The organism is Leclercia sp. M50 (assembly GCF_037150775.1).
Taxonomy (GTDB): domain Bacteria; phylum Pseudomonadota; class Gammaproteobacteria; order Enterobacterales; family Enterobacteriaceae; genus Enterobacter.
This window is the reverse complement of record NZ_JBBCPK010000013.1, coordinates 1-57,671: the sequence shown is the minus strand read 5'-3', so window position 1 is coordinate 57,671 and position 57,671 is coordinate 1. Positions and strand designations below refer to the sequence as shown.

Here is a 57,671-nt window from a genome sequence, read left to right as displayed (position 1 = left end):
ATGGCGTCAATTTTTTTCGCTTTCAGCGAAGGGATCAGCGCATCCAGTGGGTTTTCAACGAAGGTACACTCTGTTTTGATACGTTTGCACAGCTCTTTAGCCAAATCGATATCAAAACCTACCAGTTCACCCTGCGCATTCTTCGATTCGAAGGGGGCATAAGTCGGGTCAGTACCAATACGAACTTTTTGCGGAATTGCTGCAAATGCCGCGGTAGCGCTGGAAAAGGCCAGAGCCAGAGAAAGTGACAAAACCAGTTTTTTCATATCTATCCTCAACAGACTGTCTTCTTACGGGATTTTAACGCCGACGGGGCGCCTTTAATGTGCCACTAATCGCCGCGGCAAGGCAAAAGATTATGCCCGGCAAGCGCGAAAAAGTGCATTGCGAGTGCTTAACTATTCACTTTATAACCAACACAGCGCACGATTTGCACCATCCTGGTTCGCAAAGGCCATTGTCGCACCATAACGGGGAGCCATTATGGTGCGCACCCGTCAGTTCCGGTTAGTCGCCGTAAACATTGAAGTCGAAGTATTTCTTCGCCAGTTTGTCGTAGGTACCGTCTTTACGCAGTTCAGTGAAAGCTTTGTCAAAGGCCGCCTTCAGCTCGGCATCGTCTTTACGCAGGCCGATCCCGGTGCCGTCGCCGAAATATTTTTTGTCTTTGACTGACGGGCCAGCAAAGGCAAACTCTTTGCCCGCCGGTTGTTTCAGGAAGCCTTCGCTCGCGGCGACTTCATCCTGGAAAGCCGCATCCAGACGCCCTGCCGCCAGATCGGAATAGATCAGATCCTGGTTCTGGTACGCCACTACATCCACGCCCTTCTCACGCCAGTTGGCGTTCGCATAGCCTTCCTGCGTTGAGCCCTGCAGAACGCCTACATGCTTGCCTTTCAGCGAGTCAATGGTTGGCTGGATTGGGGAGCCTTTCGCCGCAATCAGACGTGAATCCGCCGCGTAAAGTTTCTCAGAGAAGGCGATCTCCTGCTGACGCTTTTCGGTAATCGAGAGCGAGGAGATGATCGCGTCAATCTTCTTGGCTTTCAGAGACGGGATCAGCGCGTCGAAGTCGCTGCCCACCCAGGTACATTTCACGGACATGCGTTTGCACATCTCATTTCCCAGGTCGATATCAAACCCAACGAAATCCCCCTTCGCATCTTTCGATGAGAACGGGGCATAGGTTGCGTCTGTACCGATACGTACGTTCTGTGGGAGCGCCGCAAAGCTGCTTGCCGCAGCGCTTAATCCCACCAGCAAAGACAGAGCCAGAACCGTCTTCTTCATACATTACCCTCAAGTGTCGTGATTTTCTTATGTAATAGATTGTGTTGTGTGTTGTTGCAGGCAATCTCTTGCAGGTCTTATGCCATATTGCAGATAACGCAAAATTACGGCGTTAAATATGTTAATGAAAGGTTGCAGGATTGCCTTAATGGTGAAAGATAGCAGGTCTGCCAAACGAACCGCAGTGCCTGGAAAGGAAAAAAGGAATTAAATGTTGAGGATATGATCGCTGTTGCAGAATTGCCCTGAAACAGGGCACGTTGCGGTGAAATGCACTCTGGCAGAACAGCCTTACCGTCAGGCGCCCTGCCAGCGGGTAAAGAGATCGTCCGGCAGGTCAATGTCGAACTGATCGAGCACCCGGTTTACGGTCTGATTAATCACATCATCCAGGCTTTGCGGACGGTGATAAAACGCCGGCACCGGCGGCATGATCACCGCCCCCAGTTCAGCGGCCTGGGTCATCAGGCGCAGATGGCCCAGATGCAGCGGGGTTTCGCGCACGCACAATACCAGCGGGCGACGCTCTTTTAATATCACATCGGCCGCACGGGTCACCAGCGTATCGGTATAACTGTTGACGATGCCAGAGAGAGTTTTGATGGAACAGGGCAGGATCACCATGCCCGCCGTTTTAAACGACCCGGAGGAGATGCTGGCGGCGATATCGCGCGCGTCATGCACCACATCGGCCAGCGCCTGAACGTCACGCAGGGAGTAATCGGTTTCGAGAGAGAGGGTCTGACGCGCAGCCTGGCTCATCACCAGATGCGTTTCAACCTCGGCGACGTCGCGCAATACCTGCAACAAACGGACACCGTAAATCGCGCCGCTGGCCCCTGAGATCCCTACAATTAATCGTTTCATGATGTTCGCCCTTGCTGTTACAGGGCTGACTGTGCAGGATTTTGGCGGGAGTTGCAAGCGAGGGCAGATGCCCTCGCCTGCGATAGTGCTTAACCTTCGTTATGCATCTCTAAACTTTCGAGATCGTTCGCCAGCTGGACGGCTTTCGCGTCGTCGTTGCGAAGTGAATCGAGGTAGTCCAGGTAGCCCTGATCCACATCTTTGGTGACGTAGATACCGTTAAACACCGAGCACTCGAACTGCTGAATATCCGGGTTCTCGGCGCGCACCGCGTCGATCAGATCGTTCAGATCCTGGAAAATCAGTCCGTCGGCGCCGATGATCTGGCGGATCTCATCCACTTCACGACCGTGGGCAATCAGCTCGTTGGCGGTAGGCATATCGATGCCATACACGTTCGGGAAGCGAATTTCCGGTGCCGCAGAGGCCAGATAGACCTTCTTCGCACCCGCTTCACGGGCCATCTCGATAATCTGCTCAGAGGTGGTGCCGCGCACGATGGAGTCATCCACCAGCAGCACGTTCTTATCGCGGAACTCGGCGCGGTTGGCATTCAGCTTGCGGCGCACCGATTTACGGCGCAGCTGCTGGCCCGGCATGATAAAGGTGCGGCCAACGTAGCGGTTCTTCACGAATCCCTGGCGGTAAGGTTTACCCAGAATACGCGCCATCTCCAGGGCGATATCGCAGGAGGTTTCCGGGATAGGGATCACCACGTCGATATCCAGGTCTTCCCACTCGCGGGCAATCTTCTCGCCGAGCTTGGTTCCCATATTCACACGGGCGCTGTAGACGGAGATCTTGTCGATGAAGGAGTCCGGACGGGCGAAGTAGACATATTCGAACAGGCACGGATTGCTGACCGGATTCTCTGCGCACTGACGGGTAAACAGCTGGCCTTTCTCGGTGATATAGACCGCTTCGCCAGGGGCGACGTCACGCAGGAACTCAAAGCCCAGGGTATCCAGGGCCACGCTTTCGGAGGCTACCATATACTCGGTGCGGCCATCGCCAATATCGCGCTTGCCCAGCACCAGGGGGCGGATGCCGTTAGGATCGCGGAAGGCGACCATACCGTGGCCGATAATCATCGCGACGCAGGCATAAGCGCCACGGATCAGGCGGTTAGTGGCGGCTACCGCGGCAAAAATGTTGTCAGCTTCCAGCGGATAGTGGCGGAAGTTATCCAGCTCGCTGGCAAAGACGTTGAGCAGGATTTCAGAGTCAGAAGTGGTGTTAATGTGACGACGCTTCTCTTCAAACAGCTTCTTACGCAGCTCGTGAGCATTGGTCAGGTTGCCGTTGTGGGCAAGCGTGATGCCATACGGCGAGTTAACGTAGAACGGCTGAGCTTCAGAGGCGCTGGAACTGCCAGCAGTCGGGTAACGAACGTGACCAATACCCATGTTGCCTTGAAGACGCTGCATATGGCGGGCTTCGAACACATCGTTTACCAGGCCGTTGGCCTTACGTAAACGGAAGCAGTTGTGTGCATCAATGGTGATGATACCCGCAGCATCCTGCCCACGGTGCTGAAGCACCGATAATGCGTCATAAATAGACTGGTTTACCGGCATGAAACCGGCGATACCGACAATACCGCACATTCGTCATTTCCTCGTTAAGCCACATCTCAGGGTTTATGCCCTGGGCAAAAAACTCGACGAGCTTTGCAGATAGTCAAAGAACCATCTGATGATGAAGCTGAACTGCGGGATAAGCTGCGATTTCTGCCAGTCTTCACTTTTTGAGAACCCGGTAAAGGTATCAAGGAAGAACAGTATCGCGGCAACAATCAGCGCGCCTCGCAACGCCCCGAAACAGATCCCCAGCACCCTGTCCGTTCCTGACAACCCGGTTTTCTCGACCAGCTGGCCAATCACGTAGTTAACAATGGCGCCGACAATCAGCGTCGCGATAAACAGCACCGCGATGGCAATCCCATTTCGAACCAGTTCATCTTCAAAGCCCGTGAACCAGACAGACAGGTAAGTGTAGTAATGACTGGCAACAAAGAAGGCACAGCCCCAGGTTACCAGCGATAACGCTTCACGAACAAAGCCACGGATCAGGCTAACCAGACAGGAAAAACCTATCACCGCAATGATGGCGTAATCAATCCAGACCATATGTGTCCCACGATCAAACGCCCTGTCATCCAGTTCGGGGCGAATTCTAACAGAAAAAGAAAACGTTTGCGTAGGGATTTCCTTCCCGCGCGTAAATAAAAAAAGCGCTGAAAAAATATTCAGCGCCCCAGGCGGGTTACCTTCTCAGGCAATCTGCTGCGCCTGTTTTTGCCTTATCCCGTAAATGAGAGAAACCCTCAGTTCACGCTGTAGTTCATCACCACGCCGCTCAAACCAGAGAGTTTATTCAGCTCTCCAAGCGATCCCTTCAGCTTGTCTCTCGACGCATCCGGCCCTACGAGAATACGGGTGATTTTACCCTGTACCGGTGTGGTAGGTGAAGTGTAAACGCGATACCCCGCACCACGGAGTTTAGCCACCACCTCGTTGACCTTATCGGCGTTTTTCAGGGCGCCGAGCTGCACAACGTAGGCTTTACCGGTCGGGGCCGGTTTCTCTTCTGCCGCCGGTTTGGCCGGTGGGGTTTCTGTCGCCGCCGCCAGCTGCTGGCTGGTGTTATCGCGCTGCGGTTTCGGCTGCGGCTTCTCAACCGGTTTCGGTTTTTGCACCGGTTTCGGCGCGTACTGCTCAACCGGCGCCGGAACGGGATCCAGCTCGTTGTTGTTTCCGGCTGCCAGACGCGCCGGATCTAACGATGGCGCCGCGGCATCGCCCGCGCGCACCTCTTCAGCCGCCCCTTCTGGTGGCTGTGCAGGCAGAGCCTGTGTTGCCGGGAGCATGTCCGGCTCATCCCGATCGCCCGGTTTCGGCACCAGCGGGATCGCCGCAAACTCATCCTGATAATGTTTTTTCTGTCCATCAAGCAGCCCGGGGAGAATAATCACCCCCAGCGCCACCAGCACAATGGTGCCTGCTAAACGGTTCTGAAACTTACTTGCCACCGGTTCTCCCCGCATCCATTACGTCCATGACATGTGCCACCGTGTGGAACGAACCACACACCAGCACGGTATCTTCTGGTCTGGCATCGGCCATCGCCGCCCGCCAGGCCTGCGCCACGCTATCAAAGCGCTGCCCAGCACCAATATGCGCCATCAGCTGTTCGGCAGTCGCCCCGCGCGGGCCTTCCAGAGGGGCACAATACCAGCTATCGACCACACTCTCCATGCAGGCCAGCGTGCCGCCAATATCTTTATCATGAAGCATACCGATAACCGCCAGCACGCGCCCGGTTTTTGGCAATGATTTGAGACGTCCTGCGAGATACGCCGCGGCATGGGGGTTATGCGCCACATCCAGAATCAGACGCGGTGATTCGCTGACTATCTGGAAACGCCCCGGCAGAATCGCATGCTGAATGCCGTCGCGCATCGCCTGCTCCTCTACCGCCAGACCACTGGCGCGCAGTGCGGCCAGCGCCGTCGCGGCATTCGGCTGCGGTACCTGGGGCAGCGGCAGGTTATCCAGCGCGCCCGCCGCGTCTTCAAAGCGCCAGCCGCTTTCCGTCACGCTGTAGCGCCAGTCGACGTCACGGCGCTGCAACAGCGCCCCTTTCTCCTGCGCCACATCAGCAATAGTGTGCGGCATATCGGGTTCGCCGACGATAGCCGGTTTGCCCGGGCGGAAAATACCGGCTTTTTCACGGCCAATGCTCTCGCGATCGGGCCCCAGCCAGTCAGTATGATCCAGCGCGATGCTGGTGATTACCGCCACATCCGGGTCGACAATATTAGTGGCATCCAGACGCCCGCCTAACCCGACCTCAAGGATCACCACGTCCAGCTGCGCCTGCTTAAAGAGCCACAGCGCCGACAGGGTGCCATATTCAAAATAGGTCAGCGAAATATCGCCGCGCGCGGCTTCGATCTCCGCAAACGAGGCGGTGTGCGCGGATTCAGCCAGCTCCGCATTCTGTACCCGCACGCGCTCGGTATAGCGCACCAGATGAGGTGAGCTGTAGACCCCTACTTTGTAGCCTGCCGCCATCAGCATCGCTTCCAGGGTGCGGCAGGTGGTGCCTTTGCCGTTGGTACCCGCCACGGTGAAGACAAAGGGAGCCGGTTTCAGAACATCAAGGCGCGCCGCGACCTGGCTGACGCGCTCAAGTCCCATGTCGATGGCTTTACTGTGCAGGTTTTCCAGATAAGAAAGCCACGCGGCCAGAGGCGACGTGGCTTGGGGAAGAGTAATATTATCCATGTTGCGCGCTTTTCAGTTACGGTTAGAAAGCAAAAGGGCAGCGCCACTGGCCCTGCCCTTTTCAGTTATCAGGCCTCGGGTTCCTGATCCGGTACCACCACGCCTTCGCGCGGCTCATCCGGGCTCGGCGACGGCAGATTCATCAGCTTCGCCAGAATGCTGGCCAGTTTCAGGCGCATTTCCGGACGGCGAACGATCATGTCGATAGCGCCTTTCTCGATAAGGAACTCACTGCGCTGGAAGCCCGGCGGCAGCTTTTCACGTACCGTTTGTTCAATAACGCGCGGGCCGGCAAAGCCGATCAGCGCTTTCGGTTCAGCGATGTTCAGATCGCCCAGCATCGCAAAACTTGCCGATACGCCGCCCATGGTTGGGTCGGTCAGCACGGAGATGTACGGCAGACCGCGCTCCTGCATTTTCGCCAGCGCTGCGGAGGTTTTTGCCATCTGCATCAGCGACATCAGCGCTTCCTGCATACGGGCACCACCGGAGGCGGAGAAGCAGATCAGCGGACAGTTGTCTTCCAGCGCCTGCTCAACGGCACGCACGAAGCGCGCGCCTACCACGGAGCCCATTGAGCCGCCCATAAAGGAGAACTCAAACGCCGCCGCGACAACCGGCATCTCGTGCAGGGTGCCTTTCATCACCACCAGGGCATCTTTCTCGCCGGTCTCTTTTTGCGCAGAGGCCAGACGGTCTTTGTATTTCTTGGAGTCACGGAACTTCAGCACATCTTTCGGCTCAAGCTCGCTACCCAGTTCAACCAGAGAACCTTCATCCAGCAGGCTATGCAGGCGGTTACGCGCCGACATACGCATGTGGTGATCGCACTTCGGACAAACTTCGAGATTACGCTCCAGTTCGGCGCGGTACAGGACCTGGCCACAGCTGTCACATTTAGTCCACACCCCTTCAGGAATACTCGCTTTGCGGGTTGGGGTGATATTGCTTTTAATTCGTTCAATCCAGCTCATTGATAACCTTTCTGCCTGAACCAGGTTTGCTGCAAGGGGCGCATAATGCCATTTTTGCCCCCGGCAGACCATGAATGTTGCACATTAAAACATAACAGCCCGAAACTTTGGATAAAAAAGTGGTCGAACCGCAATCGTGCCTTTATTTTACTTGTTTTGCCGCCGCGCGACGGTGACGAATCACTTCGATAACGCCCGGCAGAATGGAAACCACAATAATCCCTACGATCAGCAACTTAAGGTTTTCCTGGATCATAGGAATGGTCCCGAAGAAATAGCCCGCGTAGGTAAAGCTCAGCACCCACAGCAGCGCACCGGTGACGTTATAGAGCGCGAACTGACGGTACGACATATGACCCATACCCGCAACAAACGGGGCAAAGGTTCTGACGATGGGCACAAAGCGCGCGAGAATGATGGTCTTACCGCCGTGTTTCTCATAAAACGCATGGGTTTTATCGAGATAGCTGCGACGGAAAATCTTCGAGTCCGGGTTACTAAATAACCGCTCGCCGAACAGCCGCCCTATAGTGTAGTTCACCGCATCGCCAAGGATGGCGGCAATCAGCATTAACACCACCATCAGGTGAACGTTAAGATCGTTGGTCTCCAGCGACGCCAGCGCGCCCGCCACGAACAGCAGTGAATCGCCCGGTAAGAAGGGCGTCACCACCAGCCCGGTTTCGCAAAACAGGATCAGGAACAGAATGGCATACACCCAGACGCCATAATCAGCGACCAGCTCTGCCAGGTGAACATCGATATGCAGAATGAAATCGATCAGAAAGCGAATTAAATCCATATTGTCTAAACCTTTATTGCCACGGCTATCAGTCCGCTAAGAACAGCGGGCCCATTGGCGGTTTTGGAAGGTCAAACCGATCCGGGTAATCGACCGAGACCAGATAGAGCCCTTCCGCTTTCGCCGTTGCTGCCGCCAGCGTTCTGTCCTTCGCCGCCAGCAACTCTGCAATCCAGCTCTCCGGCTGGTGTCCGGCGCCTACTTCCATCAGGCTGCCTGTAATATTCCTGACCATATGATGAACAAAGGCATTCGCTTTGATATCCACCACCACATACGCGCCATGCCGACTGACGTTAATGTGCATCACGTTGCGCCACGGCGTGCGAGACTGGCACTGCACAGCACGGAACGAGGTGAAGTCGTTTTCGCCAATCAATGCCTGCGCCGCGCGGTGCATGCGATCGGCATCCAGCGGCTCGTAAAAATGCGTGACGCCCCGGCCTCACACCGCCGCACTAAGACGCTGGTTATAGATGATATAGCGGTAGCGGCGCGCGGTGGCGCTGAACCGCGCATGAAAATCATCCGGCACATTTTTGACCCAACGTACCGCGATGTCACCAGGCAAATTCGCATTTACCCCCAGCGTCCAGGCCGCGTCTTTACGCACTGCGGTGGTTTCAAAATGCACCACCTGACCCGTACCATGGACACCGGCGTCGGTACGCCCCGCGCACAGGACATTGATGGGCTCATTCGCCACCTGAGAGAGCGCTTTTTCCAGCTTTTCCTGGACGCTGCGCACCTCATTCTGACGCTGCCAGCCATAATATTTACTGCCATCGTACTCAATGCCGAGGGCAATCTTATGAACGGGCTTTTGCTCCACTTCAGACATCAGTAGAGATACTCCTGCACCAGTTTTTCAGCGATTTTCACCGCCATCAGCGCGCCGCCGAAACGCACGTTATCGGCGACCGACCAGAACTGGATCTGCTCCGGCATACCGTAATCGTTACGTACACAGCCAATGGAGAGACGCGCGTTGCCCGTTGCGTCGCCCACCTGGGTCGGGAACTCGCGCTCTTCAGACAGCTCAATATCTTCGCCGCGGCCAAAGGCATCGCGCGCCTCTTCCGCAGCCAGCGGACGCATGGCTTCAAAGCTCACCATCTGGGCATGGCCGTAGAACACCGGCGACTGCACACAGTTGGCGGAGATCATCAGTCCGTCGTCCTGCAGGATCTTACGCACTTCATCGATGATACGGCGCTCTTCGCACACGCTGCCTTCACGATCCGGCAGCAGCGGCAGCATGTTGAAGGCAAGCTGGCGGCCAAAGAAATCCTCTTCGTCCACCGGAATACCATTCAGCAGCTTCGCGCTCTGCCCTGCCAGGGCATCCACCGCTTTTTTACCGCGGGCAGAGACTGACATCAGGCTGGTTACGGCGATACGGGACAAGCCACCTTCGTCGATGAGCGGTTTCAGGGCGCTAAGCAGCTGGCTGGTCAGGCTGTCCGGGACGGCGATGATGTTACGGTTGCGATAGTCGGCCAGCACGAAGGGGTTCACCTCCGGCACCACCAGCGGCACGTCCGGTTCAAGGGCAAACAGGCCGCTTAAATCAATGACCAGACAGCCTGCGTTGGTGGCCTCTTCAATATATGCTGCGGAAGCGTCGACCCCGGCCGCGAAAAAGGCCAGCTGCGCCTGGGTCCAGTCGAACTCAGCCGCATCCTGAACCATGACGGATTTACCCGCAAAACGCAGGTGCTCGCCCGCGCTCTCATTACGCGCCAGGGCATAGATGTCGCCCACCGGGAACTGACGCTCAGCAAGGGTTTCGAGCAGGGCTTCGCCCACGGCGCCCGTTGCGCCCAGTATGGCAATGTTCCAGCCTTCAGACATGGTGGTTTACTCCAGAAATAAAAAAGCGTCCCTGGCGGGGTATCCGCCAGGGAGCATTAAGAAGACATTAACGAACCGGGTGATGAACGGCGTTGAAACCCAGCTTATGCAGCAGCGACGCCGCAGCAGGATCATCACACATCACATACAGAGAGGACCATTCGCGGCGCTCAACGTAATGCTTACGCAGCTTGTCAAACTCACCCGGTATACCCGCTACTTTTCGCAGCAGCGCGTCATCGCGGCGCACATCATACACTAAATGCACCAGCCTTTTCAGCGTTCCCTGATCCAGCGGGCCGTGCAGGGTGATGCGGCCAAAATCCGGGGTTGGCAGCAGGGTATCCAGCGCCACCTGCTGGGATTTGCCGATAAACGCGCTGTACGCCTCAAACACCTGGGTGGTGCCGCGGGCTTTACCTTCGAGGGTGTAACCCGCGATATGCGCGGTACCGATATCCACTTTGTCCAGCAGGGCCACGTTGAGATCCGGCTCCGGCTCCCACACGTCCAGCACCACGCTCAGATCCTGACCAGTTTCCAGGCGCTGCAGCAGGGCCGCGTTGTCCACCACCGGGCCACGGCAGGCATTAATCAGGATGGTGCCCGGCTTCAGGCGGCTAATCAGAGCGTCGTCTGCCAGATGGCGCGTTTTATACGGCCCGTCTTTAAATAGCGGCGTATGGAAGGTGAGCACGTCACACTCGGCCACCAGCTCATCCAGGCTGCGGAAATCCCCTTCATCGCCACGGTCAGCGCGGGGCGGATCGCACAGCATCGTGCGGATACCTAACGCCTCAAGGCGCTTTTGCAGGCGGCTGCCGACGTTACCGACACCGACAATGCCTACGGTCCGGCTGGTGAGCGTAAACCCGTCACGCTCGGCCAGCATCAGCAGAGAGGAGAAAACATACTCCACGACGGCAATAGCGTTACAGCCCGGTGCGGCGGAAAAGCCAATCCCGGCCTGCTTCAGCCACGCGTCATCCACATGATCGGTTCCTGCGGTTGCCGTGCCGACAAATTTGATCCCTTTGCCAGACAGCAGCGCCTCATTCACTTTGGTTACCGAGCGCACCATCAGGGCATCGGCATCAGTCAGCTCGGCGAGCGGAATGGGACGCCCAGGAACGGCCTTAACCTCACCCAGGCGGCTGAACAGCTCGCGGGCGTAAGGCATATTTTCATCAACGAGGATTTTCACGTCTGAGTACCTGTTTGAGAGGAAGAAAACCTGTCAAGTGTGCCATAATCTGGCCGCCAGGCATATACGTAAACCTGGTTAACGATGAGTAACGACTTTAAGGATTTTTTGCCGATGCAGCCCATTTCAGGTACGCCGCCACAACCTCCGGGTGATGGCCCGCGTCCATCCCACGTCGCGGGCGAACAGCCCCTCTCCACACAGCAACGCACTGTACTGGAACGTCTGATCACCCGGTTAATCGCTCTGACGTCGCAGCAGAATGCGGAGGTGTGGGCCGGAGTGAAACACGATCTGGGATTAAAGAGTGATGCGCCCATGCTGTCGCGCCACTTCCCTGCTGCGGAGCAAAACCTCAACCAGCGCCTGAACACCGCTCAGCAAAACCATACCACCCGGCAGATGGTCTCCCAGTTGACGGAGCTGCTGACTCAGGGCAATAACCGCCAGGCGGCCAGCGATTTTATTCGCCAGCAGTATGGCCAGACCGCCCTGAACCAGCTGACGCCCGATCAGCTCAAAACGGTGCTGACGCTGCTGCAAAATAATCAGCTCAATATTCCGCAGCCACAGCAGCGCCCGGCCACGGAGCGCCCGCTGCTGCCTGCCGAACACAATACGCTGAAGCAGATGGTGACCAAACTTGCCGCCGCCACGGGCGAGCCGACCAAGCTCATCTGGCAGTCGATGCTGGAACTGTCGGGGGTGAAAGCGGGAGAGTTAATCCCGGCCAGGCAGTTTACCCACCTTGCCACCTGGCTACAGGCACGCCAGACGCTGAGCACGCAAAGCGCGCCAACCCTGCACACCCTGCAGGCCGCGCTGAAACAGCCGCTGGAGGCCCAGGAGTGGGACAGCATTCAGGACTATGCCCGGCAGAACTGGCAGGCGACGCCGCAGACGGTGCTGACCACCGCCCAGGTACAGGATCTGCTCAACGAGATCTTCGTCCGCCGCACCGAGCGTGAAGCTGGCGTGACGGAAGTGCGCAATATCCAGCCGATCTACAGTCCGCTCTTTGCCCCGGTAGTGGAAACCTTCAGAACGCTGTCTGCCCGTCCCGGACTGATGTTAATCGCCTTAATCATTGCGCTGGCGATTTTCTGGCTGGTCGCCTGATGTTTTGCCCGGTGGCGCTCCGCTTACCGGGCCTACAAAAGCACGAACTGTAGGCCGGGTAAGGCGCAGCCGCCACCCGGCAACAAACAGCTAACCCCGGCGAAACGCCACCAGCGTCACCACAATCCCAACCACCGCTGAAACGGCCCCTGCCAGGAAGACCGACGGATAGCCAAACGAGGTGGCTAACAGCCCCGCCAGCGGCCCGGTTATCCCGTATGAGATATCCTGAAAGGCGGCGTAGCCCCCCAGCGCCGTGCCCCGCACCTGCGGGGCAACGCGTTTAACCACTTCAACACCCAGCGCCGGGAAGATCAGCGAACAGCCGCAGCCGGTCAGGGCTGCCCCCAGAAGTGCTACCGGCGCGCTCGGCGCCTGCCAGAGCAACACCAGACCCACGGTTTCAATCACCAGCGACGCCACCGCTACCTTTACGCCACCGAAGCGATCCGGCATCCAGCCGAACAGCACCCGCATCAGGACAAACGCGCCGCCAAAAGCGGTGAGCGTAAACCCGGCCATCGCCCAGCCGCGGCTCATAAAGTAGAGCGAAACGAAGGTGCCAATCACCGCGAAGCCAACGCCCTGCAGCGCAAGGCCCAGACCTGGCTGCCAGATCTGCCCCACCACGCTCCATAGGGAGGGACGTTCGCCTTTATGAGCCGGAACTTTACGCACCGTGCCGTTAAACGCCCATGCCAGCAGCGGCAGCGCCATGGTGGTGGCGGCCAGCGCCGCAAAGCCAAACTGACTGTTGATCAAAAGACCCAGCGGCGCGCCTGCAGCCAGCGCACCATAGATAGCCATCCCGTTCCACGACATCACTTTGCCGGAACGCGCGGGCCCGACCAGCCCCATCCCCCAGGTGAGTGTGCCGGTCAGGAGCTGGCTTTCACCAAAACCGAGAATTAATCGCCCTGCCACCAGCAGCGCGAATTTCCAGGCCGCCTCCACCGGCAGCAGCGCGGCCAGTAGCCATGCACCACCCGCCAGCCCGCAGGCGAACATGCCCTGCAACGCCGAGCGTTTTGCGCCGTGCTGATCCGCCAGCCGTCCGGCATAGCCGCGGGTTAGCACCGTGGCTAAAAACTGAATACCTACGGCGATGCCGACCATGGTGTTGCCATAGCCCAGCTCCTGGTGCACAAACAGCGGGATCACCGGCAACGGCAGGCCGACGGTCATATAGGTGAGGAATACCGCAAAGGCGATACGGAACAGCGAGACGTTGCCGGAAGCGGCGTGTTTATCTGTGGTAACGGCCGTCATGCATAACTCCATGTTCAGGCATAAAAAAAGGGAGCCATCAGGCTCCCTTCTACTATACATTCAAACGCTTATGCTTTCAGCTTACGCATCACCAGCGTGGCGTTGGTGCCGCCGAAACCGAAGCTGTTGGACATGACGGTAGTCAGTTCACGCTCGGTGGTTTCAGTCACGATGTTCAGACCTGCGGCCTGCTCGTCCATCTCTTCAATGTTGATGCTCGGCGCGATAAAGCCGTTTTCCAGCATCAGCAGGGAGTAGATCGCTTCCTGCACGCCAGCCGCACCCAGGGAGTGACCAGTCATGGCTTTGGTGGCGGAGATAGCCGGGCTGTTGTCGCCGAACACTTCACGGATAGCACCCAGCTCTTTCACGTCGCCTACCGGCGTAGAGGTACCGTGGGAGTTCAGGTAGTCGATTGGGGTATCAACGCCGTGCATCGCCATCTTCATGCAGCGCACTGCGCCTTCGCCTGATGGAGCCACCATGTCTGCGCCATCGGAGGTTGCGCCGTAGCCCACAATCTCAGCATAGATGTGCGCACCGCGGGCCAGCGCGTGTTCCAGCTCTTCAACCACGACCATACCGCCGCCGCCTGCAATAACAAAGCCGTCACGGCTTGCATCATAGGTACGGGAGGCTTTTTCCGGGCATTCGTTGTATTTGGTGGACAGGGCGCCCATCGCATCGAACTCACAGGCCATTTCCCAGCCCAGCTCTTCGCCGCCGCCAGCAAATACGATGTCCTGTTTACCCAGCTGGATCTGCTCAACCGCGTTACCGATACAGTGTGCAGAGGTCGCGCAAGCGGAGCTGATGGAGTAGTTTACGCCGTGGATTTTGAACGGGGTCGCCAGGCAAGCGGAAACCGCTGAACCCATCGCTTTGGTCACCACATATGGACCGACCGCTTTCAGGCCGCGCGGGCTGCGCATCGCGTCGGCACCAAACACCTGCGCTTTAGAGGAGCCGCCGGAGCCAGCAATCAGACCCACACGCGGGTTGTTCTGATAAACCTCTTCGCTCAGGCCAGCGTCAGCAATCGCTTCCTGCATAGAGAGATAGGCGTAGATGGAGGCATCGTTCATGAAACGGACCACTTTGCGATCGATCATGCCCGTGGTGTCCAGTTTTACATTACCCCATACGTGGCTACGCATACCGGAATCTTTAAACTCTTCAGAGAAGGTGATCCCGGAGCGTCCTTCACGCAGAGATGCCAGGACTTCCTGCTGGTTATTACCGATGCTGGAAACGATGCCCAAGCCAGTAATCACTGCACGTTTCATTCAATACCTCTGTAAGTCGCACTATTTAAGTTTCGAGTCGCACAATAGCGTACACTTGTACGCCGAACAAGTCCGATCAGCCAATTTCTGTGGAAATTTGCACCATCAGACGCACATCGTTAAGATCGCGGCACAGCCTGTCAGACGAGTAACTTACGTGAAACAAAACGCTATACAACCCGCCAACCTCGAATTCAACGCTGAGGGTACACCTGTTTCCCGAGATTTTGACGATGTCTACTTCTCTAATGATAACGGACTGGAGGAGACGCGTTATGTTTTCCTCGAGGGAAATCAGCTGAATTCCCGTTTTCCGCTGCATCCCCGCGATCTCTTTGTGGTGGCCGAAAGCGGCTTTGGCACCGGGCTGAATTTTCTTACCCTCTGGCAAGCGTTCGATCGCTTTCGTGCGGCACACCCTGACGCTACCCTGCAAAGGTTACATTTCATCAGTTTTGAGAAGTACCCGCTGGCCGCCGACGATCTCCGTCTGGCCCACCAGCACTGGCCGGAGTTAGCCCCCTGGGCAGAACAGCTTCAGGCCCAGTGGCCGCTGCCTATCGCAGGCTGCCATCGCCTGCTGCTGGACGGCGGGCGCGTCACGCTCGATATCTGGCTGGGGGATATTAACGAACTCACCGATAAGCTGGATGACTCCCTGAACCAGCAGGTTGACGCCTGGTTCCTCGACGGTTTTGCCCCGGCCAAAAACCCGGATATGTGGAGCCCTGGGCTGTTTGCCGCCATGGCGCGTCTGGCGCGGCCCGGTGGCACGCTCGCCACCTTTACCTGCGCCGGGTTTGTCCGTCGCGGCCTGCAGGAAGCGGGCTTCACCATGAAAAAAACCAAAGGCTTTGGGCGCAAGCGCGAAATGCTCGTCGGGGTGATGGAGCAGGATTGCCCCTCCCCTGCCCGCACCCCGTGGTTTGCCCGTCCGGCCAGCGACGGGCGCGAAACCGCCGTAGTGGGCGGCGGGATTGCCAGCGCGCTGCTGTCGCTGGCGCTGCTGCGCCGTGGCTGGCAGGTGACGCTCTACTGCGCCGACGATGCCCCGGCAGCGGGCGCCTCCGGCAATCGTCAGGGGGCGCTCTATCCCCTGCTCAGCGCCCAGGATGCTGCACTGAGCCAGTTTTTCCCGGCGGCGTTCACCTTTGCCCGCCGCCTGTACGACAGCCTGCCGGTGGCCTTTGATCATGCCTGGTGCGGCGTCACCCAGCTGGGCTGGGATGAAAAAAGCCAGAAAAAAATCGACCAGATGCTGGCTCTGGGCCTGCCTGAGCAGATCGCAGTGGCGGTGAACGCCCAACAGGTGGCGGAGAGCACCGCGGTGCCCACCGGCTGCGGCGGGATCCAGTATCCGCTCGGCGGCTGGCTGTGCCCGGCGCAGCTTACCGCGGCGGCGATCGCGCTGGCGCAGACGCTCGGCCTGCAGGTGCACTATGGCCGCAAGGTAACGTCGCTGGCCCAGACCGACGCCAGGTGGATGTTGCAGTTTGCCGACGGTGAGCAGGCGCAGCATGGCAGCGTGGTGCTGGCGAACGGACACGGCATCAGCCAGTTCAGCCAGACCGCACCACTGCCGGTCTACCCGGTGGGCGGTCAGGTGAGCCATATCCCGGCGGCACCGCAGCTGAGCCAGCTACGTCAGGTACTCTGCTACGACGGGTATCTGACCCCGCAAAATCCGGCCAACGGCCAGCATTGCATCGGCGCAAGCTATCATCGCGGCCAGACCGAGCCGCAGTACAGCGATGAGGACCAGCAGCATAATCGCCAGCGTCTGCTCGACTGTTTGCCGCAGGCGGCATGGGCGCGTGAGGTGGATGTCAGCGCAGGCGAGGCGCGCAACGGCATTCGCTGCGCCACCCGCGATCATCTGCCGATGACAGGTGCAGTACCGGACTATGAAGCCACGCTGACGGCTTATCAGGATCTCGCCAGCAACACATCCCAGGCGGTCAGCGCCCCGGCGTTCCGGAATCTGTTTATGCTGGGCGGGCTGGGCTCCCGCGGGCTCTGTACGGCGCCGCTGACGGCGGAGGTTCTTGCCGCCCAAATGAGTAACGAGCCGATCCCGCTGGACAGCCACACGCTGGCCGCGCTCAATCCGAACCGGTTATGGGTGAGAAAGTTGTTGAAGGGGAAAAGGGTGAAAGCGTAGGCCCGGTAAGCGTAGCGCCACCGGGCGATTACCGATTAGTTCAGGCTGGCTTTCTGAAACAAGGTTTCCCACATCCCCAGCACTAATGACTGGTCGCGCGGAGAGAGTTCGCCGGCCAGAATCGCTTTTTCCAGGCTGCGGGAAACTTCAGCATGCACCGCGTCCGCAGAGTGGTCGTCACCGGCTTCCAGTTCGGCGACGGCCAGCGTCAGGTGACCACGCAGATAACCGCTGGCAAACAGTTCATCGTCACTGGCGTGCTCCACCATGTCATCAATTAACGCCAGAATGCGTGATTCAAATTCTGCGATCATCTTCTTTCCTCAGTTAAGATCTTCCGGCCACGGGAAGTGTTCCGCCGTGATGTCCGGCGTGTGGTAATAATTCTGTAAAGCCTTGATCAAGCGCGCCGGACGTTCCGGGATGCCTTTTTCAAGGTACTCCATCACCTGCGCGTGCACGCGGCGCTGGAAGACAATACGGTCTGGCTCGAAGTCGCCTTCGAGATTGTCGCAGCTGACGTTGAACGGAAATCCTGCCGCCACGCAGAAGAGCCATTCCAGCGCCTGGGGTTTCACTTCCACATCTTCAAATTGCCCCTGGGTCGCGGCGTCACGCCCGTCCGGGCAGTACCAGTAGCCAAAGTCCACCAGCTCGCGGCGCGCTTTACCGGCAATGCACCAGTGGGATATTTCATGCAGACCGCTGGCGTAAAAGCCGTGGGCAAAGACGATCCGGTTGTACGGTAGCTCTGCATCAGCAGGAAGATAGATCGGTTCGTCGTCGCCTTTAATCAGACGGGTATTAAAATCATCAGCAAAACAGCCGTCGAAGATCTCAATCAGCTGTTCATATTTATGCGTACTGTTCATTAGTTCATCCCCAACCAGTGGAGGATCTCCTGTCCGTGGCTGTCATAAAGAAGTTTGGCACTCATGACGGCCGAGACAATGACAATCATCGGACGGATGAGCTGTTGCCCTTTGCTTAACACCAGGCGCGAACCTGCCCGCGCGCCCAGAAATTGTCCGGCCATCATCACAAAGCCGGTCGCCCAAATCACCTTCCCGCCGATGATAAAGAGCAGCAGGCCACCGACGTTAGAGGTGGCATTCAGCACTTTCGCATGGGCGGTGGATTTGGCGAGGTTAAAACCGGCCAGCGTGACAAACGCCAGGGCGTAAAACGACCCGGCCCCGGGCCCGAAGAAGCCGTCGTAAAAGCCGACGCAACCGCCCGCGATCAGCGCAAACGGCAGACCGTGCAGGCGGCGCTGCCTGTCCTCTTCACCCAGTTTCGGCATCAGTAAAAAATAGAGACCAATGCAGATGACGAGAATCGGCAAAATCTGGCGCAAAATATCAGACTGCACGTGCTGAACCAGCAGCGCCCCGCTGGTAGAGCCGATAAAGGTCATCAGGATGTTGAGCTTCTGATCGGCGAGGCTCACCACCTTGCGGCGGATAAAATAGAGCGAGGCGGATAACGATCCGCCACACGCCTGCAATTTGTTGGTCGCCAGCGCCTGGGCCGGGCTCATGCCCGCCGCCAGCAGCGCCGGAACCGTCAGTAACCCGCCGCCACCGGCCAGGGCATCAATAAACCCGGCCAGCATGGCGATAAAAAACAGCGCCACCAGCATCAGCGGCGACACCATAAACAACTCAGCAAATTGGTCCATCACAGGGCATGCTCATCCAGTAGCGCCTGGCAGGAAGGCGGCAACGGAGGCGGTGTCTTCTTCTCAGGCTTGGTGGGTCCAGGTTTCGCTGGCTCAAACCAGCTTTGTAATTCCGCGCCGCAGCCATCGCCTGGCGGCGGTAACGGTTGATCTGCACACTCGAGGCTGTTCGCCGGGCATCGCAGGCGCACGTGCATGTGCGCGCGGTGCTGGAACCACGGCCGCACTTTGCGCAGCCAGTCGCGGTCGGTTCCGGCATCTTCGCATAGCTGCTGCTTGATGGCCGGGTTAACGAAGATACGCGTGACGTCGTTATCTTCCGCCGCCAGCTTGATCATGCTGGAGACCTCTGGCGACCAGCGCGACGGCACCACCCGCTTGCCATCGCTGGAGACCAGATCGAGGGCCTGCGGCTTCAGCAGCTGTGCTGACGTCCAGCGCGTTTTCGGCAGCTGGAGGAAGATATCGACATCCAGCCCTGTCTGGTGGCTGGCGTGGCCGCCGTTAAAGCGTCCGCCTGCCGGCATCCCCATATCGCCGATCAGCATCGTGCCGAGCCCCAGGTTATGCACCTGGTTACCCAGACGCTGAATAAACAGCACCAGGTCCGGGTGGCCGAAGTAGCGGCGCTGGTCGGTACGCATCACCTGATACGTATCCGACTGCAGAGGAAGTTCCTGCGCACCAACGATACAGCCATTAGAGAACGCACCAATCGACTGGGCGCTGCCCGCGACCGGATGGGTGATTTTTTGCCATGGCGTTGCCGCCAGAGCGGCTCCACTGGCAAGCAGCGCCAGCAGAGCAATTGCGGTTTTTTTCATGGTTACCAGCGTGGAATGGTGGTCGTCACATCCGCATTCTGCGCGCGCTGGCGCAGGAAGTGATCCATCAGCACGATCGCCAGCATCGCTTCGGCGATCGGCACTGCGCGGATCCCGACGCAGGGATCGTGACGTCCTTTGGTGATCATCTCAACTTCTTCACCAGAGCGGTTAATGGTGTGGCCCGGCACGGTAATGCTGGAGGTTGGTTTCAGCGCAATGTTGGCGATAATCTGCTGCCCGCTGCTGATGCCGCCTAAAATGCCGCCCACGTGATTGCTCTGGAAGCCCTGGGCTGTGATCTCGTCCCGGTTCTGGCTGCCACGAAGCTGAACCACGTCAAAACCGTCGCCAATCTCCACCCCTTTTACCGCATTGATGCTCATCATCGCATGGGCGATATCAGCATCAAGGCGGTCAAAGACCGGCTCGCCCCAGCCCGGCGGTACGCCGTCAGCCACCACGGTGACTTTGGCGCCAATGGAGTCGCCCTCTTTCTTCAGGGCGCGCATCAGTTCATCGAGCGCTTCCAGCTTCGAGGCGTCGGCGCAGAAGAACGGGTTCTGCTCAACCTGCTCCCAGTCGGCGATCGCCAGCGGGATGTCGCCCATCTGGGTCAGGCAGCCGCGAATGGTGATACCAAACTTCTGTGCGAGGTATTTTTTGGCAATGGCCCCTGCCGCGACGCGCATGGCGGTTTCACGGGCGGAGGAGCGTCCGCCGCCGCGATAGTCGCGAAAACCATATTTCTGCTCGTAGGTGTAATCGGCGTGACCCGGACGGAACACATCCTTAATGGCGCCGTAGTCCTGGGAACGCTGATCGGTATTCTCAATCAACAGGCCGATGCTGGTGCCGGTGGTGCGTCCTTCAAAGACGCCTGACAGAATTTTGACCTGATCCGGCTCGCGGCGCTGGGTAGTGTAGCGTGACGTGCCTGGACGGCGTCGGTCGAGATCGTGCTGTAAATCGGCTTCAGTCAGTTCGATGCCTGGCGGTACGCCATCAACGATACAGCCCAGCGCCAGCCCGTGGGACTCACCAAACGTCGTCACACGGAATAATTGTCCAATACTGTTTCCTGCCATCACGGCTCCGTTTTCGTTGTTCTGTGTTTGAGCTTTCTGTGTTTGCGCAATGTGAAACGGGCCGAAGCCCGTTGGATTAATCTTTGTAGATGCTGAAGTGTTCGCGCGCGGCGAGAAGCTGCGCTTTGGTCAGCATGAAGACGCCGTCCCCACCGTTGTCGAACTCGAGCCAGGTGAACGGCACATCCGGATATTGCTCCATCAGATGTACCATGCTGTTACCGACTTCACAAATCAGAATGCCGTTGTCGGTGAGATAATCCGGCGCACAGGCCAGAATGCGGCGGGTCAGCTTCAGGCCGTCGGAGCCGGAAGCCAGGCCCAGCTCTGGCTCGTGACGGTATTCGTTTGGCAGGTCTGACATATCTTCCGCGTCAACGTACGGCGGATTGGTCACAATCAGGACGTACTGCACTTTTGGCAGGTCACGGAACAGATCGGAACGGATCGGCGTGACATGATGGATCAGACCGTGCTCTTCAATATTGTGTTCCGCTACCGCCAGCGCATCAGGAGAGATATCGACAGCATCCACTTCCGCTTCCGGGAAGGCGTACGCGCAGGCAATGGCGATGCAGCCGCTGCCGGTACACATATCCAGGATATGCTCAGGCTGATGGTCAATCAGGCCGGCGAACTGGTTGTTGATCAGCTCACCAATCGGCGAGCGCGGCACCAGCACGCGTTCATCGACAAAAAACTCATGGCCGCAGAACCAGGCTTTGTTGGTGAGGTAGGCCACCGGAATGCGCTCGTTAACGCGACGGATCACGCGCTCAACGATGCGGTGTTTTTCGCTGGAGGTCAGGCGGGCTGCGCGCATATCTTCCGGAATATCCAGCGGCAGATAGAGGGATGGCAGAACCAGCTGTACCGCCTCGTCCCATGGGTTATCGGTACCATGGCCGTACCAGATATTGGCCGCGCTGAAACGGCTGACCGCCCAACGCAACATGTCCTGAATGGTTTGCAGCTCATTCACCGCTTCATCGACAAAAATTTTATCCACTATGTTCTCCAGGGCATGCTCGCTAAATTTTCGGCGGCTAGTGTGCCATGAAGACGGCGATAAATCAGCATTGTCAGCCGCCGCTGGCATTGAAAAAATGCGTTTTGCCGCGCAGTGAGTCAGGTACACTGTCGGAAATAAGAGATGAGACGACCCCATGAAAAAGAAAATATCGCTCAGCGAGGAGGATCAAACGCTGTTTCGTCAGTTAATGACCGGCACGCGTCAAATCAAGCAGGACACCATTGTCCACCGCCCGCAGCGCAAAAAAGTGAGTGAAGTTCCGGTAAAACGGCTGATTCAGGAGCAGGCCGACGCCAGCCACTACTTTTCCGACGAGTTTCAGCCGCTGCTAAATACGGAAGGTGCGGTGAAATATGTGCGCGCGGACGTCAGCCATTTCGAGCTGAAAAAACTGCGTCGGGGAGATTATTCGCCGGAGCTGTTCCTCGATCTGCACGGGCTAACCCAGATGCAGGCTAAACAGGAGCTGGGCGCGCTGATTGCCGCCTGCCGTCGCGAACATGTTTTTTGCGCCTGCGTGATGCACGGCCACGGCAAACATATTCTCAAGCAGCAAACCCCACTGTGGCTGGCTCAGCATCCACACGTGATGGCATTTCATCAGGCACCGAAAGAGTATGGCGGTGATGCCGCCTTGCTGGTGTTAATTGAAGTGGAAGAGTGGCAACCGCCTGAGCTGCCCTGAGAGGCAGGCGGGTGGCTGATGCTACCCGCCTGGGTCCGTTTTACATCAGATAGCTTTCGCCATCTTCAGATTGCAGGGGCTCATCTGCCAGTTGAAGACGCCAGCACCCGTTTCAGAGAGGGTAACGTTGGCAATGGCAGAGGTGCTGAACATTGGCGGCGTTTCGCCCGGGCAGAGTTCAGCCACCAGATAGCCGACTAACGGCAGATGGGAAATTACCAGCGCAGAGGCGACACCTTCATTGCACAGCGCCTGAAGATAGGCACTGACAAGACCCACGTCGCCGCACGGGGTAAGCTCTGGCAGAACATCGACATTGGCTGGCAGGTTCATACACTCCCCTACCACATCCAGCGTCTGTTCAGCGCGTAAGAACGGGCTGACGAGGACACGTTCAATATCCACTTTTTGCCCTTTCAACCAGGTAGCCATTTGACGGGACTCGTCACAGCCGCAAGGCGTCAGAGGACGTACAGAGTCACTGGCAGCATCAAGTGCCGCGTCACCGTGACGCATGATAAAAACTTGCATATTGCACCGCTTTTGTTGACCAGGATCACCGGTGTTATTGCCCCGCGTGAACACATAACGAGGTAAAAACCCGATGGCCGGGCATTGTGCCTGATCCATCCGTTGAATGAAACGCTGTTTTTTACCTCAACGGCGTAAGTATAGTCAATGTCTGTTTACAAATTAGACAGGACCAGCCCCTTCAACGGCGGATTTACTCTTATTTGACCTTAATTTACAAGGTCAGTTTCCTTTGCTGGCCAAAATCGCAGCCCCTGATCCGCCATCTGCAATAATGTGTCACACGGTGTAAACCGCGGCCCATATTGCACAGCCAGTCGTTGTAAAATCGCAACAACTTCACCCGCACCTACGCTATCCATATAGCGGAACGGGCCACCCAGGAAAGGTGGGAAACCAATGCCAAAGACGGCGCCAATGTCGCCATCTCGACCATTTTTAATGACCTTCTCACCAAAGCAGCGCGCCGCTTCGTTGAGCATCATCATCACGCAGCGTTCCGCGCACTGTGTCGCAGAGAGTTTGCCCTCGCCGCCTGGCTTAATAAGCCCATAAATCGCCGGGTCTACCCGCTTCTTGCTTTTACGCCCTTTTGGGTCGTAAAGATAGAAACCGCGGCCATTTTTTCTGCCTTTGCGATCGTCATTCAAAATTGCAGAAACAATGTTTGCGGGCGCGCTAAACCGTTCTCCATAAGCGCTTTCCAGCACAGGTATAATTTTAGTGCCGGTATCGATTCCCACCTCATCCAAAAGTTGGATTGGGCCAACGGGGAAACCAAACTTCACCAGCGCATTATCGATATGCTCGACCTTTTCGCCTTCGGTCAGCAGGCGCATAGCCTCGTTGATATAGGGGGCCAGAATGCGGTTGACGTAGAACCCGGCTTTATCAGCCACCACCACCGGCGTTTTGCCCTGCATTTTTGCCAGCTTAACGACGGTGGCAATGGTCTGCGGGCTGGTTCCGGCATGGGGGATAACCTCCACCAGAGGCATTTTTTCTACCGGACTAAAGAAATGCAGCCCAATCACCTGTTCAGGGCGCGCGGCCTGGGCCGCAATATCGCCGATAGGCAATGAGGAGGTATTAGAGGCAAAAATGGTGTGCGGCGCACAGTTCGCTTCGACCTCGGCCACCATCTGCTGTTTCAGCGCCAGGTCTTCAAATACTGCCTCAATCACCACATCGCGATGACGGAATCCGCTGTAGTCAGTGGTGCCGGAGATCAGCGCCAGCTGGCGATCGCGCTCGCTGGCTTTGATATGGCGGCGTTTGACCTTTTTATCAAGCAGCTGCCAGCTGTACTGCAGGGCGTGGTTGATCCCTTTCGGGTTGATGTCTTTGATCCGCACAGGTAATTTGCCTTTGCTGGCGCTGACGAAGGCGATCCCGCCCCCCATCAGGCCACCGCCCAGCACGCCAATTGACGCCAGCGGCGCAGGCTCGGCTTCGCTGCCGGGATCTTTCTTCACGTCGGTGCTGGCAAAAAAGATGCTGCGCAGCGCCTGAGACTGCGGCGTCATCGCCAGCTCGCCAAAGGCTTTCGCTTCTGCGGCATAGCCGCTGCTGCTGCCCTGGGACAGACCGGTATGGATAACCTCAAGAATGCGTTTTGTCGCCGGGTAGTTGCCCTGGGTTTTTTGCTCGGTTTTGTTCGCCACCATTTTAAACAGCAGCGCACGGCCCAGCGGCCCTGCCAGCACGCGCTCGCGCACCGGTAAGCGACGGCTATCGGGTTTGCCTTTCAGCGCGCGCGCCACGGCAGCCTCCAGCAGAATGGAATGCGGAACCACCTCATCTACCAGCCCGACTTTCAGGGCCTGACGCGGACGCAGCTGTTTCCCGGCGAGGATCATCTCCAGCGCCGTGCTGACGCCCACCAGTCGCGGCAGGCGCTGGGTGCCGCCTGAGCCCGGCAGTAAGCCAAGCTGCACCTCCGGCAGGCCCAGCACCGTTTTGGCGTCGTCGGTACAAATTCGTCCGTGGCAGGCCAGCGCCAGCTCCAGGCCGCCGCCGAGACAGGCGCCGTGGATCGCCGCAATCACCGGAATGGTCAGGGCGTGAATTTCGGCCATGATCTGCTGCCCCTGACGGGCCAGATCTTCCGCTTCCTGGGCGCTTTCAGCGCGGGCAATCATGTTGATATCGGCCCCGGCGATAAAGTTATCCGGCTTGGCCGAGATAAATACCAGCCCGCGCAAGGCTTTGTTTTCTCGCACCTGTTTGAGGATAGCGCGAACCTGACCGCCAAACTCCGCTTTCAGGGTATTCATCTTTTCGCCTGGGGCGTCAATGGTGACGACCGCCACGTTGTCCGGACGCACGTCCAGGGTGAATGCCGTTGTCATCTCCATTACTCTGCCTCCAGAACCATTGCGGCACCCAGGCCACCCGCAGCACAGGCGGTGACCAGTCCAAACCCACCGCCGCGACGGCGCAACTCATGCAGCGTCTGGGTGATCATCCTCGCCCCAGTCGCGGCAAAGGGGTGGCCATACGCAATGGAGCCCCCCAGCACGTTAAATTTGCTTTCGTCCACTTCGCCGGTGGCGTGGGCGCGGCCCAGCACATCCCGGGCAAAACGATCGCTTGCCAGCAGTTGCAGGTTGGCCAGGGTTTGCGCGGCAAAGGCTTCATGCATGTCGATGAGCGTCAGATCGCCCATCGTCAGTCCGGCGCGCTCCAGCGCCAGCGGCGTGGACCAGGCCGGCCCCAGCAGCATATCCTGCCAGACATCAATGGCGGTAAAGGCATAGCTGCGCAGATAGCCGAGCGGCTTCAGGCCCAGCTCTCTGGCGCGGGATTCGGTCATCAGGATCACCGCTGCCGCGCCGTCGGTTAACGGCGTGCTGTTCGCCGCCGTGACGGTGCCATGTTTGCGGTCGAATGCCGGACGCAGTTTCGCATAATCCGCCAGCGTCGAGGTGCCGCGAATATTGTTATCCTGGCTTAGCGGTTCGCGGAATGGTGGGGTGTAGGCGGTCATCACCTCCTCCGCCAGCTTGCCTTCTGCCCAGGCTTCTGCGGCGCGCTGATGCGAGCGGTGCGCCAGGGCATCCTGCTGCTCACGGGTGATGCCATAGGTTTTCGCCATCTGCTCGGCGGTATCCCCCATTCGCAGCCCGGTGGAGTATTCCGCCACGGCGGGCGGAACAGGAAGGAGATCGCGCAGACGCAGGCGCGAGAACAGTGACAGCCGCTGCCCGGTGGTGCGGGCCTTGTTGACGTCCACCAGCACACGCGCGAGCTTTTTGCTGACGCCAATCGGCAGAACTGAGGAGGAGTCGGCACCCCCGGCTATCCCGGCGCGAATGGTACCGGTTATTAGGCTTTCTGCCACGTTCGCCACTGCCTGAAAGCTGGTGGCGCAGGCACGGCTGACGCTGTAAGCATCGGTGTGGACATTCATTCCGGTGCCCAGCACGATTTCACGGGCGATATTCGGCGCTTCCGGCATTTGCACGACCTGGCCAAAGACCAACTGTTCAATCACCTCGGGCGGGATTTCGCTGCGAGCCAGCAGCTCCCCTACAACCATTTTTCCCAGATCGACGGCAGGTACGCCATGATACGCCGTCGCCTGACGGGCAAATGGCGTGCGTAATCCACTGACAATGGCAATGCGATCCCCCTGACGGGTGATTAGCGGTAATGCCTGACTCATAACGCTCCCCTGTGAATAACAAATGCGCAAAGTGGTCTGACCTGATAACAGTCTTAACTAAATTTTTACATTAGCCAATCGAGGAGAGGAAAAATTGCGAGCGAACACACAGAGAGGAGACGAAACGCCTCCCGGAAGGGAGGCGCGGGAAGGGATTAACGCAGACCGAGTTGAAAAATCAGGGATTCTGCTTCGCAGCTGAACACGAAGTCGATGTCCAGACGAACGCCGCCTTCCACTTCGGTGAAGTTGGCGTTGATTGCACACGGTTCGGACTCCACGCCGCGGGCTTTTTCGGTCAGCGCGGCCAGCGTCTCTTCGGCGTCGGCACGGCGGGTAAACTCACGGCTGTAAGAGGCGGTGCAATCCGTGTTGTCCACAATGGTGCCCACATCCATACAGCAGCAAACCGGGGTTTCATCAGCACTGCATTTACTCATAGTAGATTTCCTCTTCATTCGCGCATGGCGCGAGATAAACACGATGCTGATATTTTACGCGCCGGGCGGGAGCGGCTCCAGTTGTTAATGGCTTTAAACCGGGTAAGTGAGCAATATCACAAGTAAAAATGATCTAAAACAAAAATCACCCATTAGGAGGACGCGAACTGGTCACAATTTTGCCAACCAGATCCCGTTTCGAAAAACATATCGGTAAATATTCATAAACACCCTTGCAACATTCTATCTGGTCAGACCTATACTCTCGCCACTGGTCTGATTTCTAAGTGTTACCACAGACCCTACACTTCGCGCTCCTGTTACGGTATGTAACAAAAATTGAATAAAAATAACTCAATGAGGTTATGGTCATGAGCCAGAAAACCCTGTTCAAAAAAACTGCGCTGGCAGTCGCAGTGGCAATCGTCTCCACCTCCGCCTGGTCAGCGGGCTTTCAGTTGAATGAGTTCTCTTCCTCAGGCCTGGGCCGCGCCTATTCCGGGGAAGGTGCTATCGCTGATGACGCAGGGAACGCGAGCCGTAACCCTGCCCTGATCATGATGTTTGATCGTCCCACCTTCTCCGCAGGCGCCATCTTTGTTGACCCTGATGTAGATATCTCCGGACGCTCGCCAACGGGCGCAAGCCTGAATGCGGATAACATCGCGCCAACAGCATGGGTGCCAAACCTGCACTTTGTCGCACCAATCAACGATCAATTCGGCTGGGGCGCATCCGTCACCTCTAACTACGGACTGGCGACCGAGTTCAATAACAACTACGCAGCAGGGGCATACGGCGGTACCACCGACCTGGAGACCCTCAACCTGAACCTGAGCGGTGCTTATCGCCTGGATAATCACTGGAGTTTCGGTGTCGGCTTTGATGCGGTCTATGCGAAAGCGAAAATTGAGCGCTACGCGGGTGACCTGGGTCGCATCGTTGCAGGCTCCGGCGCATTACCTCCGGCTCTGGCACGACAGGTCGCGGGGATCCCGGGAGATACCCAGATTGCCTACCTGAAAGGTGATGAGTGGGGCTTTGGCTGGAACGCCGGTATTCTGTATGAAATCGATAAGAACAACCGGTATGGCTTGACCTACCGCTCTGAAGTGAAAATCGATTTCGATGGCGACTATAAGAGCAGCCTGCCTTCAGCCTATAACCAGATCCTCGGCAACTTTGGTCTGCCAATGGGGACGGATGGCCGCACCACTGGCGGTTCTCTGACCCTGAATTTACCTGAGATGTGGGAACTGTCCGGTTATAACAGAGTCGCGCCGCAATGGGCCATCCACTATAGCCTGACCTACACGAGCTGGAGCCAGTTCCAGGAACTGAAAGCGACTAACAGCGGCGGTGATACGCTCTTCTATAAAGACGAAAGCTTCCGTGACGCTTACCGCATCGCTCTGGGTACCACCTACTACATGGACGATAACTGGACATTCCGTACCGGTATCGCCTTCGATGACAGCCCGGTTCCGGCAGACAAACGCTCTATCTCCATTCCGGATCAGGATCGCTTCTGGCTGAGCGCCGGTGCGACCTATGCATTCAACAAAGATGCCTCCATCGATGCGGGTGTCTCTTATATGCATGGTCAGAAAGTGACGTTCCAGGAGGGTCCGTATGAGTTCTCTTCTGAAGGTAAAGCCTGGCTCTATGGCATGAACTTCAACTACGCGTTCTAATCACGCAGGGATAAAAAAAGGTGAGCCTCGCGCTCACCTTTTCTTTTTTATTCCGCATCAATCTCGGAGAGTTCATTCTCGATCGCTTTGGCGTTCGGGTTATCTTCCGGTTTCAGCTTACCGCCGTTAGCAATGAAGTCGTGATTCTGGAAGTACGCTTCACGCACCATGAGATATGGATCGGAAGACTGACGCAGCAGACCGTCTGAATCCAGCAGTTGCGCGCGCGTCTCCACCCCTTCCAGCGTCCATTTACCCACCGACAGCGGCCAGGTCAGCCACGACAGCACCGGATAGAGCGTATCGACCATATCACCGCCGTCATCACGCAACGTGAAGCTACCGTAGAACGGCAGATGCACATACGGGCCGTAACCCACATTGTAGTGACCCAACGTACTACCGAAACGGTGCGGCTGTTCGCGCTGCAGCTTCGGATTCGCCATCCCGGCAACGTCAATAAAGCCACCCATACCTAACAGGGTGTTCAGGAAGAAGCGGGTAAAGTGGACCATCCCCTGATAGGGATCGCCCTGCAGGAAGTAGTTCGCCATCACCGCTGGCTCTTCGAGGTTGCTGGTGAAGTTGCTCAGCCCGTTACGGGCAGGCTGTGGAACATAATCCCGCCATGCCACCGCAACCGGACGCACCACATACGGATCCAGCACGTTATAGTTGAAGTTGTACATGGTGCGGTTAAATCCTTCCAGAGGATCGGAGCGCCCCTGCTGCTCGCCAGAGCTGGCGCAGCCCATCAGCAACGTGGTGCTCAACGCAACCACCGACAGCCGAAGTTTCATATCTTTCTCCCTGTTAAGTATGGCTATCAGCAAAAGCCATCCGTCATGGCGCTTTCGCGCTCTGTCTGTAAACGTGTAAGTGATTGTATCAGCGCGTTTACTGATGTCTACGACCACAAATCGGGGCAATAAACACTCTCTGGTATGATCTCAGAATAGCCTGGCTTTAGGTTTTCGTTTGGCTGGCAATTTTATACGGCCTTTGTCGGCGATGTATCGCCTTTATTGCCATTACAGGAATTTAAGAGCTTCCCCACGGGCGGCGGGAGAAAAAGCGCTACGCTTAAAGGTGTCTGCAACCTATGGAGCATTGCGATGGACGAGCTAAAAGAAGAAAAAATTGATAGCCATACCGAAGAGCTGGAAGTTGAAAGCGAGGAGAATCGCCGGGGAAAGAAGATTGAGGTTGACGAGGATCGCCTGCCCTCACGCGCGATGGCAATCCACGAACATATTCGCCAGGACGGTGAAAAAGAACTGGAGCGCGACGCCATGGCGCTGTTCTGGTCGGCCATTGCCGCCGGATTATCGATGGGCGCCTCCCTGCTGGCAAAAGGGATTTTTCATGTCGAGCTTGAAGGGGTACCCGGCGGTATAATCATCGAAAACCTCGGATACACCTTTGGCTTTATCATTGTGATTATGGCGCGCCAGCAGCTCTTCACCGAGAATACCGTCACCGCCGTACTGCCGGTGATGCAAAGCCCAACCTGGGGCAATTTCGGCCTGCTGATGCGCCTGTGGAGCGTGGTACTGCTCGGCAATATTATCGGTACTGGTGTCGCCGCCTGGGCGTTCGAGTTTATGCCGATATTTGATGAGCCCACCCGCGACGCCTTTGTGAAAATCGGGATGGGAGTCATGGAAAACAGCCCGGCAGAGATGTTCGCCAACGCGATCATCTCCGGCTGGATTGTCGCCACCATGGTCTGGATGTTCCCGGCGGCCGGTTCAGCGAAAATCGTGGTCATTATCCTGATGACCTGGCTTATCGCCCTGGCCGATACCACCCACATCGTGGTGGGGACGGTGGAGATCCTGTACCTGGTATTTAACGGCACCATTCACTGGACCGAGTTTTTCTGGCCCTTCGCGCTCCCTACCCTTGCCGGTAACATCTGCGGCGGTACCTTTATTTTTGCCCTGCTCAGCCATGCGCAGATCCGCAACGATATGTCGAATAAGCGTAAAGCTGAACTAAAAGCGAAAGAGCAAGCCCAGCAGGAAAAAGAGGAAGAACGCAAAAAAGCGGTGTGAGTGGCGACACTTTAAGCAGTCAGGCGGTCACGCGCTTAACGCATTGTATAAATGACGTTATACTCGTGCCGCTTTGTCCCCTTAGTTAAATGGATATAACGAGCCCCTCCTAAGGGCTAGTTGCAGGTTCGATTCCTGCAGGGGACACTTTCCTGCCGTCAGATTTACTTTTTTTCCCGCAACTTCGTAAGTTACTTTCTGTTCAATAGCACCCATAAACACAACTTAACGGGTTGCTGTAATGTACTCTCCCGCCATCAGAACGTATCCCTGGCTCACCAGATAATACAAAATTGAACGGAGAAAGTTGATGAAGAAGATCCTGATCGCGCTGGCTTTAATCGCCCCATGCTCAGCCTTTGCTGGGGTTGTGTTTCACCCTGTAGAACGCGCAGCCGTGGTCGCAAATTTCGCCCACCCGGTAGCGGCTGCAGCGGTTACCGCGCAGGCAAGAAATCACCGTGCCGCCAGGGTAGATGCCGTTAACTGCAACGATGGGCATTGCGTACAGCGCGGTAACGTCATTCGCTAAGCGTTACGGAGCCCCGAAAGCTCGGGGCTCTCACCGGATGTTATTTCATCGAATCATTCAGCAGTGACAACACCACCTGCGGCGTCTGGTTGGCTTTGGTCATTAACGAGGCGAACGTTTCCTGGAGCATCTGTGCCCGGGCCATACTGGACACTTCCGCGGCATAGTCCGCATCTTCAATTCGCGAGCGGGACGCATTGACCGCAACAGACATTGTCGCCTGGAGATTTTGCGTGGACTCCAACCGGTTCGCCACAGCACCCAGCGTGCTGCGTCTTTCATCAACCTGTTTAATGGCATTATCGAGCGCGGCCAGAGGGTTCTCAGGATTTTTCAGGCGGATCTCATCGCCGACTTCAGCGATATTCAGGGTCGTATAGTTGGTCGCCGCATCCGTAGAGGCACTAAAAGACGCCTGGTAGTAGATCTGGAGATCCCCCAGACCATTCAGCGTTTTTAGCAGAAAGCGGGCAGGATTTTCATCAGTCAAAACCAGAGTGGCTTTTTTTGTCTCAGTGCCGTTCACTACATCCATGTAGTAATTACCGTCCGCGTCCAGGCGCAGCACATCGTTTGAGATATTACCTTTGGCATCGGTATAACGCACGTTGACCTTCGCAGGATCCATCGTGACCCGTGACGACCCGCTGACCTGATTCACATCAGAGAAGTTATTCAGACTGGTGGCGTTATTCGCCGTCACCACAAGCGAACTGTTCGTACCGTCAGTCGTGGTCGTTACTGAGGCAGTGTAATAGTTAAAATTACCATTGCCATCGTCCACTTCCATAATGTACTGGCTGCCCGACTTCAGGAGTCGGGAACTGGAGCCGGAAAGCGGATTATTACTCGCATCCCTGAAGCTCAACGCTGCGGTCGTGGCATCAATATTGGGCGTAGTCATCACGACAGCCGGAAGTGTAGCGAAATCCGTATCCAGTTTTGCCGTGGCGCTGGTCATTTGTGCGGTGACGGCACCCGATGAACCATACGTCAGGGTGGCAGGATAATAGAAATCATCCTGCTCAATATAATACTGGCCGTTTGATTCTCTTAATGACGGCGCGGGACTATTGCTTAACATTCCCCCGTTGGTATCGATATAGCTCACCGAAGTAATGGTCCGGCTATTTAGCTGGGTGACGCTGCTGTAGAGAGGCGTTCCATTGGTGGCACTGATATTTACAGTTCCGGTTCCGCTGGCGGTATCCCAGATTGCGGCCGTGGTGGCCTGATAATAAGCTGGCTTGCCGTCGGCTCCCGTGTCCTGAATGTAATACCGGCCATCAGTGGCGTTTCGCACCAGTTGCGGCGAGTTGTATGAGCCCGTCGGATACCAGGTTACGCTGACATTGCCGCTGTTCAGGTCGATATTACTGGCGCTTCCAGAAACCTGATTGATATCTGAAACCTTACCGCTGATGCCACGAATAACAAAATCCTTCAGGCCGATACTCTCTACGCTGAAATTTTTCGATAAATCGAGGGAGATTTTTTCATTATCTCGGGTACCGACCTGAAAACCGACGGTACCCGCACTGCCATTCAACAGATTGATGCCGTTAAAGTCGACAGAGCCGTTCAGGCGGTCGATTTCTTTAAGGTTTAAGTTAATTTCGGCCTGAATGGTATCGGCATCCACCAGGGTATTGGATTCACTGAGCCCTTTGACTGTAAGCTCGCGAATACGTTGCAAACGATTGTTAATTTCATCCATTGCGCCTTCGGCCGTCTGAATCATCGACAAGCCATCACCAGCATTCCGCTGCGCCTGCTGCAGCCCATTTTGCTGGCTGGTCATGCGGTTAGCAATCGCCTGGTTGGCCGCATTGTCCTTCGCGCTATTGATACGCATGCCGGAAGACAAATTGCGGATAGACTGCTCCAGGGCAGAGGTGTTTTTTGCAGATTGACCCCGCAGCGTTAACGCCATCAGGTTAGTTTTTAGGCTCAGCATTTCGATATACCGATACAGGTTTCTCTGAAGCTGTTATCGGTCGTACAGTAGATTAGTTGATGATTTATTTGAGCCTTAACCAAATTTGGTAGGGGGCGTGGCGCATAATTGCGAATATGTTAATGCGTTCCAGCGTTACGAAGATGCCCAAAAACCGATAATAACCCTGCCAGTGGCAAGGTTTAAGGAGCATTACATGCCAAAAGCACTACTCATCATCGATATGCAGAATTTTGTCACAGAGAGAATTCAGCAAGGCGTGGATTACTTCCCGCATAACAGCATTGAAAACATGACCTCTGTAATTGAAAAATTCAGAAAATCAGGCCTTCCCGTCATCCACGTTCGCCACCAGACGCCTGAACAGGGCTCGCTTTTCCATCCCAGTTCCCCCTCCAGCTTACCCCTGGACGCCTTCAAAGAATCAGCGAACGAACCGGTCTTTATCAAACACACCTCCTCCGCGTTCAGCTCAACGGGATTACTGGATTATCTTCAGGATGCGCAAGTTTCAGAGGTTGTTGTCACTGGCGCGGTGGCCGGATTTTGCGTTAACTCCACCGTCAGAGCGGGCGCTGATCTGGGGTTAAAGATGACGGTGCTAAAAGATGCGGTAATCAGCTTTGAACTGAGGCAAGCTCAGCTCAGTGCAAAAGTCATTCATGACGTCACCCTTGCGCTGCTTGCGGCCGATTTTGCCCAGGTTATCCCTGCAGTGGAATTACAGGTATAATCTGCCCATCATTTGACAGATTTCAGAAACGACGATGACCAAACTCACACTACAAGAGCAGATGCTGAAAGCTGGCTTAGTCAGCAGTAAAAAGCTGGAAAAAGTGCAGCGCACCGCTAAAAAGTCCCGCGTCCAGGCGCGCGAAGCCCGGGAAGCGGTAGAAGTGAATAAGCAGGCGCAAATTGAGCGCGATAAAGAGCTTAGCGAACAGCAAAAGCAGGCGACGCTGGCAAAAGAGTATAAGGCGCAGATCAAGCAGTTGATTGAGATGAACCGCATTGTGATTGCCAAAGGCGATATCAGTTTTAACTTCACCGACGGCAATCTGATTAAAAAAATCACTGTGGATAAGACCACGCAAAAACAGCTGGTCAATGGCCGTCTGGCGATTGCGCGTCTGGTTGCTGAAGCGGGTCGCGAGAGCGAATACGCCATCATCCCTGCCGTTGTGGCGAATAAAATTATGCAGCGTGATGCGAGCTATATCGTCTTCAGCGGCGAGCTGACGCAGGAAGCGAAGGATGAAGACGATCCATACGCCGATTTTGTCGTGCCTGATGATTTGATGTGGTAACACTTAAAGGCCACCTCCCGACGAGGTGGCCTTTCTCCATACTTATCAGCGCTCGTGGAACGCCTCCGCTCTGGCGCGCAGAATCGGTTTCAGCAGATAGGCCATCACCGTTTTCTTACCGGTAATAATATCCACCGACGCCACCATTCCCGGAATAATTAACAGCGGCTTTTCATCCGTGCCGAGATGGTTTTTATCGGTGCGCAGGCGAATCACGTAAAAACTCTTTCCGTCTTTGTCGGTTACCGTATCAGGGCTGATCTGCTCCAGCGTTCCCTTCAGGCCGCCATAGATGGTGTAGTCGTAGGCGGTGAACTTCACCGTTGCTTCCTGGCCCGGACGTAAAAACGCAATGTCCTGCGGGCGGATTTTGGCCTCCACCAGCAGCTTGTCGTCCAGCGGCACAATCTCCACCAGGTCGTTGCCCGGCTGGATCACGCCGCCGATGGTATTGACCATCAGCTGCTGCACCACGCCGCGCACCGGCGAGGTGACCAGGGTACGGTTCACCCGGTCGGAAATCGCCTTGCCCGACGCCTCTATCTTGCTGAGATCGGTTCGCGCCTCGTTGAGCTGCCCCAGCGCCTCGCTGCGATAACGCCCGCGCGTTTCGCTGACTTTGCTCTCAATCTCCTTGATGGCCGCTTCCGCCCGGGGAATGGCAAGGGTCACGGAGTCGAGCTGTCCCTGGGTCTCTACCACGCCACGACGCAGGCGGAGCACTTCGACTTTGGAGATCGCCCCTTTCGCCACCAGCGGTTCAGACATGGCGACCTCCTGCTGCTGCAGCCCCAGGCTACGACGGTACTGGCTGGCTTTGCCCTGGAAGTCGAGCAGCTCCTGCTTCTTCTGCACCAGCTGTTCGTTAAGCCCCGCCAGTTCGCTCTGAATGCGTTTGTTGACGCTGGCGAAGAGCTCCATCTCACCGCTGGCGATCTCAGGCGCCTTCTTCACTATCTCCGGCGCCAGGGTCAGGGTTGTGGCATCGTTCAGCTGCGCAGTCAGACGCTGGATGCGCGCCTGGAGCGCCAGCCGGTCGGCTTCGCTCTCCCCGGCGTTGGAACGAAACTGGGTATCATCCAGACGCAGCAGCGGCGCGCCGGCTTTCACCACCTCGCCTTCATGCACAAAGACTTCGGCCACGATCCCACCCTCAAGGTTCTGCACTTTCTGCAGACGTGATGAGGGGATCGCCCGCCCTTCCCCGCGCGTCACTTCGTCAATGCTGGCCAGCGATGCCCAGAGGATCATGGCGATAAAGAAGGCGAAGATAGCCCACAGCGTGACGCGCACCACCCGGGGGGCATCATCCAGCAACGCTTTGTTGACCTCGTTGGTGGTAAACGGTGCGGGCTGTTTATCTCCTGACAGCCAGCTCATCAGGCGGCTAAGCGTCTCAACGATTCGCATGAATTTGTCCCTTCTTCAGCGCACTCATGACGCTCTCTTTCGGGCCATCGGCAATGATTTTGCCGTTGTCGACGATAATCAGACGATCCACCAGCGTCAGCAGCGACGCACGATGGGTGACCATTAGCAGCGTTTTGTTGGCAATCACCGGCACGAGCGCCTTTTTGATCAAATCTTCGCTGGTGTTATCCATCGAACTGGTGGGTTCGTCCATTAACAGCACCGGCGGGTCGAGCAGTAGCGCCCGCGCCAGGGCGACAGCCTGCCGCTGGCCGCCGGAAAGGCTCATTCCCCGCTCACCCACCTGCATGTTGTAACCGGAGGGGTGACGACGGGCAAACTCGTGCACCCCGGTCAGGGTAGCCACCCGCAGCATCGTCTCGTCATCAACGTAGCTGGCGCCATACACCAGGTTCTCCCGCAGGGTGCCGCTGAACAGATGAATATCCTGCGGCGCGTAGCCGATGTTGTGCCGCAGGTCGTGAACATCGATCTGACGGGCATCAATGCCGTCGATCAGCACATTCCCGCTGTCCGGCTGGTAAAACCCGACCAGCAGTTTCGCCAGCGAGCTTTTCCCGGACCCACTGCGACCAATAATCCCCACCTTCTCCCCGGGCTGGATCGTCAGCGAGACGTTGCTGAGCGAGGCATACTGATTGCCGGGATAGATAAAGGTCACATCGCGCAGCTCAATGGCGCCGGAGAGGGTTTCCCGCTTCAGCGGCACTTCGTCGTCCTGCACCTCCTGCTCAAGATCCATCATCCGGTCGATGGTGGCCTTGGTCATTCGCGCGCGCTGGTAGCGGGTGATGAGGCTACACAGCTGGCCGATGGGCATCATGGCGCGACGGTGCAACAGATAGCAGGCAATCAGCCCGCCCATGCTCAGGTTGCCGCCGATAATGATGTAGACCCCGGCCACGATCAGGGCCACGCCGCTGAACTGCTGCAGCCAGGCAGTAAAGTTCACCGCCACATAGGAGAGCGACTTCACACGCAGTTCCAGCTTGCTCAGCTGACCGGTGAGGTGCTCCCACTGATACTGACGCTCGCTCTGGGCGTTGTTGATTTTGATGGCATCCAGGCCGGTGAGCGTCTCGACCAGCATCGCCTGGCGTTCGTTAGAGAGCTGATAGGTCTTCCTGACCCGGGACATCAGCGGGCGCTGGATCAGCCAGTTCACCAGCAGCGCCAGCGGATAAGCGAGCAGCGGGATAAACACCAGCGGACCGCCGATGATGCCAATGACCAGCAGGATCAGCAGGGTAAAGGGCAGGTCGATAAAGGCGGTCAGCGTCAGCGACGACAGGAAGTCACGAATCGACTGGAACTCCTGAAAATTCTGCGCAAAGCTCCCCACCCGCTGCGGGCGGAGCTTCATCTTCATCCCCAGCAGCCGCTCGAACAGCGCCGAGGAGACCACCAGGTCGGTTTTTTTGCCCGCCAGATCGAGGCAAATTCCCCGCAGGATCTTCAGCACAAAGTCGAACACAAAGGCAATGCTGATGCCAATCGCCAGCACCCACAGCGTGGCGGTGGCCTGATTAGGCACCACCCGGTCATAGACATTCATCACAAACAGCGGGGCGCTGAGGGCCACCAGGTTGACGAGGAAACTGGCGACCACCGCATCCAGGTAGAGGGATTTCGACAGTTTGAGCGTGTCCTGGAACCAGGCTTTGGTACGCGGCAGTGTAGCCGTCGGCTGGGCATCAAACTCATGCTCCGGAGAGATAAAAATCACCCGGCCGCTGTAATTCTCCGCCAGCGTCTCTGGCGACACGGTGATTTCACCGCCCTCCGTTTCGCTGGGTAGCAGCCGGGCGCGCTGCTGCGCATCCCAGCCAATCAGCACCGCGGCCTGATTGTTCTTCAGCAGGAGAATGGCGGGCAGAGAGAGCGCGGTGATGTTTTCAAGCCCACGCTGTACCAGCCGCGCTTTAAGCCCGGCTCGTCCGGCGGCGCGGGGAAAAGTCTCTGTCGTCAGGGTATGGGCTTCCAGCGGCAGCCCCGCCGTCAGCACGTTGCGGCTGGTCGCGACATTATGCAATTTGCAGACGATCATCAGCGCATCCAGCAGCGGATCGTCATGGCTTTGCCGCGGATCCTGCCTGCCCTGCGCCTGCGGGGTCATCTCGATGCGATCAGCGGAGTCAATATCAGGCGTCATTCTCTGCCTCAGTGTTCTGCGGACGGGGTCCACAGATAAAAAAAGAGAGGGTTGTTACCGTTATCTCTGCCAGCAACAACCCCGTCAGCCTCTCAGGGCGTCTTACTTTAATTCAGGCAGTTCTGCCTGGGAAGATTTCGCCTGCCCGAGCGGCTCTGCTGCTGTCGGTGGCTGAATATTCAGGCTCTTAAGCAGTTCGCCGGTACGGGCGCTGATGCGGTAGGTGGTAAACATATCGACGAACTGCAGCTCGACGTAGCGGCGCTGGGCGCTGAACACTTCGTTTTCGCTGTCGAGCATATCGAGCAAGGTACGGTCGCCAAGGCTGAACTGTTCCTGATAGGCGCTACGCACCTGCACGCTGCGATCGGCGTACTCTTTGGCGATAGGTACCTGCTGTCCGGCGTTTTTCAGGGCATTCCAGGCCAGACGGAGATCTTCGTTCAACTGACGCTGGGCGTTGTTTTTCACATCCTGCGCCTCTTTCATTTTGTAGGCGTAAGAGGTGATCGTTGCCTGGTCGCTGCCGCCGTTATAGAGGTTGTAGCGCATGCGCAGCATCGCCTGCCACTCCTGGCTGTGACCGCGGGTTCCATCGATGTTGTTATCCATGGTACGGCCAACTTCAACGTTCACATCCGGATAAAATCGCGATTTTGCCGCCTCGTACTGCTGGCGGGTCGCTTCCACATCGGCATCGGCCTGTTTCAGCAGCGGGTTGTTTGCCAGCATGACGGTCCGCGCGGCCTCCAGCGAGGCGGGTACCGCGATTTTGGCGGGCATGACGAGAGTGTCAGGCTCTTGGCCGGTGATACTCTGGTAGTTGGCGCGGGCGTCTTCGAGGTTAGTTTGCTCGGTCAGCAGGTTGTTGCGCGCCTGTGCCAGACGAGCCTGGGCCTGCTCGAAATCGGCCTGACGCCCCACCCCCTGCTCGGTACGCAGGCGGATCTGATCGAACACCCGCTCGTGATTCTTAAGGTTATCTTCTGCCAGCGCCACCATCTTCTGGCGCATCAGCACGTCGAGATAGGTCTGGATCGCCTGCAATGCCGTAGATTCGCTGGTATTCAGCACCGTCCAGGCCCGTGAGTTGACCGTCGCTTTTTGACGGCCGACTTCGCTGGTAGTGGCAAAACCATTGAAGACGTTCTGGCGCAGATTGATGGCGGACTCGCTGCGGTGCAGATCGCGCAAGTGATCGCCTGCCGCACGGGTGCTGGCGTTATCGGTTTGCTCCCAGCCGGTACCGGCGGTGAGATCCAGGGTCGGGAGATAGCCGCCTTTGGCGGCGCGGAGATCCTGATCGGCGGAATAACGGCTGTTTACCGAGGCGTTAACTTCCGGGTGCCATAACAGGCTCTCTTTCACGGCCTGCTCCAGGGTTGTGGCCTGGCTACAGGTGGCGCTTAGCGCCAGAGTAGCCCCTATAACGAACTGACTATACTGTTTCATCTTATTTTTTTCCTTCATATCCCTTGATTGTTGGTCAATATTCACCAGAGAAACCCCATCAGAGAGAGGGGGAAAAATGTACCCTGCGATTTTGCGGACAGACGGGATCCCTCATCTGTCCTGAATAAGATTTGCCGCGCAGCGCCAGACCAGCCCTGCGCGGCGCCGGTCAGGCGTGTTCTTCCGGTTTGGCGATCAGGCTGTCGAGCATCGTATCGTTACCCGCGTCATATCCCTCCGTTCCGGCGATCTCGCCGCCTTCAGCAGGAACATGTTCAACTTCCGCCGGGCCATCCGCCGTGTCGCTCTGCGGCCCCGCCTGGATCAGCGTGCTGAGATCGTTATGCTCCTCATCATGAATGAGATCGCTAAAGTTCAGCTGCTCCTCCTGACCCGGACTCTGAAGCGTGAGGTTCTCGCTCTGCGCATCATCGACCGTTGGCGTGCCGGTGTTATTCGCACTGCTGGTGGTAAGCATCAGGTTGTCGTCATCGATTAACGATGCGGCGTGATCCGCGTTCGCCAGAATGTGGTCGGCGTCATGCTCATCAGCCGTCAGGCTGCTCGTCTGCTTGTGATTCTCTTCACTGTCGTTTTCAGCATGGTTCTCCTCAACGCTGTGGGCAGCCATCAGAGAGCGATCGTCAACGTTATCATCGGCGTGCTCTTCTCCGCCGTGGCTTTCGCTGACAAACGTCCCGCCCTCTTTTCCGTCAACGGTGAAGTCGGTTTCGTGTCGATCGGCGGCGGTGGAGTCTACTTCCAGCCCGATCTCCCCGAAATCGCTCTGACCGTCCGGCAGCTCAACGCTCACCTGGCCGGTGAAGTGCGAGATGTCGTTATCAAAGGTCAGGGTGTAGCTCTTCTCTTCGGCGTTGTAGCTGACGCTCGCATAGTTGCCGGTGAAGGTCGCGTTTTCCGGGATACCGCTCAGGGTGATGCTGTTAAGGTGATCGCTGCTGTCTGAGCTTTCGAGATTGACATCCAGATTCAGCGTCACCGTGTAGCTGACGGTGGTATTGCCACCGAGCTCAGAAGAGGGTCCGTCACCAAATACCACCCCTTCAATGCCGTTGGCATTCTGGAACGGCGATTTCCCGGTCTCGTTATCGACGATATGCAGGTTATCTATGTCATTGTTCTTACCGTTCTGTGGATGGTCGACACCGGTAACGGTGTAATCAGCCTCATTCCCCTGAACAAAGATATAGTCCTTGCCCTCGCTGCTCTGAGGTAAGTCCTGGTTGCCGGTGATACCGTTGAGCGGCCTGAACTCATAGCGATCCTGCGGCCAGTCACCCTGCTGGTAATAGCCCCCGGTATGGTCCCCGACCACAAAGATATCGGTGTGGGTTTTGTCGCCATTATTGGCGTTGGCATTACCCTGGCTGTTGTAGTAGTGGATCTGATCCGGGCTGTCGGCCTTTGGTACGAAGTCGCCCTGAATCTTGCCATCCGGGCTATCCGGAGTCAGCCAGACATGGACGTTGCTGCCGATCGCCACAATCACGCAGTTCTGGATATCGTAACCGTTAGGATCGCCGCTGCCGCCGTTAACATGGATGATCTCGTTATCGGTTGTCTCGGAGGTTTTACTGCCGGGGGTGACGGTGACGGTGAGTTTGATGTCGGCATCTGCATCTGCGTCGGCATCGGCATCGGCGTCAGAATCGGCGTCGGCGTCTGCATCCGCATCTGCATCCGCGTCTGCATCGGCATCCGCATCAGCGTCGGCATCGGAATCCGCGTCGGCGTCAGCGTCCGCATCTGCATCGGCATCGGCATCGGCGTCAGAATCGGAATCGGAATCCGCGTCGGCGTCCGCATCGGAATCCGCATCGGCGTCTGCATCCGCATCTGCATCCGCGTCGGCGTCGGCGTCGGCATCGGCATCGGCATCGGCATCGGCATCCGCATCGGCGTCTGCATCCGCATCGGCATCTGAATCAGCGTCTGCATCTGCATCTGCATCTGCGTCCGAGTCGGCGTCAGAATCCGCATCGGCATCCGCATCGGCATCCGCATCCGCATCCGCATCCGCATCCGCATCGGCGTCGGCGTCAGCGTCGGCGTCGGCGTCCGCATCGGCATCAGAATCAGAATCGGCATCCGCATCTGCGTCGGCATCAGAATCAGCATCCGCATCCGCATCGGCGTCAGAATCGGAATCTGCATCCGCATCCGCATCAGAATCCGCATCGGCATCGGCGTCTGCATCCGCATCAGCGTCAGAATCGGAATCTGCATCCGCGTCCGCATCCGCATCAGAATCCGCATCGGCATCTGCATCTGCATCTGCATCTGCATCTGCATCGGCGTCGGCATCGGCGTCTGCATCCGCATCGGCGTCAGCATCGGCATCGGCATCAGAATCGGCATCCGCATCCGCATCGGCGTCTGCATCCGCATCGGCGTCCGCATCCGCATCAGCGTCGGCGTCGGCGTCGGCGTCAGCATCTGCATCCGCATCCGCATCGGCATCTGCATCCGCATCCGCATCCGCGTCGGCGTCCGCATCGGCATCAGAATCGGCATCCGCATCTGCGTCGGCATCTGCATCAGCATCGGCGTCAGCGTCCGAATCGGCATCTGCATCTGCATCTGCGTCGGCATCGGCATCGGCATCGGCATCGGCATCGGCATCGGCATCGGCATCGGCATCGGCATCGGCATCGGCATCGGCATCAGAATCGGCATCCGCATCTGCATCCGCATCCGCATCCGCATCGGCGTCAGAATCGGCATCCGCATCTGCATCCGCATCCGCATCCGCATCGGCGTCAGAATCGGAATCTGCATCCGCATCTGCATCCGCATCTGCATCGGCGTCGGCATCAGAATCAGCATCCGCATCCGCATCCGCATCAGAATCCGCATCGGCATCGGCGTCTGCATCCGCATCGGCGTCAGTATCGGAATCCGCGTCGGCGTCAGCGTCCGAATCGGCATCTGCATCTGCATCTGCGTCGGCATCGGCATCGGCATCCGCATCTGCATCCGCGTCGGCGTCGGCGTCGGCATCCGCATCAGAATCGGAATCTGCATCTGCGTCCGAGTCGGCGTCAGAATCCGCATCGGCATCCGCATCGGCATCCGCATCCGCATCGGCGTCGGCATCCGCATCGGCGTCGGCGTCAGCGTCGGCGTCGGCGTCCGCATCGGCATCAGAATCGGCATCCGCATCTGCGTCGGCATCAGAATCAGCATCCGCATCCGCATCGGCGTCAGAATCGGAATCTGCATCCGCATCTGCATCCGCATCTGCATCGGCGTCGGCGTCGGCATCAGAATCAGCATCCGCATCGGCATCCGCATCAGAATCCGCATCGGCATCGGCGTCTGCATCCGCATCAGCGTCAGAATCGGAATCTGCATCTGCATCTGCATCCGCATCCGCATCAGAATCCGCATCGGCATCGGCGTCTGCATCCGCATCAGCGTCAGAATCGGAATCTGCATCTGCATCTGCATCTGCATCAGAATCCGCATCGGCGTCGGCGTCGGCGTCAGCGTCTGCATCGGCGTCAGAATCGGAATCGGAATCCGCGTCGGCGTCAGCGTCCGAATCGGCATCCGCATCGGCATCAGCGTCAGCGTCGGCGTCGGCGTCGGCGTCGGCGTCGGCATCTGCATCGGCATCTGCATCGGCATCCGCATCTGCGTCGGCATCTGCGTCAGAATCGGCATCCGCATCAGCGTCTGCATCAGCGTCGGAATCTGCATCAGCGTCGGCATCTGCATCTGCATCTGCATCGGCGTCAGTATCGGAATCCGCGTCGGCGTCAGCGTCCGAATCGGCATCTGCATCTGCATCTGCGTCGGCATCGGCATCCGCATCTGCATCCGCGTCGGCGTCGGCGTCAGCATCTGCATCCGCATCCGCATCGGCATCTGCATCCGCATCTGCGTCGGCATCTGCATCAGCATCAGCGTCCGCATCCGCATCGGCATCTGCGTCCGCATCTGCATCCGCATCGGCATCCGCATCTGCATCTGCATCAGCGTCAGCGTCAGCGTCCGCATCAGAATCATCAATATCGAGCAGCGTTAATTCTTCCGGGGGCTCATCATCGGGGAAATCCAGCCCAATCGTCGGGTAGCCTGCAGTGGGGTCAACAATTTCGCCGGTAAGATCGAGCACGACGTGGGTATGTGACCCGCCGCCGCTGCCGCCTGGCTCGCCGCCAGAATTACCGGATTGCGGACCTGCTGCTGTCGCTTCCAGGGTTTGGGTCGGGTCCTGCCCGTCGGCAATGGCCTGCTGCATGGCAGCAACATCCTGCTGCACCGCCGCTGGGGGCTCTGTGACCACGTGCCCTGAACTGTCCCACTGGCTGTCACGCCCCAGATCCAGCTGTTTGCCATCCGCCAGAGATAAGGTGATTGCGCCAGCCGCTCCCGTCTGGACGCTTTCTCCTTCGAGAACACTGTCGCCTTCGGTTAGCAAACGCTTACTGCCGTCAGGGCTGACGGCAAAGACCTGTCCGATTACTGCTTTGACGATCCCGGATATGCCACTCATATATTGTTTCCCACAATCTTTTTCTCGCCCAATTCATCCATTGCTCAGGCTCAGAATGCTAAAAGAGTATTTAATCTGTATTCGTAATAGGCTGTGCAACCAGGACAACAATACGCCTTTCTGCATCAGATTTATTGATGCAGGTACGGGTCAGGGCGCCATATTAATAGATGCTGTGAATAAAGAGGAATCTTAAAGGTCAGCACCATTAAAATAGGGAGCCAGGAAATTATTCCCCTGGTAATTGTTGATTAATCCCGGCACGCCACAAAGGGCTAAATAAGCCCCTCGTCGTCATCCGCGATTAATCCTTCCAGTCCGCTCAACGAGCGACGCGCCTGCGCACGGCTGGTGAGTTTGGCCTGCGCAGCAGGCGGCAGATCGGTAATGGTGATAACGCCTTTACTCATCAGAACCTCGATCAGATCCTCAAGCACACGCACCATCTCAAGGTCGCTTTGCCGTAGCTGATAGAGCGTGGCTTCGCGGATATCACGCTGGCGCAGCCACTCGTCAATCTCGGGCGTACAGAGATCGTGCTGTTCTGTCATTGCGGGAAAAGGTGTCAACTCCACCCGAATTATTCGTCTTTCTGTATCGCGTTCTACGTAATACATATTCAGCCTCTGTATAGCCTGTGAGGTTAATTTCCGCCCAGCGTACTGGCATCAGCAAAATAGCGTCCCATTGCGCCATACAGCCCCATTTTTTCAAGGATCGCCAGCTCGCCCGCAGTTTCTACTCGTTCGGCAATTAAGGGAAGATTTATCTGACGGGCGGCCCAGTAAATAGCCTCAATAAACAGTTTTTTATCGGCTTCGCTGTCTATATCGCGAATATAACTGCCATCAACCTTAATCCAGGCCAGACCCCATTGCGGCAAATTGCCGATAAGGTGGAAGCGTCCACCAAAATGCTGGATCCCCAGACGACAACCCAACGCCTTCAGACGGCTGACCAGAACATTCACCCGCTCGACATCGGGCAACTCATTCTCATCCAGCTCAAAGGTCAGCCAGGTTGCCAGCTGCGGCGCACTTTTCAGCGGCTGCAACAGGGCATTCAGGCTCTGGTCATCCGCGACGCTGGCCCCGCTGATGCTCAGCGCCAGCGGACGCGGTGATTTTGCCAGTTCACTTAGGGTCTGCTGGAGCATCACAATGTCCATGCGGCGGCTGAGATTGAGCCGGTGGATCCACGGCATAAAGCGTCCGGCAGGCACCAGCTCCCCCTCCGGGGTCTTAATTCGCGCGAGGATCTTATGATGCAGCACCTCACGCGCGCTGTTGCAGGCGTAGACCGGCTGTGAAAAGAGCGCAAAGTCGCCGCTTGTCAGCACCGCATCCAGACGGGTATACCAGCTGTGATGATCGTCTTCGCTCTCGGTGGCCGATGCGGTATCGGGCGTCGCAAAGATGCGCATTTCGGTTTCGGCTCTTGCCAGCGCCTGATCCGCCTGAGCCAGTACTGCCTGGGGCGTATCGCCTGGGTTAAACGGCACCAGGGCAAAATGCGCCACCGGCGTCACGTCGCTCATGCCCATCTCAGACAGCGCCTTCAGCTGGGTGCTGAGGGTGTTGCGCAGATTATCGAGCTCCTGGCCCAGGATCTGCGGGGCGATAATGGCAAACTCCCCGCCGCGCACGCGGGCTACAAACCCCTCGTTGTGGAAATAGTTGCGCTGCAGACCGCTCAGAATATCCGCCACGGCCACCAGCAGCTGATCGGATTTCGCCCCACCCAGACGCTGGTTAAGCCCCATCAGATCCTGCACCCGCAGCAGCATAATGTGGCCGGCGGCGTTCTCTTCATCACTCAGGCGTGACTGGAGCTGCATATCAAACGCCCGGCGGTTGCTCAGGCCGGTCAGGCTGTCGTGGTAGGCCTCCTGGCGCAGCGCTTCGGTACGCCGGGCCTGCTCGCTGAATAACACCTTGAGCTGGGTCACCATCATGTTGGTGGCGTCCACCACCCGGCGCAGCTCAGGCGTTTTTGGCAGCGCCTGTATATTAAGAAACTCGCGGCGGCAGATGGCCATCGCCTGTCCGGCAATATAGTTAAGCGGGCGCAGAATGCGGTTCAACAGCAGGGTGGCTGCCAGCACAAACAGCAGGCTACAGCCGATCAGCCACAAAAAGCTGGCAACGATACTGTTCCACAGGCGGGCCAGGGCGAACATCGGATGGCTGACCACTTCTACCCGGGCAACCTGCGTCCAGCCCCGCATCACAATGGCATCGCCTTCACCTGGGCTGAGGTTCACCAGCCGCACAAACCAGTGCGGTACACGGGTGCTCTGGGGTACGTCGCTGCGCTCGATAATCGGTTTATTGGTTTTAATGTCGATCACGCGAATGCGATAGAAATAGCCGCTGTCGAAGATGGAGTTCACCATCAGCTCGGTCATGGCCGGATCGTCGATATGGGTGGTCAGTGACACTCCCAGCGCCGTCGCCGCGTCCTGCGCGTGGGCGCTAAGCTGATTGCGGTACTGCTCCCGTGAGCTTTCCAGGGTAACGAAAAAGTTGCCGCAGAAAATGACGAGCGTAAATAAACAGATGCCAATCAGTAGCTGTTTATAAAGAGACATGGCCCTATCCTATTCATGAATTACAAATCCTTCTGCACGCATACGGGTGAGAAGATCCTGCCAGCGGGAGAGCCGTTTGCTGTCACCCACGCGTTTGTTGCCGCCAGATTGCGGCAGCCACAGCCCTTCGCCGTTAAACGCATACACCGGAAGCAGATCGGTACGCTGTGTAGCAGGCAAGATGGCGGTTTTCAGGTTATCCAGAACCAGTGGGATCGCCGTGGGGGTGGAATACCATGTCACCACCATGTGCGCCTGATTCAGTTCGAGTGCTTTAACATAGGTAATACGTAACTGGTTCGCCGGCACGCCCATTTCGCGCAGGGTGAAATATTTCGCCAGCGCAAAGTCCTCGCAGTCCCCTGCCCCCTGACGTAAAAACTCAATTGGCGTTGCCCAGTAATCCTGCTGCTTCCAGACGACGATATCATCGCGAAACGCCATCCGGGCGTTAAAAAACTGGTTAACCCGGTTTAAGGTGTCATGGATCGTGCCCTGCGACGGCTGTTTAAGCAACACTGCCCACTCATCAATCCGCTGCCGGGCGGCGGGGGTAGCCGGGCCATACAGCCGTTCGGTACGGGTGCTGATGGCGCTGAAATCCCACCCGGCGCCGAGTCCGGGGGAGATAACCAGCAGCAGCACCAGCCAGAGCGACAGCCAGCGTCGACAGCTCACCAGAAGAGAAGGATAAAGCCGCATGACGTAACTTACTGCTCGCCTGACCGGGCCAGCCAGCGCTTACGGTACGCGACATAGCCGGAAAGGTAGTGTTCAACATCGTCGATTCGCACGCGATAGCTGTGGTGACGAATAAAAAAGCTGCCGACGATGCGCGGCGGGTTTTTAAAGAACATCGCCAGTTCCGGCCAGAAAAAGCCGTTTGCCAGATAGCGGGCGCGGCTCTCCAGCGCCTGGTTGAACACCGTCATGTCGAAGCCCGCCAGCAGATGTTTATGCGGCGATGCCTCAAGCCGCGCGATCATCCGTGAGGCCGCCATCATCAACTCAAGCAGCGTAGGATAAGTGGTGACGCGGTTCTGAACGAAGTTGAGATGATCGCGCACGTTATCCAGCCCAAACTGGTAATAGCGCTCCAGCGGCTGGTAGCGCGTCAGCTCGTTGACGCAGTAGCTGAGCCAGTGATCGTGCGCCTGCCAGTGCTTCTGCACAATGAAATGATCCATCGCCCGTTCGACCATTGCCAGCCAGCGCGGCGCTTTAGTCAGTCCGTAAAGACGCATCAGCGCAAACGCCGCCTCACCGTCGTAATAGATAATGCGGTGCGCCGCCTTCAGCGACAGATCCCCTGCGTTCAGCACGTGAACAAACCCGCCCGTCTGCGGATCCTGCATAAAGCCGATCCCGTTCGCCAGCCGCGCCATCGGTTCCAGATACCGATCATCACCGGTCAGCTCGCTGTATTTCGCCATCGCCAGAATACACACCGCATTGCCGCCAAGCTTAATCTCATCCCCGGTATCGACCAGGAAATCGGCGTCGCTGCCGTCCGGTAGCCGGTAAGTACGAATAAAGCTGACACAAAGGTCGTTGAATGCCCGCTCGATTGCCGCGAACTGTTCAGGCTGCTGCGTCACTTCCCATCCTTCGAGCAGTGCATAGGTGGAGCTGGCGTGGCGCAAGGCGTTATAGGTGGGAATGGCGCGGTCGAAACAGGGGAACCAGCCGTACTGATAGCGCCCGGAGGGGGCGATCTGCCGGGCAAGGTAGTCGGTGGCGGAGGCGATCATCGGCTCAAGCGCCGTCGCCTGCCAGTCGGGTAGCTGGCGGTAGCCGCTGTTACGCCCGGTCGATTCGATGGGTAACAACTGCTCGCCGTCGCAAAACAGCGCCCGGGTGGTGAAGCGCCAGAGCGTCTGGTCAGGCTCCTCCGGCCAGCTCAGCACAGCGCCGAAGCGACGGCGGGAAAAATGGGCCAGATTAGTGGCATTGGGCGTGGCAACGCCGTGATCGCCATGATAGAGCAGCGCGTTGGCGGCAATCTCCTGCTCCAGCATCGCGTAGCGAAACGCTGGGTCCAGGCTGATGCCGAAGCGAAAATAGTTGCGTTTGGTCTTGGCTAAGCGGGCTTGCAGGTTATCCCAGCGCAGGGCCTGCACCTGATCCACAAGGTCAACGCGCAGCCAGCAAACCACCGCCCCACTCTTTTGCTGCCACTGCAGCAGCGCCTCTACGCCCTGCTGCCAGGCCTGATCGAAGCTGTCGCCAGAGCCCTGCACAATATGCGCACGGCTTTGACCATCGGAAGCACTAAAAAAGATCGCCCAGGCGGGGCAAATCGGCGGTTTGGGCGCGACGTCCAGCAATTCCATCGCCGGGCGGGTTTGCGCCAGTAATTGGCTGAGCGGCATTTTTACTCCTGATAACGCCTGAAGAAACCCTGTCAGAAAAATCCTAACCAGATAATACCATTATGTATGACAAGTTGTGTATTCTGTATATCTATGTTTCTTCCGGGGCAGTATTGTGAGTCGATGTTTCGCGGTAGGGATCCTGCTGCTGGTGAGCCTGTATGCGTACGCTGAAATGCCGCTGCTGTGGAACCAACCGGCCTCCCGGGAGCACTGCCCGACCGGCGACGAGGCCGTGTGGGTACACTACCCTCAAGGCAACGCCTGTATGCGCTATTTCAGCGCCGGAAATCTCCAGGCTGCCCCGCTGGCGGTGGTGATGTTAAAAGGCGACCGCGTCTCGCAGATAAAGCGTCCACCCGAAACCATTCCCGGTAACACCGTCGCCGACCAACGCCGTCAGGCCCGGGCCATTCTACGCCAGACCGGGTTGCCAACCATCATTATCGCCCGCCCCGGCACCTACGGCTCCAGCGGCAACCATTACCGCCGTCGCCAGGAGGAAGAGTTCCAGGCTATCAATGCCGCCCTCAATGCTATCAAGGCCCGCTATGGTATTCAGCGCGTTATTCTCAGCGGACACAGCGGAGGCGCCACCGCCGCCTCGGCGCTGCTGACTACCGGCCGCCGGGACATCGCCTGCGCGGTGCTCACTTCCGGCGCCTGGGGAATACTCGAGCGGGCGCAGCGCCTGCGCCAGCAGCGTGGCGAAGCCCCGGCGCCTGCACTGGACGGCACCGGCCTCCCTCACCCGTGGGATCCCCTCGACCACATCAGCGGGATCGCCGCCGATCCCTTCCGGTTGATCCTGGTGATCGGCAACCCGCAGGATCGCAATACGCCGTTCGATCTGCAGGCGCGATTCGCGGATGCGCTGCGGGAACATGGCCACCGGGTAGAACTGCTCGAACGCCCCGCCAGACCGCCGCAATTTCATAATTTGACGGGGAATGCCGGTATCAACGCCATTCGCCTTTGTCCGCTACGCGGATAAGCCCAAAAAAGCAGGAATAAAAATATGCGCCAGAAACCGCCCCGTCAGCCACGCGCAGAGACGCAAGCACCGGGATGGACCGCTGCCGAACTCGAAAAACTACCCGGTAGCGTCTGGTACAATCGCCCGGATGCAGGCTGGTGCGCCACTGACATTGTCCTTTTTCATGATAAGGCGCAGCCTGGCCATCCCTGTCTGTTTGTCGCCATCGATCCCGACACCTGGCACAAGGGCTCCGGCAACACCGGAGTTTACGCTGGCTGGGATGATACTCATCTTTCGCTTCCCCGCCACGCCTCTCGCTACTGCGGGGCCATCGTCCAGCGCAAGGTTGATGGTCTGCCTCCGGACTTTCCTCAGCTGGTGGTGGGCAACAGCTATCAGGCCCTGCTTTGGCTTGCAGAAGAAGCCCGGCGGCGACTGGACGGTAAGCTGGTGGCGATCACCGGTACGGTAGGCAAAACCTCGACCAAAGAGATGCTCAACAGCATCCTGACAAAGCATATGTCGGTAGTGGCGAGCCGCGGAAACCATAACACCCGCACGGGGGCCTCCATCACGCTGGCGCGTGCAGTCTGCAATCCGCAGGCGGTGGTGATGGAGGTGGCGATCTCTGCTCTGTGGATGCGCAACGGCGGGATCGGCCCGCGTATCAAACCGCATATCGTCATTATTACCGAGATCGGCCTCACCCAGGTGGGCAGGAGCGTGACCTCTCTCGACGATGTAGCCCGCTTTAAAGCGCGCATCAGTCACGGTCTTATTCCGGGTGGTTACGCCATTTTAAACCGTGATATGGCCAGCTATGACACCGTGGCTGCGAGCGTCACCCGTGACGGTGCCCGCATCATCAGCTACGGGTTTGATGCCGACGCCGACGTGCGGATCACGGCGTTTACCCAGAATGCCAACGGGAGCCTGATCACGCTCAGCCTCCGTCAGCAGAGCCTGAATTACCGGCTGGCTGTGCCGGGCAAAGGCGCCGCCCTTAACTCGGTGGCCTCGCTTATCGCCGCCGATCTGCTCGGGGTGAGCCTGGCGGAGATCGTGGCCAGCCTCGAAACCTGGCGCAGCGATGATCAACATATGGGCATTTCCGCGCTGCCGCTGCCGGGCGGCGGGGCTGTCACCCTGATTGACGACAGTTATAACGCCGAATACCTCTCGATGCTCAACGCGTTTGAGGTGGCCTCTCAGCGAGCGCAGGAAGGGGGCGGCCGTGTGATCGCCCTGCTGGGGCGGATCATCAACCTCGGGGATCGGTCCGCCGCCATCCACCGCTCGCTGGCGCAGCCCCTGCTGGCGGCTGGCTGTCAGCAGGCATTTCTGCACGGTGACGAGATGTGTGCCCTGCACGACGCCCTGCCGGAGGAGGTTCGTAGCGGTCATTTCAGCACCGCAGAGGCGCTGGTGGAAGCCGCTGTGCCAGCGTTGCGCGACGGCGATATCGTGCTGGTCAAAGGGAGCGTGCGTAATTCCGACTTCAGGCGGGTTGTCGGCCTGTTGAAGCGCCGACTTACCGCGTCGCCAGCCCTGGCAAAAGGGCAAACCGCCCGCCTGCTGATGAATCTTACCACCGGCGAAACCCGGCTGTCTGAGCAGGGTGACAGCGCGTTTGCCCCCACGTACTTGAGCCAGCTGCTGCTGGCCGTCTGCCTGGCAGAACGGCTGCTGGCGAAAAAAATAGACCTTGATACGCCTGTTGAGATGCACGGCATCGCTGCCCACGTTCTGCAGGGCAATCCGGCTCTTGGCCTGCAACGGGGGGGCACGGCAACCGTGAAATCGCTGGTGCAGGGGATGCTCATCCACAACGCCTGCGACGCCGCCATTCATCTGGCGGAAACGCTGGCCGGCAGCAGCGCGGAGGCGTTGAAGGCGCTGCGCAGCCTTGTCGACCAGCTGGAGATGCGCCACACCCATATCAATAACGTCTCCGGTCGGCCCCGCCCCGGCCAGCGCACCACGCTTAGGGATATCGCCAGGCTGATGCACCATTTCCAGCTGCGCTACCCGCACTGGCTTACGTGGCTGGGTGAGCACGAGGCGGCCATCGGCGAGCGGGTCTACCGTAAAAGCGGCAACCTGCACAGCAACGGCAGCGCATGGGGACAATTCTGCGCCGGACGCTGGGGCGTTGCGTTGCAGTGGATCGCAGGCGAACTCTGGCTGGCCTGCGCTGCCGGGGCGGATGACGCCTTTCATCTCGACTATCTGCTGGATGGGCTCCTGGCCGGAGTTGATGGCGCAGTGCCGGCACCGGTGCCCGTCGAACGGCACATCGACAAACCTGTGGCGACCCTCACCTTGTTGGGCGACACCTACTTTGGCGAGTGGTATACCCGCAAGCGCCAGGCGCGGGGTCTGGATGATGCCCTGCAACGTTACGGCTACGATCACAGCTTTCTGGGTATCGCCCCCCTGCTGCGCGGTAGCGACTTCACCCTTGCCAACTTTGAGGCGGCCCTCGCCACCGATCTGCGCGCCAGTCTGGAAGGGCGAAAGCCGTTCTGCCTGACCGGGGATCCGGTCGCCTCGGTTACCGCCCTGCGTAAACAGGGTATCGACGCGGTGGCCCTTGGCAATAATCACGCCATGGATGCCGGACTGCCTGGGCTGGAGAGCACCCTGGCGGCGTTTGGCGACGGCGGCATTGCCTGCATCGGCGCCGGACGCAATGCGCAGCAGGCCCACGCTCCGCTGGTGCTGACGGTGGGCGACAGACAGTACAAGATTTTCAGCGCCTACTGGTACCGGCGCTACATGGAGCAGGATTGCGCCTTTTATGCCCGCCCACGTCGGGCAGGGGTCGCCTGCCTGAGCGGCGGCCTGGCTGAACAGCTGCGTCTGGAGAAAGCACGCCCCCGGCCAGCCACCACTATCGTGCTCGCTCACTGGGGGCTAGATTACCAGTGGACAACGGTGGGACAGCGGGCGCTGGCGCAGCGTCTCTGCGAGGCCGGAGCCGACCTGATTATCGGTTCCGGGCCGCACATGGCAGGCGAGGCGGTAAAACTGGGCGAAAGTCTGGTGGTCTACAGCATCGGCAATGGGGTGTTTAACAGTAACGGTGAATACCAGTCGCGTGGCGTGCCGCCGTATGGCTTTGTCGTCCGCCTGCGGCTTGGCAATCCGCAGCCGCAGATCGCGCTTCTGCCGATCCTGACCGACAATAAACAGACTTTCTGGCAGCCCCGCCCGGTGACCGGGGCGGAATTCTCAGATCTGATCGCGCAGCTTACCGCGCAGGGCATGCCCATTACCCAGGAAGAGACGTCCGATGCGGGCTGGCGCGCCGTCAGTGAGGAGGGTGAATGCAGGCTGATCATGCCGCTGGCGCACCTGGCCGGGAGGTAAGCAGAATTTTTAAGCGATACAACTACCTGAATTAAAATTCCCGATTACATTTAAAAGACGTCACTCCGCTGTGCGACAGAGTCAGGACAAACTGATGAGCGTGCTACTGCAAAAAATGCCCCGCTGCGGGGTGGTGTTGTTAACGCTGCTTCTGAGCGTAAGCGGTTGTGCTAGCCATGATAAGAATCCCAGCCGGGCGCGTGTAGCGCCGAAATATGTTCGCCCTGCGCCTGTGAAGCCCGCGTATAGCGCACCTGAATCGTTCCTGAACGCGCCAGAAGCGTCCCCTGCGCCGCCCGTAAGAGTAAAAAAACGGCCTCAGGATAAAGCCGCCGAACCGCCCGCGCCCCAGGTCATGCCGGTGCTGGATAACTCGTTGCCGGAGCAGATCTGGCAACCTGCGATCACCCGTCAGACCAGCCTGGAGCTAAAATCATGACGGAACGCGCTCTCGGTGAACTGGAAAACCGGGCCGATATCAAGCGCCCCACGCTGCCGCTGTGGCAAAACGCGGTGGTCATTCTTCTCACCCTCACCTATCTCATCTGCGAGCTGGCCTTTAACTCGCGCCTGCTCGACCTGGTGGGAAGTCTCTCCACCCCCGATGACATCCACAATATGGAGCGTTATGGCCGGGCTTTAACCGCTATCGCCGCCGCGCTGCTGATGTTCCAGCTGGTGCTGGCGTGCAACGCCTGGCTGAAAAAACGCGGCATTGCCTTTCCCGCCCCCTGGGTGGCAGGCATGGTGTTCTCGCTCTGTCTGCTCACCGGCGTGTTGACATGGCAAACGGTGGAGCGGGTTATTGAGCGCCAGGTCGCCCAAAGTACCGGCGAGTTTCGCCAGAAGTCGATGCTGGCGCAGCTCTACCAGCAGTCTTTAATTGACGGGCACCAGACGCTGGAGGGGATCCCGCTTGATGACGATGGCAGTCAGCGCGAAACCTGGACCAGCCCATCCGGGAAAGCGTTTCTGGCGATGCTGCCGCTACTTATGAGTTCGGTCAGCCGCTATCACGAACTGCTTGAGCGAGAGGCGGCGCAAAACCTGCGCGACAGCATCAGCGTTCAGGAGGGCGGGCTCCTCGGCTATTACAAACTCTGGCTGGCCGCGCGCGCGGACATTTATCAGGACTATCTCGGCTATAACAGCGATACCCGGAAAAATGGGCTTTATCATGGGGTGACAATCCCGGCCCGCCTCGACTGGGAGACATTTTTTATGCTGGACCCGGTGCAGAAAAGGCTGCGGGAAAAGCTGGCCCTGCCGCTGCAAACCCGGGTGCATCCGGAATATCCCAAAAACGATGCCCTGAAACAGTTCGCCCTGGCATTGCAGGCTCCCCATCTTGACTACGCCGTGCAACAGCAACTCCCCCGCCTGCAGGCTGCGCTGGCCAGCTACGGCACGGGCGGAGCAAATGAAAAACGGGGCGAGGATGCGGCGCGGGCGGTGATTGTTCCTCCCATTGCGCTGATGTTCTCCCTGCTCGGCGCCCTCACCCACCTGGCAAAACTGCTCTATCTGCTGCTTCTGCCGTTAAGTGCCGCCCTGCTCTCTGTTACCGCCTGGCGGCCCGTTCGCCTGCTTAACCGCCATCCGTTGATCTTCCCGGTGCTGTTAATCTGCCTGCTGCTCGGCCTGTGCAGCGTGACCAATAACAGTATTACGGCTTCTCCGGCCTATCAGTCGCTGCGGCACGCATTGCAGGGAGCGGAAGTGGCGATCACCAATACCCCCTCATCCCTCAGCGGCGGCACGCTGTTGCGGGGGATCCATACGGTCAGCATCGGGCAGAGTTACAGCTATCCGTTGAATCATGCCATACGCCAGAACGTGTTGCTCGGCTTTGATTTTGGATATGGAAAGCCTGACTAATCGCGTTTTAATGTGAATAAAAACAGCCCCGGTTTGAGCCCTTTTATGGGTTATTTTTTGCGCAAAAAGTAGTGTTAGCAGTTAAGATATATCAGTGCTACATTACGCCGCCCAGCGCCGACAGCCTTTTTTCAGACCTTGGGCATATACGGTAATCACCATGAACCAATAGTATTAACGCAGGTCTTAATAGCATTCCGGCGTAGCGCCAGTCTGGGGCTACCAACATACTCTCCATAAAGGTCGTTTTATCTTGTCTCAATGCAAATTCACGCGCACGCTTCTGCACCCGCGTTACTGGTTTACATGGTTTGGTCTGGGTGTCCTCTGGCTGCTCGTGCAACTTCCTTATCCGGCGCTACGCTGGCTCGGTGCCAGCCTCGGAAGTCTTTCGCGTCGTTTTCTGAAGCGCCGTGAATCTATCGCTCGCAGGAACCTCGAACTCTGTTTTCCGGCGCTCTCCCCTGAAGAGCGTGATCATCTCATTAGTGAAAATTTTAAATCTATCGGCATGGCGTTACTGGAAACGGGGATGGCCTGGTTCTGGCCGGACTCGCGGGTACGTAAGTGGTTTGACGTTGAAGGCCTGGAAAATTTGCAGCGCGCGCAGGCAAAAAACTGCGGGGTGATGGTGATCGGCGTTCACTTTACGTCGCTGGAGCTGGGTGGCCGGGTGATGGGGTTGTGCCAGCCGATGATGGCCACTTATCGTCCACATAACAGCGCCCTGATGGAGTGGGTGCAGACGTGCGGGCGCATGCGTTCAAATAAGGCGATGATCAGCCGCAATAATTTACGCGGGCTGGTCAGCGCCCTGAAAAAAGGCGAAGCGGTCTGGTTTGCTCCGGACCAGGACTATGGCCGCAATGGCAGCAGCTTCGCCCCCTTCTTCGCGGTAAAGGAGGTGGCCACCACTAACGGCACATTTGTGATTCACCGTCTTTCAAAGTCGGTGATGCTGACGGTCACCATGGTCAGAAAAGACGATAAAAGCGGTTATCGCCTGTTTATCATGCCGGAGATGGAGAACTATCCCCAGGAAGAGGCGGCCGCCGCGGCTTACATCAACAGGGTGATCGAGAGCGAGATCATGCGTGCGCCGGAACAGTATTTATGGGTGCATCGCCGTTTTAAAACGCGTCCTGTGGGGCACGCTTCCCTCTATCTTTAACCCCGTTGAAGGTTAGTTTCTTTTAGAAACTAACCTTTTCAATCACCTGTAATCACTCAGGTTTATCGTTAGCACGCTATCTTGCCGAACGACAATTTATTACCCGCCGAAATTAAACTGTCGCCGTTCCACGACACTCGTAAGTCATGGAAATTATTTAGAAAAATGCCTCTTGTCACTCCCGAAATTTAAGCGTACATTAGCGCCGTCTGGCTACCTGAAAGCACAGAATTCTGAGCTGGAGTCGTGGCTGAAACGGGATAATTCTCATTTCCGCCCCGGCCTGACTTCACCTCTCTATACTCAGTTGGACTCTATTTTTTATTGCGTATCACGAAATACGCGGAGCGATGAACGTGAAATATTTCTTTATGGGTTTTTCAGTGATTTTGTTCGCATGGGTCGGTACGTTTGCCCTGATGATGAACTGAGCAAAGAAAATGTAGTCAAAAAAACAGGCGCCCGAGGCGCCTGTTTTTTTTGGGGTTACTGACCCGCCTGCTCTGGCGTCGGCTTTGTTACCTGGGGCAGTAATCCGTCGGCGCGGAACATGCTTTTAATGCCCCTCACCGCCTGACGGATACGATCGCTGTTCTCAATCAGCGCGAAACGCACGTGCGTATCGCCGTAGTCGCCAAAGCCAATCCCCGGGGAGACGCACACCTTCGCATCCTGGAGGAGTTTTTTGGCAAACTCCAGCGACCCCATCGCGGCGTAGGCGTCCGGGATCTTCGCCCAGACGTACATCGAAGCTTTAGGCATCTCCACCATCCAGCCCGCCTCATGCAGCCCTTTGACCAGCACATCGCGACGGCGTTTATACTGGGCGGCAATGTCCTTCACACACTGCTGATCGCCTTCCAGCGCAGCAATGGCCGCTACCTGCAACGGGGTAAAGGTGCCGTAGTCGTGGTAGCTTTTGATACGTGCCAGCGCGTTGACCAGCGTCTTGTTGCCGACCATAAAGCCGATACGCCAGCCCGCCATGTTGTAGCTTTTCGACAGGGTGAAAAACTCCACCGCAACGTCGCGTGCGCCGGGTACCTGCATGATCGACGGCGCTTTCCAGCCGTCATACACGATATCGGCGTAGGCCAGGTCATGCACCACCAGCACGTCGTAGCGCTTCGCCAGGGCCACC

Annotated in this window: 48 protein-coding genes, 1 tRNA gene and 1 pseudogene (1 of these 50 running past the window's edge); 15 read left to right on the top strand and 35 right to left on the bottom strand. The window is 57.6% G+C overall.

Features of this window, described 5'->3' with window-relative positions; translation table 11 throughout:
• The 12 genes and pseudogenes from hisJ to pdxB all read right to left on the bottom strand — a co-directional run.
• A protein-coding gene (hisJ, locus tag WFM46_RS05205) for a histidine ABC transporter substrate-binding protein HisJ (RefSeq protein ID WP_032612831.1) crosses the window boundary here: on the bottom strand, positions 1–266 show its 5' portion. Its footprint begins 517 nt before the window's first position; only the first 266 of its 783 coding nucleotides appear in the window; it begins with the start codon at positions 264–266; the stop codon falls past the left edge of the window.
• 241 nt (positions 267–507) lie between these two features.
• A complete protein-coding gene (argT, locus tag WFM46_RS05200) occupies positions 508–1,290 on the bottom strand; it encodes a lysine/arginine/ornithine ABC transporter substrate-binding protein ArgT (RefSeq protein WP_103180503.1) in 783 nt (260 codons plus the stop codon).
• 297 nt (positions 1,291–1,587) lie between these two features.
• Positions 1,588–2,157, bottom strand: a complete 570-nt coding sequence (locus tag WFM46_RS05195; RefSeq protein ID WP_103825163.1) for a UbiX family flavin prenyltransferase — start codon at positions 2,155–2,157, stop codon at positions 1,588–1,590.
• Positions 2,158–2,246: 89 nt separating this feature from the next.
• Complete coding sequence (purF, locus tag WFM46_RS05190; RefSeq protein ID WP_103180507.1) at positions 2,247–3,764, bottom strand: amidophosphoribosyltransferase; 1,518 nt, start codon at positions 3,762–3,764, stop codon at positions 2,247–2,249.
• 33 nt (positions 3,765–3,797) lie between these two features.
• Positions 3,798–4,286 carry a colicin V production protein gene (gene cvpA, locus WFM46_RS05185; protein WP_039030950.1) on the bottom strand — a complete coding sequence of 163 codons (489 nt, stop codon included), beginning with the start codon at positions 4,284–4,286 and terminating at the stop codon, positions 3,798–3,800.
• 197 nt (positions 4,287–4,483) lie between these two features.
• Entirely contained in the window at positions 4,484–5,188 is a 705-nt protein-coding gene (dedD, locus tag WFM46_RS05180) for a cell division protein DedD (protein ID WP_103181115.1), read from the bottom strand.
• Positions 5,178–6,446, bottom strand: a complete 1,269-nt coding sequence (gene folC / locus WFM46_RS05175) for a bifunctional tetrahydrofolate synthase/dihydrofolate synthase (RefSeq protein WP_336997196.1) — start codon at positions 6,444–6,446, stop codon at positions 5,178–5,180. Before folC ends, dedD begins: the two co-directional genes overlap by 11 nt.
• Positions 6,447–6,514: 68 nt before the next feature.
• Positions 6,515–7,420: an acetyl-CoA carboxylase, carboxyltransferase subunit beta gene (accD, locus tag WFM46_RS05170; protein ID WP_103825166.1), complete on the bottom strand. Its 906-nt coding sequence runs from the start codon at positions 7,418–7,420 to the stop codon at positions 6,515–6,517.
• 142 nt (positions 7,421–7,562) lie between these two features.
• Positions 7,563–8,222 carry a DedA family protein gene (locus WFM46_RS05165; protein ID WP_103180515.1) on the bottom strand — a complete coding sequence of 220 codons (660 nt, stop codon included), beginning with the start codon at positions 8,220–8,222 and terminating at the stop codon, positions 7,563–7,565.
• A 28-nt stretch (positions 8,223–8,250) separates the two neighbouring features.
• Positions 8,251–9,063 (bottom strand): annotated as a pseudogene (truA, locus tag WFM46_RS05160) (tRNA pseudouridine(38-40) synthase TruA).
• Positions 9,063–10,076 (bottom strand): aspartate-semialdehyde dehydrogenase, encoded by a 1,014-nt coding sequence (locus WFM46_RS05155; protein ID WP_336997195.1) that lies wholly within the window; start codon positions 10,074–10,076, stop codon positions 9,063–9,065. Before WFM46_RS05155 ends, truA begins: the two are co-directional and overlap by 1 nt.
• A gap of 67 nt (positions 10,077–10,143) precedes the next feature.
• Positions 10,144–11,280: a 4-phosphoerythronate dehydrogenase PdxB gene (pdxB, locus tag WFM46_RS05150; protein ID WP_336997194.1), complete on the bottom strand. Its 1,137-nt coding sequence runs from the start codon at positions 11,278–11,280 to the stop codon at positions 10,144–10,146.
• Between the two features lie 114 nt (positions 11,281–11,394).
• Here pdxB and flk point away from each other — a divergent pair, with 114 nt between their 5' ends.
• Complete coding sequence (gene flk, locus WFM46_RS05145) at positions 11,395–12,399, top strand: flagella biosynthesis regulator Flk (RefSeq protein WP_103180522.1); 1,005 nt, start codon at positions 11,395–11,397, stop codon at positions 12,397–12,399.
• 90 nt (positions 12,400–12,489) lie between these two features.
• Here the strand turns inward: flk and WFM46_RS05140 are convergent, their stop codons facing one another.
• On the bottom strand, positions 12,490–13,668 hold the full coding sequence (locus WFM46_RS05140; protein ID WP_336997193.1) for an MFS transporter: 1,179 nt from the start codon (positions 13,666–13,668) through the stop codon (positions 12,490–12,492).
• Positions 13,669–13,736: 68 nt separating this feature from the next.
• Positions 13,737–14,954: a beta-ketoacyl-ACP synthase I gene (fabB, locus tag WFM46_RS05135; RefSeq protein ID WP_103180525.1), complete on the bottom strand. Its 1,218-nt coding sequence runs from the start codon at positions 14,952–14,954 to the stop codon at positions 13,737–13,739.
• Between the two features lie 157 nt (positions 14,955–15,111).
• Between fabB and mnmC the strand changes: the two genes are divergently transcribed.
• A complete protein-coding gene (gene mnmC / locus WFM46_RS05130; protein ID WP_336997192.1) occupies positions 15,112–17,115 on the top strand; it encodes a bifunctional tRNA (5-methylaminomethyl-2-thiouridine)(34)-methyltransferase MnmD/FAD-dependent 5-carboxymethylaminomethyl-2-thiouridine(34) oxidoreductase MnmC in 2,004 nt (667 codons plus the stop codon).
• Positions 17,116–17,150: 35 nt separating this feature from the next.
• On the opposite strand, the gene WFM46_RS05125 is transcribed toward mnmC, so the two are convergent.
• From WFM46_RS05125 to prmB, 6 genes are all read right to left on the bottom strand, one after another.
• Entirely contained in the window at positions 17,151–17,429 is a 279-nt protein-coding gene (locus WFM46_RS05125; protein ID WP_103180529.1) for a YfcL family protein, read from the bottom strand.
• A 9-nt stretch (positions 17,430–17,438) separates the two neighbouring features.
• Entirely contained in the window at positions 17,439–17,987 is a 549-nt protein-coding gene (locus WFM46_RS05120; RefSeq protein ID WP_103180530.1) for an elongation factor P hydroxylase, read from the bottom strand.
• A complete protein-coding gene (locus WFM46_RS05115; RefSeq protein WP_103180532.1) occupies positions 17,987–18,796 on the bottom strand; it encodes a sulfite exporter TauE/SafE family protein in 810 nt (269 codons plus the stop codon). The genes WFM46_RS05120 and WFM46_RS05115 overlap by 1 nt, the downstream gene beginning before the upstream one ends.
• Complete coding sequence (gene mepA, locus WFM46_RS05110) at positions 18,796–19,620, bottom strand: penicillin-insensitive murein endopeptidase (protein WP_336997191.1); 825 nt, start codon at positions 19,618–19,620, stop codon at positions 18,796–18,798. The genes WFM46_RS05115 and mepA overlap by 1 nt, the downstream gene beginning before the upstream one ends.
• Positions 19,621–19,622: 2 nt before the next feature.
• Entirely contained in the window at positions 19,623–20,708 is a 1,086-nt protein-coding gene (aroC, locus tag WFM46_RS05105) for a chorismate synthase (protein ID WP_336997190.1), read from the bottom strand.
• Between the two features lie 76 nt (positions 20,709–20,784).
• Positions 20,785–21,717, bottom strand: coding sequence for a 50S ribosomal protein L3 N(5)-glutamine methyltransferase (prmB, locus tag WFM46_RS05100; protein ID WP_336997189.1), 933 nt, complete (start codon positions 21,715–21,717; stop codon positions 20,785–20,787).
• 157 nt (positions 21,718–21,874) lie between these two features.
• Here prmB and smrB point away from each other — a divergent pair, with 157 nt between their 5' ends.
• Positions 21,875–22,426: an endonuclease SmrB gene (smrB, locus tag WFM46_RS05095; protein ID WP_103825178.1), complete on the top strand. Its 552-nt coding sequence runs from the start codon at positions 21,875–21,877 to the stop codon at positions 22,424–22,426.
• A 45-nt stretch (positions 22,427–22,471) separates the two neighbouring features.
• On the opposite strand, the gene sixA is transcribed toward smrB, so the two are convergent.
• From sixA to WFM46_RS05075, 4 genes are all read right to left on the bottom strand, one after another.
• Positions 22,472–22,957 carry a phosphohistidine phosphatase SixA gene (gene sixA / locus WFM46_RS05090; RefSeq protein WP_103180541.1) on the bottom strand — a complete coding sequence of 162 codons (486 nt, stop codon included), beginning with the start codon at positions 22,955–22,957 and terminating at the stop codon, positions 22,472–22,474.
• 209 nt (positions 22,958–23,166) lie between these two features.
• Complete coding sequence (gene fadJ, locus WFM46_RS05085) at positions 23,167–25,314, bottom strand: fatty acid oxidation complex subunit alpha FadJ (protein ID WP_336997188.1); 2,148 nt, start codon at positions 25,312–25,314, stop codon at positions 23,167–23,169.
• The gene (fadI, locus tag WFM46_RS05080; RefSeq protein ID WP_114386027.1) at positions 25,314–26,624 is read right to left on the bottom strand and encodes an acetyl-CoA C-acyltransferase FadI; all 1,311 of its coding nucleotides are present in this window, start codon (positions 26,622–26,624) and stop codon (positions 25,314–25,316) included. Before fadI ends, fadJ begins: the two co-directional genes overlap by 1 nt.
• 155 nt (positions 26,625–26,779) lie before the next feature.
• A complete protein-coding gene (locus WFM46_RS05075) occupies positions 26,780–27,064 on the bottom strand; it encodes a YfcZ/YiiS family protein (RefSeq protein WP_103180546.1) in 285 nt (94 codons plus the stop codon).
• Between the two features lie 371 nt (positions 27,065–27,435).
• On the opposite strand from WFM46_RS05075, the gene fadL reads away from it, so the two are divergent.
• Positions 27,436–28,758, top strand: coding sequence for a long-chain fatty acid transporter FadL (gene fadL, locus WFM46_RS05070; RefSeq protein ID WP_168194633.1), 1,323 nt, complete (start codon positions 27,436–27,438; stop codon positions 28,756–28,758).
• A 47-nt stretch (positions 28,759–28,805) separates the two neighbouring features.
• Here fadL and mlaA read toward each other — a convergent pair whose 3' ends face one another.
• Positions 28,806–29,558 (bottom strand): phospholipid-binding lipoprotein MlaA, encoded by a 753-nt coding sequence (mlaA, locus tag WFM46_RS05065; protein WP_103180550.1) that lies wholly within the window; start codon positions 29,556–29,558, stop codon positions 28,806–28,808.
• A gap of 315 nt (positions 29,559–29,873) precedes the next feature.
• Here mlaA and WFM46_RS05060 point away from each other — a divergent pair, with 315 nt between their 5' ends.
• From WFM46_RS05060 to WFM46_RS05050, 3 genes are all read left to right on the top strand, one after another.
• Positions 29,874–30,815, top strand: a complete 942-nt coding sequence (locus WFM46_RS05060) for a formate/nitrite transporter family protein (RefSeq protein ID WP_156239452.1) — start codon at positions 29,874–29,876, stop codon at positions 30,813–30,815.
• Positions 30,816–30,890: 75 nt separating this feature from the next.
• A tRNA-Arg gene (locus tag WFM46_RS05055) sits at positions 30,891–30,962 on the top strand.
• A gap of 163 nt (positions 30,963–31,125) precedes the next feature.
• Positions 31,126–31,347: a hypothetical protein gene (locus WFM46_RS05050; protein ID WP_336997187.1), complete on the top strand. Its 222-nt coding sequence runs from the start codon at positions 31,126–31,128 to the stop codon at positions 31,345–31,347.
• Between the two features lie 40 nt (positions 31,348–31,387).
• On the opposite strand, the gene WFM46_RS05045 is transcribed toward WFM46_RS05050, so the two are convergent.
• On the bottom strand, positions 31,388–33,304 hold the full coding sequence (locus tag WFM46_RS05045; RefSeq protein ID WP_336997186.1) for a flagellin N-terminal helical domain-containing protein: 1,917 nt from the start codon (positions 33,302–33,304) through the stop codon (positions 31,388–31,390).
• Between the two features lie 196 nt (positions 33,305–33,500).
• Between WFM46_RS05045 and WFM46_RS05040 the strand changes: the two genes are divergently transcribed.
• Positions 33,501–34,037 carry a cysteine hydrolase family protein gene (locus WFM46_RS05040; RefSeq protein WP_336997185.1) on the top strand — a complete coding sequence of 179 codons (537 nt, stop codon included), beginning with the start codon at positions 33,501–33,503 and terminating at the stop codon, positions 34,035–34,037.
• A 34-nt stretch (positions 34,038–34,071) separates the two neighbouring features.
• A complete protein-coding gene (locus tag WFM46_RS05035; RefSeq protein ID WP_159339639.1) occupies positions 34,072–34,611 on the top strand; it encodes a DUF2058 domain-containing protein in 540 nt (179 codons plus the stop codon).
• 45 nt (positions 34,612–34,656) lie between these two features.
• On the opposite strand, the gene WFM46_RS05030 is transcribed toward WFM46_RS05035, so the two are convergent.
• From WFM46_RS05030 to WFM46_RS04995, 8 genes are all read right to left on the bottom strand, one after another.
• On the bottom strand, positions 34,657–36,021 hold the full coding sequence (locus WFM46_RS05030) for an HlyD family type I secretion periplasmic adaptor subunit (RefSeq protein ID WP_180210278.1): 1,365 nt from the start codon (positions 36,019–36,021) through the stop codon (positions 34,657–34,659).
• Positions 36,008–38,194: a type I secretion system permease/ATPase gene (locus tag WFM46_RS05025; protein WP_442913447.1), complete on the bottom strand. Its 2,187-nt coding sequence runs from the start codon at positions 38,192–38,194 to the stop codon at positions 36,008–36,010. The genes WFM46_RS05030 and WFM46_RS05025 overlap by 14 nt, the downstream gene beginning before the upstream one ends.
• Before the next feature lie 102 nt (positions 38,195–38,296).
• Complete coding sequence (locus WFM46_RS05020; protein ID WP_336997184.1) at positions 38,297–39,646, bottom strand: TolC family outer membrane protein; 1,350 nt, start codon at positions 39,644–39,646, stop codon at positions 38,297–38,299.
• Between the two features lie 169 nt (positions 39,647–39,815).
• Positions 39,816–44,168, bottom strand: coding sequence for a hypothetical protein (locus WFM46_RS05015; RefSeq protein ID WP_336997183.1), 4,353 nt, complete (start codon positions 44,166–44,168; stop codon positions 39,816–39,818).
• Between the two features lie 275 nt (positions 44,169–44,443).
• Entirely contained in the window at positions 44,444–44,785 is a 342-nt protein-coding gene (locus tag WFM46_RS05010) for a tryptophan synthase subunit beta (protein WP_336997182.1), read from the bottom strand.
• A 26-nt stretch (positions 44,786–44,811) separates the two neighbouring features.
• A complete protein-coding gene (lapD, locus tag WFM46_RS05005; protein ID WP_336997181.1) occupies positions 44,812–46,758 on the bottom strand; it encodes a cyclic di-GMP receptor LapD in 1,947 nt (648 codons plus the stop codon).
• 9 nt (positions 46,759–46,767) lie between these two features.
• The gene (gene lapG / locus WFM46_RS05000) at positions 46,768–47,460 is read right to left on the bottom strand and encodes a cysteine protease LapG (RefSeq protein ID WP_336997180.1); all 693 of its coding nucleotides are present in this window, start codon (positions 47,458–47,460) and stop codon (positions 46,768–46,770) included.
• An 8-nt stretch (positions 47,461–47,468) separates the two neighbouring features.
• Entirely contained in the window at positions 47,469–49,130 is a 1,662-nt protein-coding gene (locus WFM46_RS04995) for a Mur ligase (protein ID WP_442913446.1), read from the bottom strand.
• Positions 49,131–49,245: 115 nt separating this feature from the next.
• On the opposite strand from WFM46_RS04995, the gene WFM46_RS04990 reads away from it, so the two are divergent.
• From WFM46_RS04990 to ypdK, 6 genes are all read left to right on the top strand, one after another.
• The gene (locus WFM46_RS04990) at positions 49,246–50,124 is read left to right on the top strand and encodes an alpha/beta hydrolase family protein (RefSeq protein WP_336997179.1); all 879 of its coding nucleotides are present in this window, start codon (positions 49,246–49,248) and stop codon (positions 50,122–50,124) included.
• A 24-nt stretch (positions 50,125–50,148) separates the two neighbouring features.
• A complete protein-coding gene (locus tag WFM46_RS04985) occupies positions 50,149–53,481 on the top strand; it encodes a CapA family protein (protein ID WP_336997178.1) in 3,333 nt (1,110 codons plus the stop codon).
• Positions 53,482–53,575: 94 nt separating this feature from the next.
• Positions 53,576–53,920: a hypothetical protein gene (locus tag WFM46_RS04980; protein WP_336997177.1), complete on the top strand. Its 345-nt coding sequence runs from the start codon at positions 53,576–53,578 to the stop codon at positions 53,918–53,920.
• The gene (locus WFM46_RS04975) at positions 53,917–55,359 is read left to right on the top strand and encodes a hypothetical protein (RefSeq protein WP_336997176.1); all 1,443 of its coding nucleotides are present in this window, start codon (positions 53,917–53,919) and stop codon (positions 55,357–55,359) included. The genes WFM46_RS04980 and WFM46_RS04975 overlap by 4 nt, the downstream gene beginning before the upstream one ends.
• Before the next feature lie 250 nt (positions 55,360–55,609).
• Positions 55,610–56,530 carry a kdo(2)-lipid IV(A) palmitoleoyltransferase gene (lpxP, locus tag WFM46_RS04970; RefSeq protein ID WP_103180605.1) on the top strand — a complete coding sequence of 307 codons (921 nt, stop codon included), beginning with the start codon at positions 55,610–55,612 and terminating at the stop codon, positions 56,528–56,530.
• A gap of 350 nt (positions 56,531–56,880) precedes the next feature.
• Complete coding sequence (gene ypdK / locus WFM46_RS23810) at positions 56,881–56,961, top strand: membrane protein YpdK (RefSeq protein ID WP_197080173.1); 81 nt, start codon at positions 56,881–56,883, stop codon at positions 56,959–56,961.
• A 55-nt stretch (positions 56,962–57,016) separates the two neighbouring features.
• Here the strand turns inward: ypdK and WFM46_RS04965 are convergent.
• On the bottom strand, positions 57,017–57,671 hold a 655-nt coding region (locus tag WFM46_RS04965), incomplete at its 5' end, for an aminotransferase class I/II-fold pyridoxal phosphate-dependent enzyme (protein WP_336997175.1).

What these genes read in the sequence shown, in the direction of transcription:
- argT (WP_103180503.1), bottom strand. Translation starts at nt 1,290, where the DNA reads ATGAAGAAGACGGTTCTGGCTCTGTCTTTGCTGGTGGGATTAAGCGCT.
- WFM46_RS05195 (WP_103825163.1), bottom strand. Translation starts at nt 2,157, where the DNA reads ATGAAACGATTAATTGTAGGGATCTCAGGGGCCAGCGGCGCGATTTAC.
- purF (WP_103180507.1), bottom strand. Translation starts at nt 3,764, where the DNA reads ATGTGCGGTATTGTCGGTATCGCCGGTTTCATGCCGGTAAACCAGTCT.
- cvpA (WP_039030950.1), bottom strand. Translation starts at nt 4,286, where the DNA reads ATGGTCTGGATTGATTACGCCATCATTGCGGTGATAGGTTTTTCCTGT.
- folC (WP_336997196.1), bottom strand. Translation starts at nt 6,446, where the DNA reads ATGGATAATATTACTCTTCCCCAAGCCACGTCGCCTCTGGCCGCGTGG.
- accD (WP_103825166.1), bottom strand. Translation starts at nt 7,420, where the DNA reads ATGAGCTGGATTGAACGAATTAAAAGCAATATCACCCCAACCCGCAAA.
- WFM46_RS05165 (WP_103180515.1), bottom strand. Translation starts at nt 8,222, where the DNA reads ATGGATTTAATTCGCTTTCTGATCGATTTCATTCTGCATATCGATGTT.
- WFM46_RS05155 (WP_336997195.1), bottom strand. Translation starts at nt 10,076, where the DNA reads ATGTCTGAAGGCTGGAACATTGCCATACTGGGCGCAACGGGCGCCGTG.
- flk (WP_103180522.1), top strand. Translation starts at nt 11,395, where the DNA reads ATGCAGCCCATTTCAGGTACGCCGCCACAACCTCCGGGTGATGGCCCG.
- WFM46_RS05140 (WP_336997193.1), bottom strand. Translation starts at nt 13,668, where the DNA reads ATGACGGCCGTTACCACAGATAAACACGCCGCTTCCGGCAACGTCTCG.
- fabB (WP_103180525.1), bottom strand. Translation starts at nt 14,954, where the DNA reads ATGAAACGTGCAGTGATTACTGGCTTGGGCATCGTTTCCAGCATCGGT.
- WFM46_RS05125 (WP_103180529.1), bottom strand. Translation starts at nt 17,429, where the DNA reads ATGATCGCAGAATTTGAATCACGCATTCTGGCGTTAATTGATGACATG.
- WFM46_RS05120 (WP_103180530.1), bottom strand. Translation starts at nt 17,987, where the DNA reads ATGAACAGTACGCATAAATATGAACAGCTGATTGAGATCTTCGACGGC.
- WFM46_RS05115 (WP_103180532.1), bottom strand. Translation starts at nt 18,796, where the DNA reads ATGGACCAATTTGCTGAGTTGTTTATGGTGTCGCCGCTGATGCTGGTG.
- mepA (WP_336997191.1), bottom strand. Translation starts at nt 19,620, where the DNA reads ATGAAAAAAACCGCAATTGCTCTGCTGGCGCTGCTTGCCAGTGGAGCC.
- aroC (WP_336997190.1), bottom strand. Translation starts at nt 20,708, where the DNA reads ATGGCAGGAAACAGTATTGGACAATTATTCCGTGTGACGACGTTTGGT.
- smrB (WP_103825178.1), top strand. Translation starts at nt 21,875, where the DNA reads ATGAAAAAGAAAATATCGCTCAGCGAGGAGGATCAAACGCTGTTTCGT.
- sixA (WP_103180541.1), bottom strand. Translation starts at nt 22,957, where the DNA reads ATGCAAGTTTTTATCATGCGTCACGGTGACGCGGCACTTGATGCTGCC.
- fadJ (WP_336997188.1), bottom strand. Translation starts at nt 25,314, where the DNA reads ATGGAGATGACAACGGCATTCACCCTGGACGTGCGTCCGGACAACGTG.
- fadI (WP_114386027.1), bottom strand. Translation starts at nt 26,624, where the DNA reads ATGAGTCAGGCATTACCGCTAATCACCCGTCAGGGGGATCGCATTGCC.
- WFM46_RS05075 (WP_103180546.1), bottom strand. Translation starts at nt 27,064, where the DNA reads ATGAGTAAATGCAGTGCTGATGAAACCCCGGTTTGCTGCTGTATGGAT.
- fadL (WP_168194633.1), top strand. Translation starts at nt 27,436, where the DNA reads ATGAGCCAGAAAACCCTGTTCAAAAAAACTGCGCTGGCAGTCGCAGTG.
- mlaA (WP_103180550.1), bottom strand. Translation starts at nt 29,558, where the DNA reads ATGAAACTTCGGCTGTCGGTGGTTGCGTTGAGCACCACGTTGCTGATG.
- WFM46_RS05060 (WP_156239452.1), top strand. Translation starts at nt 29,874, where the DNA reads ATGGACGAGCTAAAAGAAGAAAAAATTGATAGCCATACCGAAGAGCTG.
- WFM46_RS05050 (WP_336997187.1), top strand. Translation starts at nt 31,126, where the DNA reads ATGAAGAAGATCCTGATCGCGCTGGCTTTAATCGCCCCATGCTCAGCC.
- WFM46_RS05045 (WP_336997186.1), bottom strand. Translation starts at nt 33,304, where the DNA reads ATGCTGAGCCTAAAAACTAACCTGATGGCGTTAACGCTGCGGGGTCAA.
- WFM46_RS05040 (WP_336997185.1), top strand. Translation starts at nt 33,501, where the DNA reads ATGCCAAAAGCACTACTCATCATCGATATGCAGAATTTTGTCACAGAG.
- WFM46_RS05035 (WP_159339639.1), top strand. Translation starts at nt 34,072, where the DNA reads ATGACCAAACTCACACTACAAGAGCAGATGCTGAAAGCTGGCTTAGTC.
- WFM46_RS05030 (WP_180210278.1), bottom strand. Translation starts at nt 36,021, where the DNA reads ATGCGAATCGTTGAGACGCTTAGCCGCCTGATGAGCTGGCTGTCAGGA.
- WFM46_RS05025 (WP_442913447.1), bottom strand. Translation starts at nt 38,194, where the DNA reads ATGACGCCTGATATTGACTCCGCTGATCGCATCGAGATGACCCCGCAG.
- WFM46_RS05020 (WP_336997184.1), bottom strand. Translation starts at nt 39,646, where the DNA reads ATGAAACAGTATAGTCAGTTCGTTATAGGGGCTACTCTGGCGCTAAGC.
- WFM46_RS05015 (WP_336997183.1), bottom strand. Translation starts at nt 44,168, where the DNA reads ATGAGTGGCATATCCGGGATCGTCAAAGCAGTAATCGGACAGGTCTTT.
- WFM46_RS05010 (WP_336997182.1), bottom strand. Translation starts at nt 44,785, where the DNA reads ATGTATTACGTAGAACGCGATACAGAAAGACGAATAATTCGGGTGGAG.
- lapD (WP_336997181.1), bottom strand. Translation starts at nt 46,758, where the DNA reads ATGTCTCTTTATAAACAGCTACTGATTGGCATCTGTTTATTTACGCTC.
- lapG (WP_336997180.1), bottom strand. Translation starts at nt 47,460, where the DNA reads ATGCGGCTTTATCCTTCTCTTCTGGTGAGCTGTCGACGCTGGCTGTCG.
- WFM46_RS04995 (WP_442913446.1), bottom strand. Translation starts at nt 49,130, where the DNA reads ATGCCGCTCAGCCAATTACTGGCGCAAACCCGCCCGGCGATGGAATTG.
- WFM46_RS04985 (WP_336997178.1), top strand. Translation starts at nt 50,149, where the DNA reads ATGCGCCAGAAACCGCCCCGTCAGCCACGCGCAGAGACGCAAGCACCG.
- WFM46_RS04980 (WP_336997177.1), top strand. Translation starts at nt 53,576, where the DNA reads ATGAGCGTGCTACTGCAAAAAATGCCCCGCTGCGGGGTGGTGTTGTTA.
- WFM46_RS04975 (WP_336997176.1), top strand. Translation starts at nt 53,917, where the DNA reads ATGACGGAACGCGCTCTCGGTGAACTGGAAAACCGGGCCGATATCAAG.
- ypdK (WP_197080173.1), top strand. Translation starts at nt 56,881, where the DNA reads ATGAACGTGAAATATTTCTTTATGGGTTTTTCAGTGATTTTGTTCGCA.